Below are 57,671 nucleotides of genomic sequence, written 5' to 3' on the forward strand. Positions count from 1 at the left end.
GGGCAGCCGCCAGTCCCGTACGCAGCCTGCTGGCCCACCCCGGTTACGCCGTCACCAACCTGCAGAGCAGCGGGCCGACGGGCGTGATGAAACTGCTGCTGACGAGCCTGGGTAACCGGCTGCTCGCCCAGGACGCCGAGATGGGGGCGCTACCGCAGTTGTACGCGGCCACCGATCCGCTCGCCGAAGGCGGCCAGTTCATCGGTCCCGACGGTCAGGGTGAGTACAAGGGATATCCGACGACGGTCCGTCCGGTCGCGTCCGCCGAAGACCCGGCCACGGCCGCGCGACTGTGGGCGCTCTCCGAGGAGTTGACCAACGTCCGTTATGACCTGCCCGCCGCCGTCTGACGCAGAGGTGTTCCTGCGCCGGTCGGTCAGGTCCGCAACCGCAGGCGCCTCGGGCGTGGCGGTGGCCGTCCGCCCTTCTTCGACCGCGAGGACTACAAGGCCCGGCACGCGGTCGAATGCGGGATCAGCCGTCTCAAGCAGCACCAGGCCCCGTGGCGACCCGCTTCGACAAACATGGGGTTGCACCTTCCGTAGCGGCATGTGGTCCAGTGGACTTACGTCCCGATCACTTGAGGAAGGGTCCTTGCTCATGCATTCGTCTTTCATGCCACCCCGCCAAGTCAAGATCGGTGACGCGGCGGCCTTCGCCGGCAGCACGCCACGGGCGATTCGCCATTACCACGAGATCGGCCTGCTCCCCGAGCCTGAGCGGGGCGGCGATGACCGACGCGGTACGAGGACATGATCCGCCTGCTGTGGATTCGCAAGATGGCCGACGCCGGGATCGCCCTGGACGACATCCGTGACTCCTTTACCACCGGCACGGCTTCCGCCGGTGCGGACAGCGGAGACGGTATCGCGGGCATTCTGGAGCGGTTGGAGGAAACCCTCGCCGAGCAGGAGGCGGAATCGCGGCGGCAGCGGACCGCCGTGCAGCGGATGCGCACCGAAGGCAGCCGGATGGGCCTGCTCTCCGACTTCGTGACCGAACGCCTCAAGAGCCTGCCCGAGGGCTCCCTGCGCCAGGCGGACCTGGACAGTCTGCTGGTCACTGAGCGGATCTTCGGCCCGCTCGGCGCGGCCGTCCAGGCCACCCGCTTCGTCGTCCTGGCCACGCATCCCACTCTGCGGGAGGAATCCGACCGCATCGATGACGCCGAGGAGGCACTCGATGACAACGTCGCCGTCGATGATCCACGGGTGGTTCAAGTGGCCGTCGAGCGGCACGCCTTCGAAAGGGCCCTGCAGGCCGTCATCGAGGCGTCCGGCCTGGGGAAGGACGACGATGCCCTCTTCGACACCTGGGAAACTTTGCACCCCGCTACCGCCGATGACGGCGAGGACGAGGCCGACCTCAGCTCTGACAGGCGGGAGGCTGACGCCATGAGCGCGTTCGAAGCCACCGGCAAGATGCCCTACGACGTCTCCCCAGCCCGCCTGCGCTGTATGGAACTGGTCGAAGAACTCTCCGCCCAAGACTCACCCGCTACCTAAAACACGGCCTAGCGGCTCCCGGCGTCCACTTCGTAGATGACCTCCAGGCCGTCCTCGTCGTCCCACTGCTCGCCGACCTCGGCGAAGCCGTACTGCAGTGCCAGGGTCCGAGAGGCGACGTTGTCGGGGCTGATCGTCACCCGGACCGTGCGTACCCGAGGTTCGTGGGCGGCCCGCTCCAGCAGGAACTCCAGGGCGGCGCGGGCGTAACCGCGTCGTCGGTACGCCGGGTCGACCGCATAGCCGATCTCGACCATCCCCGACGGATCCGGAGGTCCGTGGTAGCCGGCCCGGCCGACCGCCACCCGCTGCCGCTCGTCCCACACGACACCCGTGACCCACGCCGCGCTGGCCGGATCCTCCTCGACCTGCCTGCTGCGCCGACGCCACGTCCCCCGCCACTCGGGGCCGGCGAAGTACGCCGAGAGGGGCACCGGGCTCGCCGCGTTCGCGGCCTCCAGGTTGCCGTCGGCTAGGGCACGGAACACCGGCGCCGTCAGATGGACGATGCGCACCTGCTGGGGTGGACGCTGTCCGGGCCGGTCGACCTGATCCTCGGGTTGCACCCGGTAAGCATGTCAGGCGGGCCCGTCGGCGGCGGTGGGGCTGGTGGAGGTGGAGCGTCGGGGTGGGACGGGCCACGCCCGTCCCACCCCGGCAGGTCAGCTCGCCTGCAACGTCACGTCGTCGACGACGAAGCTGGTCTGGAGGGAGGAGTCCTCGGTGCCGGTGAACCTCAGGGTGACGGTCTGGCCGGCGTACGCGCCCGCGTTGAACGTCCTGAGCTGGTAACCGGCCGCCTTGTTCAGGTTGGAGTAGGTGGCCAGGGTCGTGCTGCCCACCTGGACCGTGAGCCGGTCGTACGCGGTGGACGTGGTGGTCTCGGCGGTGTCGATGTGCAGGTAGAACGAGAGGGTGTACGTCGAGCACCCGGCCGGCACGGTCACCGACTGGGTCAGGGTCTCGGTACGGGTGGTGCCGTTGCCACCGAGCCACGCCTTGTACGAGCCGCCGTGCGCCGGCTGGCTGGCCGAGTTGGTGATCACTCCGGTGGTGGCGGTCCACGGGGTGGTGCCGCTCTCGAAGCCACTGTTCCCGATGACCTGCCCGCCGCTGCAACTGCCGCCACCGGTCACGGTGACGGTGTACGTGGCGGTGCGGGTGACCGAGCCGGTTCCGGTGACCGTGATCGTGTGCGTACCCGTGGTCGCACTGGCGGAGGCGGCGACGGTCAGGGTGGCGGACGCGCCGGAGGTGAGTGAGGACGGGCTGAACGACACCGTCACGCCGGAGGGCGCGCCGGTGGCGGACAGGCTGACCGTCTGCGCGCTACCGGCGGTGGTGGCCGTCGAAACGGTGGCGGTGGTCGAGCCGCCCCGGGCGACGCTGCCGGAGGTCGGGCTGACCGCGACTGAGAAGTCGTTGGTCGGGGTGCCGGTGCCGGTGGCGAGCTGCCAGATCGCGTACGCGACGCCGTCCGCGCTGCGGTTGAGGACGGTGGCGCTGACGTTGCTGGTGGTGTCGCAGGCGCGGTGGTAGCAGGGGTCGTACGCCGATCCGGACGTGCCGCCCCACTTGCTGGCCTGCGCGGCGGTCTTGCGGGCGCTGGCGCCGGCCGCGTATCCCGAGGTGGGGATGCCGCCCTGCTGGAAGGAGTAGTCGTCGGAGCGGCCCTGCCCCTCCACGTTCTCCTCCGGCTGGAGCCCGAGCGAGTCCCAGTACGCCTTCAGCGGAGCCGCGGTGGTCGAGGTGATCCGGTTGATGAAGTACCCACCGTTGGTCGAGCCGACCATGTCGAAGTTGTAGTACCCCTTGATGTAGCCCCGCTGCGTCGCCGTGAGCGAGCGGACGTAGAAGTCGGAGCCGTTGAGGCCCTGCTCCTCGTCGGTCCACCAGGCGAACCGGACCCGCTTGGTCATGGTCGGGTTCTGCTGGGCCAGTACCAGTGCGTTCTCCAGCAGCGACGCCGAGCCGGTGGCGTTGTCGTTGATGCCCGGGCCGGCCGAGACACCGTCGAGGTGGGAACCGAACATGACCACCTGGTCGGCCGGTCCGCCGGGCCACTCGGCGATCAGGTTGTTCGACGGGTAGGTGCAGTCCGTGCAGCGCTGCTCGGTGACCGTGTAGCCGGCGGACTGGAGCCTGCTCTTCACGTAGGCGACCGACGCGGTGTATCCGGCGGATCCGGCCCGCCGGTTGCCGCCGTTCGAGGTGGCGATGCTGTTGAACTGTGTCAGGTGCGCCTGGACGTTCGCCACCGAGATGTCCGGTGCCGCGGCGAGCGAGGCAGCGGGCGGGGCGATCGCGGGCGTACCGGCCACGGACGGGGGTGGTGACGCGGACACCGGCTGGGCGGTGAGCGTCACCGTCATCCCGGTGAAGACAGCGAGCGCGACGCCCGTTATCAGGGTTTTGCGTCTCATGAAGACTCCTCGGTGGGGGTCGGCGGACGGTCCACCCGGTGGGGCCGGAGTCCGTCGGTTCGGGCGGGGGCAGGGGGTGCCGCGGCTCCGGTGGGGGTCGCGGCGACCACCGGAGGAGACACTTGCATGCGTCGATGTATTAGGTCAACGGCCATCCGGCGCGATCCACGCCGCGACAGCGGCGGCACGGTCGGGACGGGTGCCGTCGCGGTCGGGACACGTGTACGGGGCAGCGCCCGTCCCCATCGACCGGCGGGCCAACACCGCTGGTCGCAGCCCCGATGCTGTCCCTACGACCCGCCTCGTGGCGAACACCTCCCGGGCCCTCATCCCGCCGAACAGAGGAGGAATGAGGTATGGAGGCGGAGCAACTACGACGTCGGGGCCGGGTGGTGCGCCCACCTCGGCATCCACACCCTCTCGTCGGGTGTGTCCACTCGACGGGAACCCAGGTGGTCGCGGAGTTTGCCGAGCGCGGGATGCGGGTTGTCGTCGCGCCAGATCAGTGACATCGGGTAGATGGGTGCGGGATCGCGTACCGGGATGCGCCGCAGGTCGTAGCTGTCCGGCCACAGGTAGCGCGTGCGTTCGCCGGCCAACGTCGCCAGTTCCGAGGAGTCGGCGATCTCGGCCAGCAGCGCCTCGTTTCCGAAGACCGGCCCGACCACGTCGATGGTGAGGCCGAACGCGGCGGCCAGTTCGTCGTAGTAGCTGGCCCATTCGGTGCCGGGGACCATGCCGGGCATCCAGATGCGGTGTGCGGCGAGCTGTGCGGGCGTGACGGCGCGGGCGTTGGCGAGCGCATGGCGTGGCCCGACGAGTAACTCGTGGTGTTCGTCGATCACGCGTACGGTCCTGATCGCGTCCGGCAGTTGGCGCGCGGGAACGGTGACGGCGTGAAAGGTGGCGTCGATCGTCCCCGCCTCGACGGCGGCGGTCGCGGCGTGGACGTCGGCGTCGAGGGTCACGACATCCAGCTCGATCTGCGGATGCGTACGGTGGAAGTCCTGCAGCAGCACCGCCGGCGCGGTCCGTCGACTGTGGACGTCGACGCGGAGGGCGCGCCGACCGGGGCGTACGGATGCGTCGGCCCGCGCCTCCATCCGGAGCAGTTCCCGGGCATGGGGCAGGAACGCCTGGCCGTCGATCGTGAGCTGGGCGCCGCGAGCCGTGCGGGTGAACAGCCGTACCTCCAGATCCTTCTCCAGTGCGGCGATGCGCTTGGACACGGCCTGCTGGGTGATCGACAGCGCGACGGCCGCGTCCTGGAACTGGCCGGCATCCGCGGCGGCGACGAAGGTACGGACGGCATCGAGATCCACGGGCCACACCCTAGCGTCACAACTTTCGGTTGTGGCTCGCCGCCGGTGCAGTTGTTTGATCCGCTCATCTCGCCCTTGCTTTGATCGCCCCGATCAACAGCGGGTTGTTCCAAGCGGGAGGGGCGGACATTGGCCAGACGATCCCTGGGTCGGCAGTTCGGCTGGTTGTGGGCGGCATACGCGGTCAGTGCCTACGGCTCCGGGCTGGGGTTCGGCGCGTTGCCGCTGATCGCCGTACTGGTGCTGGAGACCAGCCCGGCCCAGGTCTCCGCGTTGGCCGCGGTGGGGCCGGCAGTGGGTGCGCTGATCGCGTTGCCGCTCGGGCCGTGGGTGGAGTTCCGCCGCAAGCGGCCGGTGATGGTCGCGATGGACCTGGTCCGGTTCGCGGCGATGATGACGATCCCCGTCGCGTACGCCCTCGGCCGGCTCGGGTTCGTGCAGTTGCTGGTCGTCTCGGTCGTCCTCGCTGCTGCCAAGATCGCCTTCGGGGCGGCCAGCGGCGCCTACCTCAAGTCCCTCGTCCGGACGGACGACCTGGTCGTGGCCAACGCGAGGTTCGAGTCGACGACCTGGAGCTCCATCGCGGTCGGGCCACCGCTGGGCGGGGCGGCGGTCGGCCTGTTCGGGCCGGTTGTCACCGTCGTGGCCGACGCGCTCAGCTACCTGCTCTCCGCGCTGGGCATCACGTCGATCCGCGGTCGAGAGGAGCACCCGCAGCGGACCGACAGGCGTCGGGTCCGAGCCGGTGATCTGCTCGACGGGTGGCGGTACCTCCTGGCCCATCCCGGTTTGCGGGCGCTGTACCTCAACCAGCTGCTCGTCGCCGGACTGATCATGGCCACCGAGCCGCTGTTGGCCGTGCTGCTGCTCGGGGAGCTCGGCTTCCCACCCTGGCAGTACGGCCTCGCCTTCGCCGCCCCCTGCGTCGGCGGACTCATCGGCTCACGCCTGGCCCCACGTGTCGTGGCCCGGTACGGCCAACACCGCATCCTTCGGGTCGTCGGCACGCTGCGCGCGGTCTGGCTGATCGGCCTCGCCCTCGTCCAGCCCGGCGTCGCCGGTCTCGCGACGGTGATCGCCATCGAGTTCGCGATCATCGTCAGTATGAGCCTGTACAACCCGGTGCTCGCTGCCTATCGGCTGGAACACACCCCCGACGACCGGGTCGCCCGCACCCTGTCGGCCTGGTCGATCAGCAGCGGCGCGGCCATCGCCATCCTCAGCGCGCTCGGCGGACTGCTCGCGCAAGCAACCAGCCCGCGTACGGCCATCGCGGTCGCGGGAGTGCTCATCCTCACCAGTCCGCTGCTGCTACCCCGCCGTCCAGAGCCCGCGCCTCGTGACTTCGTCGACGAGCGGGCAGCCGTGCGTCAGAGAGGCTTGTGGTAGACGACGATGTCGCACGGTGTGGCGAGGAACGGCAGCAGCGCAGGGTAGGCCTCGGGGAGTTCGCGCTCCCGCGCCCACCGCTCGGCGAAGGCGACCAGTTCGCGGCCGATGCCGAGGTTGCGATAAAGCGGACCCGACGTCAGCGGCCGGAACGGCGACCGGCAACGCTACTACGTCCGCGTGGCCGTGCACCGCCTGCGCCCCGTACGGCGGGGTCCGGACGTTGTCGGAAGTGACCTCCGACACTGGGGGAAGGAGTGCTTCGGCCGCCACGTTCAGCGGAGTGTGGCTCGGCCAGGGTGTTCCCGACGCACGACCGACCCTGTCCGGCGGACAGCCCGGACAGGCTGGCAAGCTTGCTGTATGGGGGACGGCGAGAGTGGTACGACTGGCATCGCCCCTACGCCGATGACCGTCGCCACAGCCGTCGACGGCGTGTTCGGTAACGCCTCTCAGCGACACTCAGACACTCGCGCGGGTCGACCGGCTCCGCGCGATTGGAGGACTCAGGACCATGGACAACGCCCCTCAGATCACGTCTGAGCGCAACGCACCACCAGCAACCCTGGTGATCTTCGGCGCCTCGGGTGACCTGACCCGCCGCAAGCTGATCCCCGCGGTGGCCAGCCTCGCCCGCCACCACCGGCTGCCCCGTGAGTTCGCCCTGGTCGGTGTCGCGCGTACGGCGATGAGTGACGAGCAGTTCGCCGACTCCGCCCTCAACGGTCACGGCCTGCGCGACCATCCGCAACTCGAAGGCGGAATCAGGTACGTCTCCGGCGGTTACGACGATCCGGACACGTACAAGCGCCTCGCCGAGACCCTCGACCAGCTCGACACCGAGCGCGGAACCGCCGGAAACCGCCTGTTCTACCTGTCGACTCCGGCCGAGGCGTTCGAGCCCGTCATCAACGGCCTCGCCGGTGCCGGGCTCAACCGTGCCCGGGAGGGCTCGTTCGCCCGGCTGGTGATCGAGAAGCCGTACGGTCGCGACCTCGCCACCGCCCGTGAGCTGGATGCGATCGTGCACTCCAGCTTCGACGAGCCGCAGGTCTTCCGGATCGACCACTACCTGGGCAAGGACACCGTCCAGAACGTGATCGCGCTGCGTTTCGCGAACTCGATCTTCCAGCCGATCTGGGACCGTAGCTGGGTCGACCACGTGCAGATCACCGTGGCCGAGACGCTCGGCGTCGGCACCCGCGGGGGCTTCTACGAGAGCGCCGGGGCGATGCGCGACATCGTGCAGAACCACGTGCTCCAGGTCCTCGCGCTCTCCCTGATGGAGCCGCCGGCCTCGTTCGACGCGGAAGGGCTGCGCAACGAGAAGGTCAAGCTGCTCCAGGCGATCCGGCTGCCCACCGACCGGGACATCGCCGACCTCGCCGTTCGCGGTCAATACACCCGCGGCGGCACCCGGGACGACCTGATGGCCGGCTACCGCGACGAGCCCGGCGTCGACCCGCTGTCGCGTACGGAGACGTACGCGGCGATGCGACTCAACGTCGACAACTGGCGCTGGGCCGGGGTGCCGTTCTACGTGCGCACCGGCAAGCGGCTGCCGGCCCGGGTCACCGAGGTGGCGTTGCAGTTCCAGCGGCCCCCGCACCTGCCGATCCCGACCGACCAGCTCACCGAACTGGACGCCGACGCGCTGATCCTGCGGATCCAGCCCAACGAGGGCATCTCGCTGCGCTTCGGCGCGAAGGTGCCCGGCCACTCGTTCCGGGTACGCACGGCGAGCATGGACTTCTCCTACGACAAGACGTTCCGGGAGGAGTCCCCGGAGGCGTACGAGCGGCTGCTGCTCGACGCGCTGCTGGGCGACCCGACGCTGTTCATCCGTACCGACGAGGTCGAGCAGTGCTGGCGGATCGTCGACCCGATCATCGAACACTGGGCCAAGGACTCGTCCCCGATCCCCACGTACGAGGCCGCATCCTGGGGTCCCACCGACGCCGAGCGCCTGATCGGCCGCAGTGGCCGTAGGTGGCGCAACGACGTCGGCGACTTCTGATCCCGGCACGGCCGCTCGATCCGTAACGTAGTTGGCCCGGCGCCAACCGCGTTGCTGCTGTCGGAAGGGCTGGTCCGTCGAGGGCCAGCCCTTCCTCATCAAGTCCTCGCCCCGTGCGCACCGCCGGTTCGGTGAAACGGGGGAGACGGTAGCCGGCGAGCCAGGTGACGGTCAGGCCGGTCCGGTGCCGGTGTCGTCGAAGACGGTGTCGTCGAACGGCGGCTCGGGGAAGGTCGAGCCGTACCTGCCGTCGAAGGCATGACGGGCGTGGGTGCGCATCCGCGGCCCGTACGTGGGGTCGGTTGCCAGTGCGGTGTAGCCGCCTTCGGGCATGCTGATGAGCCCGGCGGTGTCGGCCAGGTAGGCGTCGAAGCCCGGGTACATCAGTTCGATGCAGGGCAGGTCGTCGACGTCCAGGGAAAGCACCGGGTACTCGCCGGTCTCGTCGGGTTCGGTCACGGCGAACACCCGGCGGGAGTCCGAGCCGCCGGGCAGCAGGAAACACTCGGTGAACCGAGCCGAGACCGGACGGTAGAGCGTGGCCCAGGGCTCGCCGTACTCGGCCGCGGCCAGCTCACCGAGCGGACGCGGCGTCAGCCGGTGGCTGCCGTCCGGCGGGAACCAGCCGAACCGGGTGAGCAGGCTCGTGTCGTACGCCAGCCATCGGCGCAGGCTCGGCGGCAGCGGGCGGCCGCTGGGAAACCTCAACGTGGCCAGGACATCGGTCGGCACCGGGGTGGGTGGGCCGTCCAGCCAGGCGCCCGCCCACGGTGCGTACTCCAGGATCAGGTGCTCGGGCTTCGCCGAGATCGACGCGATCACCCGCTCGACCAGCCCCACGCCGTGCTCCGGTCCGCCCGTCTCGGAGGTGCCGATCCGATCGGTTGTGTCCGCCACGCTCGCTGATCCTCTCGACCCTCGCCGTCGATGCCCAGTGGAGGGTAACGAGCCAGTCAACCGCGACCGCCCCGAGATGGGCCGGCTCGAAGGTCGTCGTCGAGTGGGCAGGCGGTAGCAGTCGACCGCCCTCGCTTTTCGAGAATCGGTGAGGGGACCGGAGTCGCCGGATAAGGTGATGAAATGGCGGAAATGCCGACACTTGTCCTGATCCACGGTGCCTGGCACGGGTCCTGGTGCTGGGAACGCCTGTTGGTCGAACTGACGGACCTCGACGTTCGTGTCGGTGTGTTGCCGAGCACCGGACAGGACCCGGCCAGGTTGGGTGACCTGAGGGACGACGTGGTGGCGGTTCGCACGACGTTGACGGACATCACCGGTCCGGTGGTTGTCTGCGGACACTCGTACGGCGGAATCCCGGTCACCGAAGCCGCGGCCGGGCTGGACAACGTACGGCGGCTCGTCTACCTGTCCAGTCTCCCGCTCGACGCGGGTCAGTCCCTCTTCGACTTCACCAACCACGAATTCCCTTCATTCTGGGACGTGCACGAGGACGCGGGATACTTCGACGTACGCGATCCCCGGACCACTCTCTACCAGGACGTGGAATCCGGCATCGCGGACGAGATGGTGCCACGGCTCGGGCATCAGGCGCTGGCTTCGGCGACCCAGCCGGTGAACCGGGCGGGTTGGCGGGAGATCGCCAGCACCTACGTCATCTGTGCGGAAGACGCGGCGTTTCCACTGGCCGGGCAGGAGGCACTGGCCCAGCGGTGCGAATCGGTCCTGCGCCTCGACAGCGGGCACTCGCCATTCTTCTCCCAGCCCGCCACATTGGCGGAACTGCTGCGTGAAGAGCTGACCCGCGACTGACGTACCCAGCCAGCCGTGCGGTGCCGTGAGCCTACGGGGTCGCGGGGTGGGCGGCGCCGAGCTGGTGGAACATCTCCCGGTTGAGGTCGAAGGCGATCACCGCTTCGGATGCCGTCCGTTCGGACTCGGGCGCGTCCAGTGCCAGGGCGTCCAGCCGGTCGCGGTACTCCCGCTTGAACCTGCCCCGGCTCGGGATGCGATCGAACTGGTAGAACCGGGTGCCGTCGTCCGTGGTGAAGCCGTAGGTGCGGCGTACCGCGGCGGCGACGAACGCGCCGCCGGAAAGGTCGCCCAGGTAACGGGTGTAGTGGTGGGCGATGAAGCCGGCCGGCCAGGTGAAGCAGACCTCACGCAACCGGTCACGGTAGGCCTCGGTCGCGGCACCGGGCGCGATCTGCTCCCGCCACCCCGGCCCGAGCAGGAACGCGAGGTCCTCGGCCAGCCGGGGGAGCCGGGTCAACTCGTCGGCCACGAACGGACCGGCCACCGGGTCGTCGCGCATCGCCTCGGCGGCCTGTTCGAGGGTCTCGTAGAGAAAGTAGTGCTGGGCGACCAGGGCGGCGTATCCCGCGAGGGGGATCTTCCCGGCGATCAGCGCGGTGGTGTACGGGGTCGACTCGGCCGCGCGGTGGGCCGCGTCGGTTGCCGTACGGAGCCGGGCGGCGAGACCGTTCGCCTCGGTCAGAACCGGTGTGTCGTTCATCGTTTGTCCTCTGTGGATCGAATTGGCAGCACCAGCGGGGTTCCGGTGCGGGGATGGGGGAGTATCTCGATCTCGTGCCGGTACGCCGCGCTGAGCCGGTCCGCGGTCAGGACCCGTTCCGGGGGACCGTCGGTGACCAGCCGGCCGTCGGAGAGCAGCGCGATGCGATCGGCGTACGCGGCCGCCAGCCCCAGGTCGTGCAGCACGGCCACCACCGTGTCCCCGGCTCGGGCCCGAGCTCTGGCGACCCTCAGGACCAGCTCCTGGTGGTGCAGGTCGAGTGCCGCGGTCGGCTCGTCGAGCAGCAGGATCGGGGTGCGCTGGGCCAGCACCCGGGCCAGCGCCACCCGTGCCTGTTCGCCGCCGGACAGGGCGGGGAAGGGGCGGCCGGCAAGGTCCTCGATCTCGGTAAGCCGCATCGCCTCGGCGATCGCCTCGTTGTCCTGCGCCTGCTCGGGGCGCCCGGCCCATGGCGCCCGGCCCATGGCCACCACCTCGCCCGCGGTGAACGGGAACGCCAGCGTCGTACGCTGCGGCAGCATCGCCCGTCGGCGCGCGAGCTGGCCGGGTGTCCACGCGGACAGCGCCGAACCCTGGACCCGGATCTGTCCGCCGGCCACCCGGAGGTCACCGCAGAGCGCGGCGAGCAGGGTTGACTTGCCGGCACCGTTCGGGCCGACCAGGGTGAGCAGTTCGCCGGCCCGGACGTCCACGCTCACGTCCCGCAGGACGAGCCGGTCACCGAGCCGGACCCGTAGGTCGCGTACCTCGATCGGGACCGTCATGGTGACGGGCGCGGGGCGCGGTGGTGGGTTCACGCCCAGCCTCCGGCGCGGCTGCGGGTCCGGCGGAGCAGCCAGAAGAAACAGGGGCCGCCGACGACCGCGGTCAGTACGCCCAGCGGTAGTTCCTGGTAGTCGACGAGGGTCCGGGCGGCCAGGTCCGCGGCGACCACGATGATCGCCCCGCCGAGGGCGCTCGCGGGGATCAGCACCCGGTGCCCGGGTCCGGTGACGAGCCGGATCAGGTGTGGCACCACCAGGCCGACGAAGCTGATGATTCCGGTGAACGCGACCGCGGAGGCCGCGAGCAGGGCGGTTACCGTGATTATCACGATCCGCAGTCGTTCGACCGGTACACCGAGGTGCTGAGCCGGTCGCTCGCCGAGCGCGAGCAGGTCCAGCCGGCCGGCGGCGGCCAGCGCGGCGCCGATCCCGACCACGGCGCAGGGCAGGGTGACCGCGACGCTGGCCCAGGTGGCCTGGGCGAGGCTGCCCAGTTGCCAGAACGCGATGGCCCGGACCGCGTCCGCGTCACCGAAGAACATCAGCAGGCCGAGTACGGCACCGGCGACCGCGTTGACCGCGATACCGGTCAGGACCAGGGTCACCACTTCGGTACGGCCGTCGGCGCGGGACATCGCGTAGACGAGCAGGGTGGTCAGCAGTCCGGTGACGAACGCCGCCGCGGCGACGGTCCAGCCGCCGAGGGTGGAGATTCCGGTGACGATGGTGGCGGCGGCGCCGACGGCCGCACCGGAGGAGACGCCGATGATGCCGGGTTCGGCGAGCGGGTTGCCGAAGACGCCCTGCATAAGCGCTCCGGCGCAGCCGAGGGACGCGCCGACGACAACGGCCAGGCTGACCCGGGGAAACCGGACCACCCACAACGCGTTCTCGCCCTGCGCGGCACCGGGGAGCGGACCGACGGGCAGGCCGAGCCGGTGCAGGACGGAGCCGAGCACCTCGGCCGGTGACACGTGCACCTGCCCGGTGCCGGCCGCGACCAGGCAGATCAGCACCAGCCCGGCGGTCAGTCCGGCGAGGAGTATCCCGTTGCGGCGCCGGGTGCCCGGTGGGCCGACCGGTCCTGCTCCGGGGGTGCGGGACCGCGTCGGTGACGCGGTGACGGGTTCTGCGCTCACGGTCGGTTGTCCCCGCACTCGTACACCGCCTTGGCCAGGGCGCTGATGGCGAGGCCGGTTCGGGCGCCGAAGTTGAGCAGGATCCCGTCGTCCATGTCGACGATGCGCCGGTCGCGCCCGGCCGGGGTCTGCGCCACGCCCGGCATCGCGAGCAGCCCGTTGACGCCCTTGACCGATTCGAGTCCCTCGGTCATCACCAGGATCACGTCCGGAGCCGCATTGATCAGACCTTCGCTGGTCAGCGGGCGGAACTTCTCCAGTCCGATCTCGGTGCCGGCGTCGACCGCGCCGATCGCCCGGATCATCTCGTCCGAGCCGGCGCCTTCGCCTGCCATCAGGTACACCCCGGCGGTGCCGCGCAGGTAGAGGAAGGCGATGCGGGGTGGGCGACCCTCCGGTGCGGTGCGACGGGCGGCCGCGACGTCGGCGTCGACCCGGCCGACCAGCGCCTCTCCGGCAGCCGGGACGCCCAGCGCCGCCGCGATCGCCCGAATGTGCCGGGACACCGCAGTCAGGGTCTGTTCGTCGTCGATCAGCACCACCGGGATGCCGGACCGGCGGAGCTGGTTGAGCACCTCCGGCGGCCCGATGCTGTCGTCGGCGATCACGACGGTGGGGTTGAGTCGGAGAATCGCCTCACCGGAGAGGTCGTGTCCGGCCGGGGTGACCCGTGGCAGGTGGGCTGCGGCGGGGAAGGTGGTGGCGGTGTCCCGCCCCACGACCCGGTCGCCGAGGCCGAGGCTGAAGACGATTTCGGCGATCGAGCCGTACAGGTTGACCGGCAGGATCCGGCTGGTGTCGGTCACCGTCACGCTCGTACCGTCCGCGGAGGTCACGGTGACCGGCAGTCCGGCCGGCGGGTTGGTCGCCACCGGGACCACGTCTGTGGAATCGACCCGTGCGGTCGACGGGCCGCAGCCGGCGGCCGGGTCGCGGTCTGCCTCGGCGGTGGCGCCGGCGCAGCCGGCGAGGCCGAGGACGGCGAGCAGGGCCAGGGCGGCGCCGTGGGTGGGTCGGGGCCGGCGGATCATGCGGCACCGCGCCGGTTGCGGCGCCGGAGCACGAGTACGCCGACCAGCGCGGCCACGACGAGGGCCAGCGCGCCGGTCCACAGGCGACCGGTGGAACTGCTCTCGCTGACCCGGGTCACCTCGATCGGGCCGGCGGCGGCCGTCCCGCCACCCGGTCCGTCGACCGGGCCGGTCACCGCTGTGCCGGTGGCCGGCGTACCGGCGGCGCTCGACGTGCCGGCCGGTCCCGGTGCGGTGGTGGTGGGCCGGGTGTCGGGGCGGGTGGTGGCGGCACCGGTACGCGCCGGCGTCGGGCCGGTGGTCGCCCCGGCGGTCGGGGCAGGTGGTGTCGCGAAGCTCACCGGGACGAGTACGTCCTGCGTACGGTCACTGGTGCGGGTGTGGTCGCTGCGGGTGGCCACCACGCACCTGCGTACGGTGCAGTCGACGTCGCCGATCTTCGCGCTGACCTTGATCTGGACCCGGAACGTGCCGTTCGGGCCGTACGGGATGGCCAGTCCCTCGCCGTACGAGGGTGGGTTGGACGAGATCCAATGGGAGGCGCCCGAAGTGCCGCTGGTGTCCGCGCCGCCGCCGCACGGTGAGGGCAGCACGCCCTTGTCGTTGTCGACGCAGTACGCGACGTAGATCCCCTTGTTGGTGTCGTAGCCGGAGCCGGAGACGGTGATCGTCTCCCCGGCCCGGTTGATCCCGGCCGTCTTGCCGACCGTGAGGCGTTGTCCGTTCGGGCCCTGACCGACCGTGTCGGCGGAGGCTGTTGAGGGGGGCAGCACGCCGGTCGCGACCGCGCTGAGCAGGAGGACCGTGCCGGTGAGGCGACGGCGCAGCCCTGGACGAGTGGACATCGGGATTACTCCGGTTGGTTGACGACCGACTGATAAGGGTTGCCTAACCTAAGACTGGATGCAGTCGAAGGACAAGCGTCTGACCGGCTCGTTTCTTGTGGATCAACAGCGTCGACCTGTTGTCCGGGTGCCGGGTTGACCGCAACTTAGCCGAGGCTAACCTAAGTTGCTCTTGGGGGAACGTGTTCCCCCGGTCTTCTCGGAAAGGAAGCAGGATGGGCAGACTGAACGCCGGCAACGCCCGGCGTACGTCGCTGCGATGGACGGCCGCGGTTGTCCTCGGTGCCGCCGCCTCGATCGTCGCGGTGGCACCCGTGGCGGCGGCCCCGGTGGACGTCACCGCAGGTGACCTCGACTGGGGATTCAAGGCCTCGTTCCGTAACTACGTGTCCACCGGTAACGGCAATCCGCCGATCGCGGTCGCCGACGGTGCCACCCGCAACGCGGACGGCACCTTCAGGTTCGCCGCCCTCGACGGCTCGTACGACCCGGCGACCGGGGCGGCGACCGTCCACTACGGCGGCACGGTGGTGCTGTCGTACCCGGCTCACTTCTTCAAGATCACCATGGCCAACCCCACGGTGGTCCTGGCAGGGGAAACGGGATCGCTGCTCGCCGACGTCGACCTTGAGGTCAGCGGCGGCGGTTTCGAGCCGGTGTCGGTCGACCAGGCCGCGATCGCGACCCTGGACGCGTCCGCCGGCCCGCAGTCCTCCGGCACGACGGTGACCTGGACCAACCTGGCCGCGACCATGACCGAGATCGGGGCGTCGGCGTTCGCCGGCTTCTACGGTGCCGGCACGGTCCTGGACCCGGCGACGTTCAGTTTCACCTCCGCCGGAGCGCCGGCGGCGCCGGCCGTCTCGGTCACCCCGTCGACCGGCATCGACCCGGAACAGGCGACCGTCACCGTCACCGGCTCGGGCTTCAACCCCGACGGTGCCGGCGGCAACGGCGTCTACGTCGCCTTCGGACCGAAGAACGACACCGACTACTGGGTCAACGCCCGGCGCTACAAGTCGGTGAAGTGGGTGAACAAGAACGTCACCACCCCGAGCGCGGGGCAGGACACGCTGAACGGCGACGGAACCTTCAGCACCACGCTGTCGGTCGCCGCGAAGTACACCGACGGCAACGGCAACGCCGTCGACTGCACCACGGTGCAGTGCTACATCCTGACCTTCGCCGCGCACGGCTTGGCCGACCGGAGCCAGGACACCTTCACCCCGGTCAGTTTCGCCGGCACCCCCGGGTCCGGCGGCAGCGCCGAACAGGAGATCACCGCGCAGGTCCGCCAGACCGGCGCGCTGATCCTGGCCTCGGCCGGATCGACCGTCGCCCTCGGCGCGGTCGACCCCGGCGGTACGGCGACCGGCAACCTCAACAAGGTCACCGTCACCGACCAGCGGGGCACCAACGCCGGCTGGAGCCTGGTCGGCCAGGTGGAGAACTTCACCAGTGCCGCCGGTGGTGTGATCGCCGCCGACAACCTCGGCTGGACGCCGAATGCGTCGGTGGTGAACGACGGGCTGGTCGGCACACCGGGAGTGGTCACGTCGGGCGCGGTGGCCAACCCCGGTGCGGGCACGGGTCTGGGCACCGCCCGGGCTCTGTGCACCTCGGCGGCCGGCGCGAGCGCCGGACAGTTCGAGTGCGGGGCACGGCTCGACCTCGGTGTACCGGCGTCAACCTCGCCGGGTGACTACACCGCGACCCTGACCGTCACCCTGTCCTGACCCCTACGGCAGCGGCGTCCGATCTGTGGACCGGACGCCGCTGCCGCCGCCCCTTCCGCGGAGCTGCACATGATCCACCGATCGCTGCCGGCGCTGGCCGTGGCCCTGATCGCCGTCCTGTCCGCGTCGCCCGGCCATGCCGCGCCCGCGGCGTCACCCGCTGCCGACATCACCTGGGCGGTGCAACCCTCCAGCGCCTCCGGACCCACCGGGCGCAGCTACTTCGCCTACGACGCCAGCCCCGGACAGCGCATCGACGACCATGTCGCGATCACCAACCTCGGCAGCACGCCGTTGACGCTCACCGTGTACGCCACCGACGCGTTCACCACCATCGACGGCGGATTCGGGCTGCTGCCGGCGAGCCAACCTCCGACCGGGCCCGGTGCCTGGACGAGCGTCGGGTCGCGTACCCGGACGGTCCCCGCCGGGCAGCGGGTGGTCGTCCCGTTCCACCTCGACGTACCCGCCAATGCCACACCGGGGGACCACAGCGGTGGCCTGGTCGCCTCGGTGACCGGGGTGGGCACCGACGCCGGCGGGCAGCGGGTCAACCTGGACCGGCGGGCCGCCGCCCGCATCTACCTTCGCGTGGCCGGGCCCCTGCACCCGTCGCTCCAGGTCGAGACGCTACGGGTGACGCACCACAACCCGCTGAACCCGTTCGGCGGCGGCACCATGACGATCCGCTACCAACTGCGCAACACCGGCAACGTACGGATCGGTGGCACCGGTCAGGTCGCCGTCACCGGCCTGCTCGGCTGGTCCCTGGCCCGTACCGGGAACCTCGAACTGCCCGAGCTGCTACCCGGATCGGCCATCGAGGTACGCGAGCGGGTCACCGGGCTACCGGCAGCCGGCCGGCTGACCGTCGCGGTCCTGGTGACCCCATCCACGATGGACGTACCGCTGCCTCGGGTGACCCGTACCAGTGGTGTCTGGGCCCCACCGTGGCTCCTGGTCGCGGCGCTGGCGCTGCTCGGCGTGGTCGCGGTGGTCCGGCGCATCCGACGCCGCCCGGCCCGCCGCACCGCCGACGCCCCGGTACCCGCCCCCGAGGCCGGTAGGACCGCCCCCGAGGCGGCTGTGACCGGTTCCGGGGGACCCGGCAGCGAGGCCGTGGCGGCCACCGACGGGCGGGTGTGACGGTGGCCGGCGTCCCCGCCCTGATGTTCGTGACCACGGTGCTGGCCACCGCCGTCCTGGCTCCGGCCACCCCCACCGCATCCCCGACCGGGTCGGCGCCCGTGATCACCATCGACCGGGACCGGACGGCGCCCGGCGACCGGATCATGGTCCGGCTCGGTGGCTGGCCGGCCGGCACCACCGCTGTCGAGATCTGCGGCAACAACGGCCGGCGCGGGTCGGCGGACTGCGCCGTGCACGACTCGCTGCAGACCTACGTCTCGACGGCCGGGACCGCGACCATCACCCTGACCGTGACCGCGCCGCCCGTCGGCTGCCCGTGCGTGGTCCGGGTGACCAGCCTGAACGGCAGCCTCGGCGGCACGGTGCCGGTGGTCGTCGCCGGGGTCACCGCCCCGCCGGTGCCACCGGAAACCATGGCGGCGTCGCCGGGCGTCGCCGCGATCGAGGTCACCCGGGTCGCCGTGACGGGGGACTGGTCCTGGCCGGCCCTGCTCGGCGGCCCGGCGACACGCATCCTGCTCGTCGACGTACGCAACAACGGCACCGCACCGGTGGTCGAACCCGCGATCACGGTGACGCTCGGCCGGGGTGCCAACCCGACCGGGTTCGTGCCCCCGCCCCTGCTCGACACCCTGCAACCGGGCGAGCAGCGGACCGTACGTCTACCGATGACCATCGGTGCGCCCGCCGTCGGCAGCTACACCGTCCGGGGTGAGGTGGGCGGGCCGGACGGGCCGGCCCGGTTCAGTGCCACCATCGTCAGCTACCCGTGGGGACTGGTCGGTGTCGCCGCCGTTCTCGTCGCCGCGTTCGCCCTGGCCGAGCTGCGCCGCTCGCGCCGACCCGCCCGCCGGCCGGCTACTCCGGCCCACCCACGACCAGCATCCGCTCCGCCCACGCCGCCCGGGCCGGGCGCCGTGGACGGTCGGCACTGATCCACCCGGGCGGCCTGCCCGAGGCAGGCCGGGTGCCGGTCGGTCAGCGGGTGCCGGGCCGGTCGGGGAGGCGGTCGAGCCGGCGGGTGACGATCGGGATGACGATCAGCGCGGCGACGACGTGCGACAGGGCGAGCATCACCTTGGTCGAGGTCGCGGTGGCACCGGCGAGGTACGGCCCCGCCATCGACACCACGGTCAGCGCGATCGTCGTCCACAGGTAGGTACGGGCGGGGCGGCGGGCGTACCGGGCGAGCAGGACCGCGAGGATCGTGCCCCAGAACACGGAGATCACCGTGCCCATGGCGAACATGCCGACGTTGACCGGCTCGGCGACCGTGGCGCCCGTGCCTCCCGCCATCATCGGCACCCCCACCGCGCGGGCGGCCAGGCCGAAGATCTCCGTCGCGACGGCCGCTGCCAGTCCGGCCAGCGCGCTGACCTGCCACACCGGCCGGGTGGTGAGCATGTTGTCGGCCCGGATCGTGATCGTGTTCATGGTGTCTCTCCCGTTGTCCGGTTGTTTGGTGCTTCTGTGGGAAAGACGAAGCAGTGCTGTCCGGTTCGACAGATCCGGCCGAGGAAACTTTTTTCCGGTAAGCATGTCGAGGACGGTGCGGCGGCTCCGTTCACCAGGTGACAGCGCCGGCACGGTGCACGAACCGGAAGGAACGACCCTGATGAAGTACCTGCTGATGATCTACGGCAATCAGGAGAAGTGGGATTCGATCCTGGCCGAGAACTGGCCCGAGGAGATCGCCAAGCAGGACGCGTTCAACCGGAAGTACCAGGCGAACGGCGAGCTGCTCGGCGCGTACGGGCTGGCCGACGCGGCGGCGAGCCGGCTGGTCCGGCGTACGGACGGCGCCCCGGCGGTCACCGACGGGCCGTACCTGGAGACGAAGGAGTACATCGCCAGCTTCTACCTGTTCGACTGCGAGAACGAGCAGCGGGCGTACGAGATCGCCGCCGAGATGCCGTGGGCGCACATCGAGCCGGTCGAGGTGTGGCCGATCCTGCACGAGGCGCCCGCCAGCCTGTGAAGGTCGATCGGGGGGTCGAGGACCTGCTGCGCGAGCTGGCGCCGCAGGTCCTCGGCGCGCTGGTCCGCCGGTACGGGCAGTTCGACACCTGCGAGGACGCGACCCAGGAGGCCCTGCTCCGGGCTGCGGTGCGCTGGCCCACCGAGGGCGTACCGGACAACCCCCGCGCGTGGCTGATCACCGTCGCCACCCATCGCCTCCTCGACGAGGTGCGCAGCGAGCAGGCGCGGCGGCGGCGCGAGGAGACGATATTCGCCGCCACCCCGCAGTCGGAGCTGCTCGGCCGGCCCGCGGACGTCGAGCCGGACGCCGACCGAGACGACTCACTCGCCCTGCTCTTTCTCTGCTGCCACCCGGCGCTGTCGCCGCCCAGCCAGATCGCGCTGACCCTGCGCGCGGTCGGCGGTCTCACCACCGCCCAGATCGCTGCGGCGTTCCTGGTCCCCGAGGCGACCATGGCACAACGCATCAGCCGGGCCAAGCAGACCATCAGGAGCAGCGGTACGACCTTCGCGCTGCCCGAGGGAGCGGAGCGGGCCGAGCGACTGCGTGCCGTACTGCACGTGCTGTACCTGCTCTTCAACGAGGGGTACACCGCCACCACCGGGCCGGAGCTCACCGCGCCCCGGTTGTCCGACGAGGCGATCCGGCTCACCACCTGGCTGCGACGACTGCTGCCGCACGACGGTGAGGTGACCGGGCTGCTGGCCCTGATGCTGCTCACCGAGGCCCGCCGGCCCGCCCGTACGGCGCCCGACGGCTCCCTGGTGCCGCTCGACGAACAGGACCGCCGTACCTGGGACCGAAAACTGATCACCGAGGGGCTCAACCTCCTCACGGAGGCACTGGACCGGGGCCCGGTCGGCCCGTACCAGGTGCAGGCCGCCATCGCCGCCGTCCACGACGAGGCCGAGCACCTGGACGCCACCGACTGGCCCCAGGTACTCGGCCTGTACGACCTGCTGGAACAGCTCGCACCGGGCCCGATGGTCACGCTCAACCGCGCGGTCGCCGTTGCCATGGTCCACGGACCGTCGGCGGGGCTGGTCCTACTGGAAGCGCTGGGCGCCGACAACCGGATGGCACGCCACCACCGTTTCCTTGCGACCCGCGGCCACCTGCGCGAGATGGCCGGCGAACGGGATGCCGCCGCAGCCGACTTCCGGGAGGCCGCCCGCCGTGCGACCAGCCTCCCGGAGCGCCGCCACCTCACCGCCCGCGCCGCCCGCCTCGACTGACGGGTCACGACGTGTGGGCTCCGGAAGGTCGGTGGACCTGATCGTCGATGATGCTGCCGGCGTTTTCACCCGAACATGTGCTTTATTCGCATAAGCCGTGCTTGTCCCCATGATCTCCGTACCGTGAATTTCCATGGTTGCGACGATGCGCAGCCTCCGCGCGACAGGTCGGTGCGGCGGTGTCCGATATGAAGGGCAGGGAAGTGTTATGTCCGGTTGTCACGGGGGCTACGGAGATCCCGAACAGTCCGCACCGCGGCCGACGGGGCGGCGATGGCTTCTGGCCACGGGCCTCGTAGCCGGGGGTGTGGCGGCGGGTCTGGCGGGCCTTGCCGCCCTCACCCCGGTCGGGGACAGCGCCCCCACCGGTCCGAGCCTGGAGCGGCTCGCCGCGACCGGCGCCCCAGAACCCGCCCCCGGCATGAATTCGGAGGGTGCGTCGCCCGACGGGCCCCACGAGGTGAAGCCCGTGCCCTGTGACGCGGGGGAGCTCGTCGCCGCGATCGCGCTCGCCAACGCCGCAGGCGGAGGCGATCTCAAACTCGCGTCGAAGTGCACCTACACCCTCGCCGCCGTCGTGGACCGAGGTGACGAGAAGATCAGTGACAGGTCCGGCCTGCCGGTGATATATCAACCGATCAGCATCGTGGGTGAGGGCGCCACCATCGTGCGGGACGCGAAGTCCGAAGAATTCCGGTTCTTCACCGTCCGGGATGGTGGCGAGCTGAAGCTGAGCGATCTCACCCTGTCGAACGGACGTGCCGCCGACGGCGGCAGCATCCGGATCGACCATGGCGGCACCGCGGTCGTCGAGCGCACCACGATCACCGAGAGCGCCGCGCTCGCCCCCGAGGGAGGTGGCGGTGGGATCTTCAACGATGGCCACCTGACCCTCGTCGAAGGCAAATTCCGTGACAACAACGCCGCAGGTTGGGCGGGCAGGGGTGGGGGCCTGCTCAACGGGGGTGTCCTTACGGTGAAGTGGACGGAGTTCACCAACAACCGTGCCGGCGGGTTCGGTGGCGGGTTCGCGAACTACCAGGGCGCGGCCGACATCAGCGAGAGCACCTTCGTCCACAACGCCGCGGGCGAGGGCGGCGGTATCGCCAGCTACGCCGCCCGGACCAAGGTCTGGCAAACCAGGGTCACCGCCAACACCGCCAGGGTTGGCGGCGGCGTCGCCAACAAGGACGCCACGATCACCCTTCGCGACCTCACGATCGACCACAACACCTCGGACGTTGCCGGCGGCGGGATTTCGACCGTCCAGGGTCTGCTCACCGTCGACGACAGCACCGTCGTGGACAACAGCACGGCCGGGGACGGCGGCGGCATCTCCGCCGAGCGGTCGACAGTACTCGTACGGCACAGCGAGAGCAGCCGTAACAAGGCGCTCGGCCCGGAGTCGAAGGGCGGCGGCGTCTCCGTAGCAGGGGGACAGGCGTCCCTGTTCAGAAGCAAGGTGACCGAGAACAGCGCCGCCGAGAAACCGGGCGGTGTGTTCGCGAAGGATGTCGCGGTCAAGGTCGACGACCAGACCGTCATCAGCGGAAACCAGCCGTGCGGGAACGCTCGGCAGGAAGTTGGCACCTGCCTGGGCTGATCACCGCCAGGCGAATCCTCGGCCGAAAGCGGAACCGCCAAGCACTCCGGGGCGCACCCGGCCATCCCGGCACACGATCCGTCGGATCGTTTTCCCGGAAGGCCGGGTGCGGCCTGCTACCTACCCGACCGGTGGTGGGGCGGGGCGGGTGCGGCCCCGGTACGCCCTCGGGCTATTCCCCAGCCGGGAAGGCGTAGCTCGACGGCGGGTCCGCCTGCTGCGCGGGGGTGCCGTAGACAACCGCGATCTCGTCGTGCGCGTGCAGGATGATCCCCGCCGGGTTTCCGGTGGCGGGCTTGCCGTTGACGTACGCCTGGAGCACCTTGCCGTCACCCGCGTGGAGCCCGCCGATCTGGTCGGCCGACAGCGACACCTGCCACTCGGTGAACAGTTGCCCCAGGCTGAAGTCGGCCTGCACCGGCGATTCGATGTGCAGCACCCCGGTGGTGTCGTGGGTGTGCAACGGGCTGATCTGCCCGGCGGACTCGTCTATGCCGAGGCTCGCCGGCACTACGACCGGCTGCCCGTCGACGAAGACGTCGAGGTGGGCGTGGATGTGCTCGACGGTGCCCTCGGCGCCGAGCATGGGCAGCCCGGCGGCGCGTACCTGGGTGCTGGCGTCGGAGGGTGCCGACCACGGCGGCTGGTCCGTGCGTCCCTGGGCGGTGGCGAGAGGTGTGGCCGGGATTGTCTGCGCGGCTGCCCCGTTGTCCGGTCGGTCGAGCGTGACCACCAGGCCGACGGCCACCAGGACCGCCGCGACCAGGCCGATCGCCGCGCCGGTCAGCAGTCGCCGTACCCGGCGCTCCCGGTGCCTCGCGCGCTGCGTTGCCCTGCGGGCCGCGGCGGCGCGTTCCTTCCGACTCTCACTCGGCATGGTCGTCATCCCTCGCAATGTGCGCATGAAGAATCAGCCGGGCTCCTCGGCCGACGGGCCGGCGGATCACCCGGCAGGGGTGTCTGACCGCACCCGACCTGGTGGGCGGTGGCGCGGCAGGTCCAACGATGCGCGGTCCGGGTGGGAAAACCCGGGGAGTCTCCTGGACGTTTGTTAAATGCCGGCCGTCAGCCTCGGCGGCGGGCGTCCTCGAGGTAGCGCAGCACCGCGGCGACCCGGCGGTCCGCGCGGTCGGTGGGCGCCAGGTCGAGCTTGGCGAAGATGCTCCGGATGTTCTTGTGTACGGCGCCGTCGGTGACGACGAGCCGTTCGGCGATGGCACCGTTCCCCAGCCCCTCGGCCATCAGCGCCAGTACGTCATGTTCCCGGGGGCTGAGCCGTTCCAACGGCGTGGCCGGTCGGGTCCGGGCCAGCAGTTGGGCGACCACGTCCGGGTCGATGGCGGTTCCCCCGTCCACCACCCGGTGCAGCGCGTCCAGGAACTCCTGCACCCGACCGACGCGCTCCTTGAGCAGGTAGCCGAGGCGGGCGCTGCCCTGGGCGAGCAGGTCGGTGGCGAAAGCCTGCTCGACGTACGCCGACAGCACCAGCACGGCCAGCCCCGGTTGCCGACGCCGGGCCTCGACGGCCGCCACGATGCCCTCGTCGGTGTGTGTCGGCGGCATCCGGACGTCAACGATGGCCACGTCGGGAACGTGCGCGTCGATGGCGGTCAGGAACTCGTCGGGCGTTGCGGTGGCGGCCACCACGTCCAGGGACTCCGCCCGCAGCAGCAGGGCGAGGCCCTCGCGCAGCAGCGGGTCGTCTTCGGCGATCAAAATCCGCATGGCAGCCTCACCATCAGGTCGGTGGGACCGTCGACCGGGCTGACCAGCTCGAACGTCCCGTCGTGCGCTTCGACCCGGCGGCGGATCCCGACGAGTCCCGAACCGCCGTGCTCGTCGGCCCCACCCCGTCCGTCGTCGGTGATCCGCACAACGAGTTGGTCCTCACGGCGACGAAGCTTAACGGTGGCGTACCTGGCCTCGCTGTGCCGAGCGATGTTGGTGAGCGCCTCGGCGACCACGAAGTACGCCGTCGCCTCGACGGTCGCGGCGCACCGGTCCGACACGTCGGCGTCCACCCGGCAGGTCACCGGGCAGTCCGCGGCCAGGGCGGTGAGGGCGTCGGCGAGGCTGCGATCGGTCAGCACCGGCGGCAGGATGGTGCGTACGACGGCACGCAGCTCGGCGAGCGCCTGCTCGGCGGCGTCCTGGGCGCGGTCGATGATCGCCTCGGCGTCGGACGGGTTACGCGCCAGCGCACGACGCGCCGCGCCGAGCAGGACGTTGACCGCGACCAGCCGGTTCTGGGTGCCGTCGTGCAACGACCGCTCAATCCGCCGCAGCTCGGCGGCGTGCGCGTCCAGGGCGGCGGCCCGTGTCGCGGTCAGTTGCGCGACCCGGATGGTCAGGTCGGTGCCGGGATCGGGTGACAGCAGTCGTCGACCGGGCCACGCCTGCAGCCGGGCCATGTACGGGGTGAGAGTCACCAGCACGACGAGCCATCCCAGGCCCATCAGGCTCACCACGAGCGCGCCGGGCAGGTTGTGCACGTGCACGAGCGCCAGCGTGTCGGAGGCTTCCGATGGTGGTACGAGGTACCACCACAACGGGAGGGTGCCGTCGGTCACCACGTACAGGGGCAGCGTCGCCCCGGACAGGCCGAGAATGAACCCGAGGGTCGCGTGGCACACCACCCAACCCAGCTCCCTGCGGACCGCGCGGTCCCGCACGACGGCGCCCAGCCGGTTCGGCACCGGTTCGGGGCCGATGATCTCCGGACCCCAGCGGGAGAGCCGGGCGCGTTCCCGGTCGGCGACGACCCGTAGCACCCGTAGCGCGACCGGTATCAGGAGCAGGCCGATGCCGAGCAGGCACAACAGTGCGACGACAGCCAGACAGATCAGTGTCACCAGGGCCAGCAACCCGGTGCCCAGCCCGCCGACGAGATGTTCGAGGGCGTCCAGGGCGGCTCGGGAGCGGACGCTCACCGCCTGTCGCCAGCGCTGCCCTCTGGCCGGCGGCGTGCCGTCGCGGATGTCGTACGCGCCGGAACTCGGCATCGGTACCTCCGTGGTCGGAAGGGTTCGCGGGGATCGGAGATTTCGATGATCCGGAGACCATACGACACCGCCGGTGCGCCCGCGCCGGTCGTGAACCGAACAGGGTGGCGTGCGGGTAGCGCCGTCTCGCTCATCTCATTCGACGACCCGTGTCGGGGATTCGACGGCCGGTCGGTAGCCGAGCCGTCCCCGGGTCGCGATCAGCAGTACCAGCGCCCCGGCGGCGGAGGTGAGCAACAGAACGTGGGTCGAGTTCTGGGCGGTGGCGATGGTGGGGAACATCGAAGCCCACGCGACCGAGATGAAGGTGTTGACGCTGACGTGCAGCAACATGACCGGCGGCAGGCTTTCGCCGGTCCGATTGAACGCCCAGGTCAGGACCACGCTCAGGGCGGTGGCCGCGACGAGGAACTCGCCGACCATCAGCCAGGTCACGTCCGGCCATCCGCCCCACTCGCTGAGGAACAGCGGAAGATGCCAGGCGCCCCACAGGGGCCCGAGGATGATCGTGCCGACGAGTGGCCCGTATCGCCGCTGCAGGCGCGGGGTGGCGAAGTCGCGCCAGCCGGGCTCCTCCGCGATGCCGGTGCTGATCATCTGTAGGACGAGGACCGGCAGGTAGACCAGGAGTGCCGTGGCGGGAGGCGCCTGGATGGAGCCGCCGGACAGTGCGACGGAGGTGATGGTCAGGGCGGCGGGGACGCCGATCAGGACCGACAGGTACCACCGCCAGCCGATCCGCCACCGCAACATCCGCGCGACCCAACGGCGGAGCCCGGCCCTACCGTCGGCGACCGCGGTCACGATGAACGCCGCCGTGATCGGGCCGAGGTAGGCGCCGGGTAGAACGCCGAGGGTCTGCGTGGTGCCGAGAATCGTCGGGAAACGGAAGTCGAGCACTCCGAGCCCGGTGGCCGAGAGGACGTACGGGATCCAGGCGACCCAGCTCAGCAGATTCGCCAGCGCGAAGAAACTGAGCAGTGGACGGCGGCGGATGAAATTGCGAATTCCGCTGTCGCCGGGACCCGTACCGATAACCACCGGACTCGCTGTCGCGACCATGTTGTCCTCCTCGAAAGGGCTGTTGACTTTCATGAGGAAGTCCATCAGTCGCTTCTCGCCGAGTCTCTACCGTGGACACCCGAACCGAGGTACAGCCTGGGGTACCACCGGAGGACTGGTGGTCATCGACGCCGGTTCCGGTAGTGGTGGATGATCAGCGCGGTGGCGCAGGCCAGCGCCGTCAGACCGAACCCGGAACCGACGAACAGGTTGGCGCCGGCGGCGGAGGCCACCACATTGGCGGCGACGCTGATTGCCAGCAGCAGCCAGAGCAGGGGTCGAATGACTGTGTACCGTGAGCTCGGCACCGGTACGGGCTCACGCGTCACGGGCGCTTCGGGGGATTGATACGGATCGGGCACGGCGCACTCCCTGTGGAATCGGCGTATTGGGCGCCTCAACGCTAGGAGCCGCCGTCACCGGGAGCGATCCAGCCAACGAGTCAGTTGTGGTACAGCAGGCTGTACCACCCGGTCGACTCCGCTGATGCCGACACGGCGGTGGCCGCCGACCCGCAGGGGTCGACGGCCACCGGTATCAGAGGTGATCAGATCCCGCCCACACGCGAGTCGCAGGCCGTGACCGGATCGAGGGTGACGTCCAGGGTCGACACGAAGCCGGCCTGGATCTGTTGCTGGTGCACCTCGGGGATCCAGCCGTCCTTGGCCACGATCACCTGGTACTTGCCCTTCGGCAGCCAGTAGGCGTAGTGCCCCTGGCCGTCCGCGCTCAGGGTGTAGCCGCCGTCGGCGAGGTTCAGCCGTACCGTCGCCTTGACCGGTACGCGTTCCCCGTCGCAGGTCTGGCCGGTGACCGTGCCCTGGACCTTGCCCCAGTTGTTCGGCGCCGAGACGTTCAGCTCCACGTCGACCGCCGGTACCGCGTACGGGGTGTCCGAACGCAGGGCCAGGTCCGAGTGGTAGGTGCCGGGCTGGGCGATCCCCTTCTCCGCGGTGGCGGTCAGGGTCAACGTGATCTTTTTCGAGGCACCCGGTGCCAGGGTGAAGTCCGCCGGCGTGGTGGCCAGCCACGGCGCGTCGCCCGCACCGTCGCAGTCACCGAGGTCACCGAGGCGCTCGGACTCCTTGCCGGGAGTTCCCGGTGCCGGAGCACCACCCAGCTTGTACGCCCCGCACGCCAGCGCACCCCGGTAGACCGGGAAGCCGACGTTCGGCAGTGCCTGCCAGGCGTTCGTGGCCGGATCGTAGGCCACGGTCCGGTTGGTGAGCCCGGACGAGTTCCCGGTCACCCCACCCGCGATCACCAGGAGGCCACCCGCGGCGGCGTACTGCGAGCCCCACAGGTCGATCGGCAACTCGGGCAGCGCGGTCCAGGCGTCGGCGGCCGGGTCGTAGGAGAACCCGTCCTTGTACGACGTCCCACCGGCCACGCCACCGGCGCAGTACGCGCTGCTGCCGATACCGCCACAGGACATCCACGCCACGCTGTGCGGGTACTTCGCACCGGTGGTGAAGCTACCCGACGCGGGGTCGAAGACGACCACGTTGTCCGACGGCGTGCAAGCACCGTCGGCGCAGCCGCCGACCAGGTAGACCTTGCCGTCGATCACCGCCGTGCCGGCAGCCGCGCGGGCCGCCGGGTTGGTGGCGTCGAGAGTGCCCCAGGCACCGGTCGCCGGGTCGAACACGTCGACCGTGGTGACCGGCGCGCCGCTCTCGCTCCAACCACCGAGGAGGTAGATCTTGTCGTCGACCACGGCGGCCGCCGACTTCCCCCGCCCGGTGGGCAGGTCCGGCAGGTTGCTCCACGCGTTGCTCTCCGGGTCGTACACCCAGGCCTTCTTCTCGGTGCCGGTGCCGTTCGCACCGCCGAAGGAGTAGACCTTGCCGCCCACGGTCGCACCGGCGTTGTCGAAGATCGCCGACGGCATGTCGGCGATCCGGCTCCACGCGCCCTCGGCGGTCGGACCGGCCGCGGCCGGCCCACCGGTGACGCCGGAGTACCTGGCCCCGTTCTGGGCCGGGGTCAATCCCTTCATCAACCGCTCGGTCAGTGCCGCTCCCGGCTTGGAGAGCAGCTCGAACTGACCGGACCGCTCGAGCACCTCCACGTTGGCCGGGGCGCTACCGGTGTTCTTGACGGTCACCGTGGTGGTACGGGTGCTGCCGTACGGCTGGTGCGACTCGACCGTGGCCGGCCCGATCGTCAGCCGACCCGACTTCAGGGCGAAGTCGGCCTTGCGGGTCCCGTTCGCGACCACCGTGACGCTCTTCGCCAACGGCTGGTACGGCGCCTTCGCGGCGCTCACCGAGTGGGCGCCGGTCAGGCTGGAGAAGAACCAGTAGAACCCGTCACCGATGTTCGGGTCGTCCGGCGTCGCCACCGAGACGCCCTTGTCCAGCGGCTGGTCCACGCTGCTCACCGTCGCACCGTTGAGCGCGGCGCCGGTGTTGGCGTCGGTGGTGAAACCGGCGACCAGGCCACCCGGGATCGGGGTGCAGATCCGGTTTATCAGCTGGAGGTTGTCCAGCTGCCACCACCAGGAGAAGCTGCCGGCGTACCGGAACCGGATCACCGCGTTCGCGCTGCCGGCGGCCGGGGTGAGCGGTACCTCCTCCACGACCGGACCGCGCCGGCTGGCACTCTGGTGCCAGACGTTGGTCCAGTTCTCGCCGCCGTCGGTCGAGACGTCGATGTCGGCGGTGTTGGTCCCACCGGTCAACCACATGTCGCTGTTGAACTTCAGGTACGGCGCGCTCACCCCGGTCAGGTCCAGCACCGGACTGCGCAGGTCGGTGTCCTGCGTCGGGCCGTTGCCGAGGTGGTCGCTGTCGACGATGGCGAAGCCGCCGGTGCCGCCGGTCAGGTTGCCCCGGCTCCCCTCGTCGACGAACGTCCAGCCGCCGCCGTCGGTCCGGTTGACCACCGACCAACCCTCGGGGGCGGAGGTGCCGTCGAAGGACTGGGTCAGCAGCGGGTCGCCGACCGAGGGGGAGTAGCCGGCGACGGTGCAGCCCGGGTCGACCGGCACCGAGATGTTCGCCGTGGTGGCTCCGACGCCGAGTTCCAGCGTGGTTTCCACCTGGCGGTAGCCGGGGTAGCGGGCGGTCGTCTTGACCTTGTAGGCGGTGTTGCCCGGCACGGTGAACGAGTACGTGCCGGTGCTCGGGTCGGTGAACACCGGCCCGCCCGGCCGCCCTGGTACCTCGATCGAGGCGTACAGCGGCCAACCGTGACCGGAACCGTCGGTGACCTTGCCGGTGACGGTCACCGGCGGGGTCTCGACCAGCGCGAAGTTCTTCGTGACCGCGCCGCCCTCGGGAACCGTCAGGGTGACGGTCTGGTCGGCGTAGCCGTAGGCGCTCGCGGTGACGGTCTGCTCGCCGGCCGCGACGGTCAGCGAGTAGGTGCCGTCCGCGCCGGTGGTCGCGCGGCGCGGACCGGCGGTGACGGTCGCACCGGCCAGGACCGCCCCGGTGGCACTGTTGGTGACGGTGCCGGTGGCCTGACCGACCGGGCCGCGCGGTGCGGCGGTGACCGCCTGGTACGCGTTGAGCCGGCCCTCGCCGAAGACGTTGTTGTCGTCGACCGTGCCACCGCACTCGAGCGCGTCGACGTCGGTGGCGGTGTCGTCGAGCAGCGCCTCGGTGGCGGGGACGTCGCCGCGCAGGGTCGGTGCCGCCGACCAGATCAGCGCGACGGCGCCGGAGACGTGCGGGGCGGCCATCGAGGTGCCGTTGAAGTTCGCGTACCCGTTGCCGGGAACGCTGGAGCGCACGTTGGATCCGGGCGCCGAGACGTTCGGCTTGGTCAGACCGCTGACACTGGGCCCGCGGCTGGAGAAGTACGAGATCGCGTTGTTCACGTCGTACGAGCCGACCGCGTACGCGTTCGGGCTGTCACCGGGGGAGTTGGCCGACCCGCAGCCCGCCTCGCCGCTGTTGCCGGCGCTGAAGCTGGGGAAGATGCCGGCGGCCCGCCAGGCCACGATCGTCTGCTCGTACCAGGGGTCGCCCTGGCCACCGCCCCAGGAGTTGTTGACCACGTCCGGGTGCAGGTCGGGCCGGGGGTTCTGGCCGTTGAGGTCGGTCGGGGCGAGCACCCACTGACCGGCGGCGAGCAGCGAGGTCTCGGAGCAACCGAGCTGGTTCTCGCAGCCCTTCGCGGCGATCCACTTGGCGCCGGGCGCGACACCGATCTGGTTGCCGGCACCGTCGTCACCGACCATCGTGCCCATGGTGTGCGTACCGTGGTCGATGTTGTCGCACGGGGTGTCGTTGGCGCAGACGCTGGCCGGGTCGAACCAGTTGTAGTTGTGGTCGAAGCTGCCGTTGCCGAGGTTGCCGCGGTACTGACCGACGACGGCCGGGTGGTCGTACTGGACGCCGGTGTCGATGTTGGCCACGACGATGCCCTCGCCGCGGTCGCCGTACTCGGACCAGACCCGGGGCGCCTCGATGTTGCTCAGGCCCCACTCGACCGCGTTCGGTTCGGCCTTGGCGGTCGTCTTGCTCGGCGTCGGCTTGATCAGCGGGTAGATGTGCACCGGCTCGATCCGGGCCACCTCGTCGCGGGCGGCGATCGAGTCGACCAGGGCCTTGTCGCCGCGCACCTGGAGCGCGTTGGCGATCCAGTACGCCGTGTACTCCGCCTTCCTCGCGTCGAGGTCGGCGCGCAGCCCGCTCTGGGTCCGGGCGGCGGTGCCGGTGAGCTGCCGGTGCACCTCGACGGCCTTGGCGTCGCTGTCGCGCAGCTTGGCGGCACCGTCCAGTTTGGCCTGCTCGCGCAGGAACACCATGAAGCTGGTGCTGCCCTTGGTGCTGATCTCCTTGAGCACCTGGGCGTCGACGGTGGCGCTGGGCGCGGCGGGCGCCGCGTACGCCGGTTGGGCCGTGACACCGAGGACAACGGCCGCCAGGATGGCGACCGATGACCGGAGTCTGAATCGACCCCCGCCTCGGCGTGTTTGTCGTACTGACACTCTTTCCTCCCCACTTTTCGGTGACCCGAACGAATCGGAGCACCGACAGAGGCAGCTCCGGGATGTCCGGTGCCACCGGTCGTGTGGGAGCGAACCCAACGATCGATGGACGTCCCCACGACGACTTCGATCATGTTCGGTGGATCTCTGTTGCTGATCAAGACACGTTCACGGGCAGCATTCGGGCAGATATTGGGCGGATTATGGTCATCCACACGGTGGGTGACGGGTCGTACGGACGGCTGCCCCGGTCGTACGACCGTCTCGGTGACCTCTGCCGAAGGTCCAACGGGTTCGGTCGAGGGGGAGTGGGCGCGGTCGATTCGGCCCATTGGCCAGCGCAAATCCGTGCCCCGCACTGGACCGGTATGGCCCCGCTACCACTGAAACGCGGGAAGCACGGGTGGTGCGTACGCGAATGACCGATGTGGACGCAGAGCGATACCCGGAATGAGGCGTGTTTCGGGCGAGCCGCCAACGTGTCAGGACGCGGGTTGCCCCGTCCGGAGGGCCGGGGGCCGGATGATCAACAGGATCAGCAGGCCGGCGGCGCACAGGCCCGTGCCGATCCCGTACGCGAGCCGCAGGCCGAAGTGCTGGGCCAGCCCGAACAGCGGACCGGCCAGGATCGCTCCGATCGGGAACGTGTTCGTGAACAGGGTCGTGGCCCGCCCCGGCTGCCGGGGCAGCAGGTCCTGCATGTAGGAGATGCCCAGCCCGGAAACCGCCGCGATGAAGGCCGCGTTGAGGATCTGGGCGACGGCCAGCGTCGACACGCTCCCCGAGACCGCCGCGCAGACGTGGTACGCCACACCGGACCCTGCCCCGACGAGCACCAGCAGACGCAGAGGGAACCGGGTGGTCAGCACGCCGAGGCCGAGCATCAGCGGGATCTCCAGCGCGGCGCAGAGCCCGAGGATGAGGCCGGCGTCGTCGAGGTCGCCGTTGAGGTTGCCGCTGACGAACAACGGCAGGGTCTGCAGGCTCAGGGTCAACGGACACTGCAGCATCGTGAACGCGACCGCTGTCAGCAGCACGGTCCTCCGCGATGCCTCGAGCGTGCCGGGGACGGCGGGGGCGGGTTCGCCATCGGGAGCGGTCGGCGTGGTCGGTGCGGTGGGCGGGTCGAGTTCGTCGAGCCAGAAGACCGCGACCAGTGCCACGACCGCGTACATGAGCGCGGCTATCCCGTACAGGTAGGTGAAACCGCCGGCGTCAAGCAGGAACGCGGCCAGTGGAGGGCCGGCCACCCAGGCCAGGGAGAACACCGTACGCAGGGCGTTGGTTCCCATCGCGGCCCGGCCGGCGCCGTCGCGGATCAACAGTTCGCGGGCGTACGCGAACGTCTGCGGGAACAGCGCCCCGGCCAGTGCCGTCGCGGTCACCGCCTGCGCGAGCAGGATCCAGTAGTCGCGTACGAAGGCGGCCAGTCCCATGCCGATCACGCCCGCCACCGCCGTCCCGATCAGCAGTGCCCGCCGGATCGGCCGCCGGTCGGACAACCGCCCGACGAGGGTCGACGCGACCACCCCCGCGATCGGGGTGACGATCAGGAACACCGTGATCCGGACCGGACCGGCGTGCACGGCCGTGCTCAGGAACAGCGAGAGGAACGGCACCGCCACCGCCGTGGAGATGCCGACGCCGAGCGTGACCAGCCCGAGAGCGAGCAGCGCGGGGGGACGGCGTCGCCCACGTCGGGCAAGATCTGCGATCACGGACGGCACTGTACGGTCCCGCACCGGATGGGCGAACAGCCGATCCGCCCTGCGCGCGGTCCCGAACCGTTGCCGGGTAACCCGCCACCGTCCAGCCGGGCACGGTGTTCACGAGGTTCGGGCGCGGCCGGACATCCGTCCCACCCGCACGGGGGCGTGCGGGTGCCGCCGGACCGGCGGATCGGCGCGTACGGTCCCGAGCCCGCGCAACTGTGCGGCGGCGCGGCTGCCGGCGGCGGCGGTGAAGGCAACGAGCAGTTGGTCGGGTCCCTCGGCCCGCAGGATCTGACAATCCAGTTCGATCGTGCCGATGTCGGGATGTACCAGGGCCTTGGTGCCGGACCGGCAGATCGCCACCCGTTGTTGCAGCCAGATCCGTTCGAATTCGGGGCTGTGGGCGCGGAGCGTGCCGATGAGCCGGTCGGCCTCGGGGTCGCCGACGCGTACCGATCTGGCCCTCAGTTCGGCGACCCGGGCAAGGCTCTCCTCCTCGTGTTCCTCGGGCGGGTGGACCGCTCGCGAGGCGGGGTCGGTGAACCAGCGGTACGTGCTGTTGCGGGCGTCACCGGTGTAGACCGAGTGGTCGCCCAACAGGGCGACGGCCATCGGATTCTGCGCGATGGTCTCGCCGAGCAGCGTCATGACCTGGGCTGGCGAGTCGCCGAGCCCGTCGACGACCTGCCGCAGCGCGGGAGCGACGTGCCGGCTGAGTTCGGACCCCGGGGGCGGTTCCTGGTCGGCGACCCGGTACAGGTAGTCCCGCTCGTCGGCGGTCAGCCGCAGGGCCCGCGCGATGGCGTCCAGGATCTGCGGCGACGGTGGCCCGGTACGGGCCTGCTCCAGGCGACGGTAGTAGTCCGTCGACATGGCGGCCAGCCCGGCGACGTCCTCGCGCCGAAGCCCCTGGGTACGCCGACGCGGTCGCGGACCCAGACCGACCTTCTCGGGCTGAAGCGCCGCGCGTCGGGACCGTAGGAAATGGGCTAGTTCGTCAGAGCTCACCACACCATTGTTCCGCGCGATTCGCGGACCTGAGCTGGGGTGCCCCGCGCCCGCAGGCGGGGAACCGGTTCAGCGGGCGGCCGACGCGGGATTGTCGATCGGATGCCGGGGGACAGCCAGGGCAAGGCTCTCCCCTGTTATCGGAGGACGGCTTCGGCAACAGTTGACGCGCAACACCGAATGCGGAGTTTGTCCGATTATTCGGGGGGTTGTCGAGCATTCATCGATTCAGGGGGAAACAGTACATGAACACCGGAAGTACGCGATCGGACGAGTTCGGACGTGATCTGTCGTCACTGCGGGGACTGGCCGGTGGGGGTGTCCACCTGCCGGGTGACGAGGAGTACGACCGCGCCCGTACGACCTGGGCGCTCGCCCTGGACCTGCGTCCCGCCGCGGTGGCCTTCCCGAACGACGCGACGGAGGTCGCGGCCGTGGTCCGGGCCGCCGCGGCGGTCGGGCTGCGCATCGCGCCGCTGGGTACCGGGCACAACGCCCATCCGCTCGGCGACCTGACCAACAGCGTGCTGATGCGCATGTCGGGGATGACCGGGATCACGATCGACGCCGAGGCCCGGCGCGCGCGGGTCGAGGCCGGCGTCCTGTGGTCGTCCGTGGTCGAGGCGGCAGCGGCGTACGGGCTGGCTGCCCTGCACGGCTCGGCACCGGACGCGGGAGTCGTCGGCTACTCCCTCGGCGGGGGCGTGAGCTGGTACGGGCGGTCGCTGGGCCTGGCCGCCAACAGCCTGACCGCCGTCGAAATGATCGTCGCGGACGGCTCGCTGATCCGTGTCGACGCCGAGCACGACCCGGACCTGTTCTGGGCGGTACGCGGGGGCGGCGGCGCCAACTTCGGTGTCGTGACGGCGATCGAGTTCACGCTCCACCCGATCGACACCGCGTACGCCGGGATGCTGGTCTGGGACCTGAGCAACGCGCATCGGGTCCTGAGCGCGTGGGCGAAGTGGGCCCCCGACGCACCCGACACGGTCACCACCTCGTACCGGCACCTGCACTTCCCGCCGATCCCCGAGATCCCGGAACCCTTCCGCGGTCGCCAACTGGTCGTCATCGACGGCGCCGTGCTGGCCGACGACGACGAGGCGCGGCGGCTCCTGGCGCCGCTGCGGGAACTCGCACCCGAGCTGGACACGTTCGGTCGGGTGCCGGCCGCCGCCCTGATGCGCGTACACATGGACCCGGAGCAACCCACTCCGGGCGGTGGGCGTTCGGCGCTGCTCGACGAACTGCCGCCGGCCGCGGTGGACCGGCTGATCGAGGTCGCGGGCGTCGACTCCGGCAGTTCGCTGTTTCTGATGGCGGAGTTGCGGCAGCTCGGTGGGGCCCTCGGGCGTACGCAGCCGGGCGCGGGTGCGTTGGCGAAGCTGGACGGGCAGTTCCAGCTGATCTGCGGCGGGATGCTGGTGGGCGAGGCGGCAAAGCAGACCATCGCCGACTGCGAGCGGGTGGTCGAGGCGATGGCGCCCTACTCGCGCGGGCGGGAGTACCTGAACTTCCAGGAGGAGCCGGTGGACCCGTCGGCCGGTTACGACGCCTCGACCTGGCGGAGGTTGATCGAGATTCGCAGGACCGTCGACCCCGGCGGCCTGTTCCAGGCCAACCACGAGATTCCGCATCTCTGAGGACCGGATCGAACCGGCTGACGGCCGGCTCGGGGCAACGTCCCGGCGACGCGCCCCGAGCCGGCGGTACGGTCTGAGCACTCATACCACCGAGGACGGTACGGTCAGTCCAGTCTCGCCTGGTAGAGCGCGACCCTGGTTCGGTGCTCCTCGGTCGGCGCTTCGGCGTGGACCTCCCGCGCGAGCACAAGCGCCGCCTGCCACCGCCTGCGCGCCCGCCCCGGGTGGCCCGCGGCCTGCTCCAACTCGGCGATGCGGTGATTCAGGTCGGCCTGCGCCAGCCGGGCGCCGAGGTCCTCCGGATCGAGGGTGGCCCGCCGTCGCCAGTGCGCCAGCGCCTGCCGGAAAAGGGTGCCCGCGAGATCGGGGTCTCCGGCGTCGCGTACCCAGTCGGCGAGGCGTTCGCAGGATCGTGCCAGGTCGCGGTGGAACCCGCCGTTGCGCGGGAACCGGTGCACGAGGCCCTGCGTGATCTCCAGCGACCGTTCGAGATTCCCGCGCACCTCCTCCGGCTGTCCGTTCGCGGCGGTGTAGTCGGCCATCCGGCGGAAGGCCGTGGCCAGGTCGCACTGCCCGTCGACGCTGTCGGGGTCGATGTCGGCCAGCCGCTCGGCCAGCGACAGCGCGCTCTCGAAGTGGCCCGGTCGTGCCGGTGCAGGTGCTCCGGGCCCTGCAGATGGGTCAGGGCCTCCGCGACCCAGGACTCCATGACCACCTCGTCCCCGCTGGAGATGACCAGCGTGAGGCCGAGCAGCCGGTCGAGCTGCGCGGTCACCTCGGCGCTGTCGTCGTCGGAGGGCTCCGAATCGTGTACGGCGAACGCGAGGTCGTCCCCGGACACCGGTACGCGGATCACCGCGGCCTGCAGCAGCGTCTCGTGTTCCGCCGGGGTCAACAGGTCCAGCAGCTCCCCGAGCAGCATGTCGCGGGCCGCGAGCGCGACCGCCTGCCGGGTCGCCTCGGTCGCGTCGGGTGCGTCCGCGGCCGATCGGGCGAGCGTGACGCTTTCCTGCCTGGCGAGTCTGCGCAGACGCTCGGTCACCTCGGGCAGCCGCGCCTTGCCGGCCCTGCCGCGCAGGAGGGCATCGACGAACTCGACCAGCCGGGGGTGTCCGCCGACGGTACGTACCACCGTCTCGCGGTCGGAGTAGGGGAGTTCCCGCAGTGCCGGCAGCCTCAGCAGCAACCGGCGCAGTTCGGCGTCGCTCAGCGGCGGCATCTCGACGCGCAGCAGCGGCACCGGGGCCGGGATCGGATACCGGCTGGTCACCAGGAGCTTTCCGCGTTCCGCCGCCCGGCACAGCTCGCCGAAGACCTCCGCGAAACCCGGGTCGAGGAAGGCGTCGCCGCCGAGGGTCAGGTTCTGCTCGAAGTCGTCGAAGACGATCAACAAACGATGGGTACGCAACACGTCGGTGATCGCCGCCAGCGCGGCCGACTGGTCGACGCGGTCCCCGATGCCAGCCCCGGCCGTCGTGGCCGCCGTGTCCTCGATGAGCTGCGGCGGGTTCCAGGAGCCGGTGTGCACGACGACGGACCACGGGTCCTCGATGTCGTCGCGCAGCCGGTTGATGGCCCGGCCGGCGAGAGCGGTCTTCCCGATTCCCGCGACACCGGTCAGCAGCACCCCGTTGACCAGTGGGGACTGCCCGGCGGCCGGGACCTCGTCGCGCAGTGTCCCGGTGACGGTCCGCAGTTGCGCCCGCCGGCCGACCAGTTCGCCGAGGAGCAGTTCCCGTACGCCGGCACCGGTGGGCAGTTCGGTCGGATTGCTCAGCGGCACGGGCAACACCGTGGCGTCCCAGAGTGGGCCGTCGGTGGTGGCGAACAGGGTCGGTACGGCGTACTCGGGTCGCTCGGAGGAGTCGGCCTCCACCGCCTCGTCGAACAACTCCGACCGGGCCTGCGCGAGTGCCGCCGCGACCGGGACGTTCTCCTCGGCGAGCGCCCCGTAGACGCGCGTGAGCAGCCGGGTGGCGTACGCGTCGCTGACCGAGGTCTGCATCGCGATGACACGGTTCGCGCCGTGTCGCAGCAGCGTCGTCGCGAGCCCGGTGTCGGCGTCGGCCGCCCCGTCGCAGCTCGACAGCACGATCAGGGGGACCGGCCGGCCGGCGCGGCGCAGCGCGCGTACGAGATCCTCCGCCTGGACCTCGACGGCGTTGCCGTCCCGGTCCTCCAACTCGACCCCGTACGGAGACCCGTGCGCCGACAGGTGCAGGACGTGGTACGCGTCCCGCCGCAGCGCGTCGGCGATCTCCTGCGGTCCGGCCACCTCGAGGATCGTCACCTCCACCCTGCCGAGCCCACCGATGACGCCGACGATGGCCTGCATCTCGGCCTCGACGTCCAGCGGTGGGTTCTCGGTGTGTTCGGGTGCGCCGACCGCGACGAGGATCTTCAACGGTCCGGGGGTCGGCGGCTGGGGTGGCGCCGGTACGCCCGCGACGGTCCGGGTGAGGCGTACGCCCTCGACGGTGGCGAGCACCCGCTGGTCGGTGAGGCGGATCAGCTCGAACGGCAGCTCGTGGGCCGGGCCGTCGGCGTCGATCACGACATCGATCACCGTGCCGTCGTCGGCGTTGGTGACGAGGGTGGTGAGCTGGTCGAGGGAGTCGGCGTCGAACACTGCCGCGGACAGCCGCTGTCCCAGCCGCGCCAGCCGGGACTCCGCGTCCGGCAGGTCCAACAGCGACCAGACCTCGTCGCGGCCGAAGGGCAGTGGTTCGTCTCGTTGACACAGTGGGGTCCCGGCGAGGGTCGCGGTGCTGCGCAGCCGTCCCTGCGCCACGCTCACCTCCAGCCGCAGTTCGTGGTGGGAGGTGGGGTCCACCGTCCCGCACCGTCGGTGCAGTTCCGCGACCAGGGTGGCGACCCCGCGTCTGCTCAGCGCCCGCAGCCGGTGCAGCGGACCGCCGTGCGCGGACAGGAAGGCCGGCAGGTCGCGCGCCGTACCGCCGGGCAGCACCACCGGCAGCACGGCGGCGGCGGACTTCTCGTCCCCCTCGACCAGGTCCCTGATCGCCCGGCCCGCCCGCCACAGCTCCAAGTGGGCGCCGCCGGTCGGATCGTTCCCGGCCGCGACCCGACGGTAGAGCGGCGAGCCGATCAGCAGCACCACATCGGCCGAGTCCAGCTCGGCGGCGGCCAGCTCCGCCGGCCCCGAGAGCAGTCCCGCGTCGAGACCCCCGGCCCGCAGCAGGATCCAGAGATCCCGTACGGCATCGGTGTGCGCCGCGTCGTCGGGGGCGTGGGAGATGAGAATTCGGCCGAGCCCGCCAGTCATGCGCAGCATCATGACAGCCGTACGGATGTCGGCAGCCACTCGGTGGCCGTCAGTCGGCCCGAATATGGCGGCCGGGATCCGGAACCCGTCGGGTGGTTCCCGTACCGACCTGGCAGTACGCCGTCACGGACGGAAACCGTTGCCCTGCCTGCCGACGCGTCACTCGCCGTGGCCCATAATCGGGCGGGTGGCTCGTCCCACTGTGGTCGGTCGGTCGCGCGTCGGCTTGCCGTCCGAACCGGTCCGCCGCCGCCCGGCCCGACCGGGAACCGACTCCGTTGGAGGTGCCGTGAGCGACACGACCAGTCCGGTCAACAAGATCGACACCAGTGTGGTGCATCCCGCCCGCCGGTACAACTACTGGCTCGGCGGCAAGGACAACTTCGCCGTCGATCGTGAGTCGGGCGACCAGGTGGCGGCCGTGTTCCCGACGGCGATGCAGGCCGCCCGGGAGAACCGCAGGTTCCTGCAGCGGGCGGTGGGGTACCTGGCCGGTGAGGTCGGCATCCGCCAGTTCCTCGACATCGGCACCGGCCTGCCCACGGCCGACAACACCCACGAGGTCGCACAGCGGATCGCACCGCAGTCGCGGATCGTCTACGTCGACAACGACCCGCTCGTCATGGCCCACGCCCGGGCACTGCTGACCTCCTCGCCGGAGGGCAAGGGCGCGTACATCGAACGGGACCTGCGCGACCCCGCCTCGATCCTGGACGCCCCGGAGCTGCACGACACCCTGGACCTGCGTGAGCCGGTCGGGCTGATGCTGGTGGCGATCCTGCACTTCGTACGCGACTTCGAGGACCCGTACGGGGTCGTCGCCCGGGTGGTCGACGCGTTGCCGTCGGGCAGCTACGTCGTCATGTCCCACGGCACCTACGACGGCGTACCGGCGGCGACCGTCGCGGCGCTGGAGCACGCCAACGCCGCCAGCGGCGGGCAGAGCCGGCCCCGCAGCCGGGACGAGTTCGCCCGGTTCTTCACCGACCTGGAACTGGTCGACCCGGGCGTCGTCCCGGTCGGCGAGTGGCGGCCCGCCCCCGGCGACCGCGTTCCGGACCCCCTCGACATCTGCATGTACGGGGCGGTCGCCCGGATCCCCTGACCGGCACCCGCGGCGTGACCGCGTCTCACCAGTGGTAGGTCACGTTCAGGGTGAGTGCGGCCACCGCGGCGGCGAAGAACACGGCCCAGCCCACGAGCTGGCGGGAACCCACTCGCAGGTGTGCGAGGAGCGCGCCGACGAAGTACAGCACGAGACCAGCGGCGGCGAGGGTTCCCAGCAGTGGCACGGCGAACCCGGCCAACAGCCCCAGCGAACCCGCCGCCAGCAACATGCCCAACACCGGTACCCAGGACCGTGGCACCCGCTTCATGTCCGCCTGGGCCTTCGGATAGTCGTGGCCGATCAGGTAGGTGACGGCGGCGATGCCGTTGAAGACCGACGTGAGGATGGTGACCGTAACGTAAGCGGCGAACATCAGCTCTCCCTCGTTGTTTCGTTATGGACGAGCCGGCGCCGCGAAGTGTGACGTGCGATCCCGGCACGGTTGCGGAGCCGCCGGGCGGTAAGCGGCAGGATGATCGGATGCAGCAAGCGGTGATCGATGCGATCCGGGACGGTGACGTGGTCGCCGTCCGTCGATGTCTGTCCGCGCTGCCAACGCAGGCCCAGTGGCAGGACGAGGGTCGGGCGATGGCGGGCGAGGTGGTCCGCTCGGGCGGCCCGGCGCTTGCGCAGTCGCTCTACGCGGCCGGCGAGATCGTGCCCTCGGGGCCATGGGGCGAGGTCGACCCGGTGGTCTGGACGGCCGACTGCGGAGCGAGCGAGCTGCTGGAACACCTGCTGTCCCGTCACCCGGCGTCGGAGGCCACGCTGCGGGGTGCGCTGAGTGCGGCCCGGGCCTGGCTCGACGTCGACCCGGAGGCCGAGCTGCGTCGCCGATCGGGGCTGGCGGACGAAGGCTCCGCTGCGGCGACCCGGGACCATCTCACGGCTGGCGAATACCTGCCCCGAGTGCTGCGGATCCGACTGAGGGCCGCCGACGGGCAGCGGGCGGAGGTCCTCGCCGCGCACCGGGCCGTCGTGACCGTCCTCGAAAGGTGGCTGGACCTTCCCGTCACGCGTGACGAACTGCTGGCGCGGGCCCTCTGGTCGGCGGACCCGGAATCGTGTGACTGGTGGGCTTCGCAGCAGGCCGTCAGGGTGCGGTTCCCGGCGGAGGAAACCTCCCGCTGGGCGGCCGGACGGCTCGCCGATCCGGACGTGCCGGTACGCCGCTTCACTGCCGAACTGCTGCACGTCTCGGCGCTGGACGGGGAGGCCGTCGACGTGCCGTACGCCGCTGACGCCCTGGTGGTGCTGCGGGAACGAATGGCGGCCGAGACCGACGCCGAGACGTTGTCCGAGGTGCTCGGCGCGTACGCGGGGTTCAGCGAGATCGGCGCGATCCTCCACGAGTTCCTGCCATTCGTCGCGGACCCCCGTCCCGAGGTGCGTCGCCGGGTCGCCCAGGATCTGCTCAACGGCACCGGCGGCCCCGCCGACAACCCGCCACCGCACATCCTGAACACGATGCTCGGCCTCGCCCGGGACCCGGACTCCACGGTCCGCGCGGTCGCGACGGCCACGCTCGTCTACTCCGCGATCGACGTGCCCGCACTGCGGGAACTGTTCGTCACCCGGCTGGACAGCGACAACAGACAGGTACGGATCCACGCGGCAACCGGCCTCGCCTTGCGCGGCGACACGCACGCTCTGGGCGAGCTGCGCCGGATGAGCGACGAGGACGGGCACGAGTCATTCGCCTGGCAGCAGTTCGACCAGGTGGAGCGCATGCTCGCGCAACCGCCCCGGCCCTGAACCACACACACGACCCTGCGCCGGATTACGGGAACACGAATCGATTGGTTGTTGCGTATCGTATTGAACTTGATCTCGCCGCGTCAGCGGCTGTTTCGATCGGAGGGCATCCGATGTACACCGTCCTTGCGGTAGTCGAGCGCAAACCTATGATCCCGATCTGGCAGGAGGTTGTGGTCGGGGCGGTCGCGTTCGGGATCCTGTGCTTTGTCCTGATGAAGTACGTCTTCCCACGGATGGAGCAGACCTTCGATGCCCGGATCGAGGCCATCGAGGGTGGCGTCAGACGGGCCGAGGCGACGCGGGCGGAGGCGGAGCAGTTGTTGGACCGGTATCGGGCCGAGCTGGCCGAGGCGCGTACCGACGCTGCTCGGATCCGGAACGAGGCGCGTGCCGAGGTCGAAAGCATCCGGCAGACCGTCCTGGCCGAGGCGCGGCAGGAGTCGGACCGGACCATGGCGGCCGGCAGGGAGCAGCTTGCCGCCGACCGCCGGACGACCGTGCGGGAGTTGCGGACCGAGATCGGCTCGCTCGCGGTTGACCTGGCCGGCCGGATCGTCGGTGAGTCCGTCGCCGACGAGGCGCACCGCAGGGGCAGCGTCGGGAGGTTTCTCGCCGACCTTGAGAGCACCGGCAGCCGCTAATCATTGGCTGGTCGAAGCGGATTCATCTCGGACGGCCTCAGGATCGATTTTGCCGCGATGCGCAAGGTCGGCATCGCCGCGACCTCCGCGGACAACCGGGTGACGGTGCCGGGTCAGCCGCTGCGCGTACGCGTACGGATCAAGTCGAGCATCGCCGTGCCGAGCGGGCAGAGCTACCTGGGCTACAGCGACGCCAACGGCAAGGGTTCGGGAATCTACGGTACGGCGCTGGTGGCCAGCGACGACTGGCAGAACGCCACGTTCACGCTGCCCGCCAACACGGTGTTCCCGATCTCGATCTCGATCCCGATCTTCCAGGGGATCAACACCAGCGTGCCCCAGCAGCGGACGACCCGGCCGAGACGAAGTCCGGCCAGCTCGGTGACCGGGACGAGGCGGCACTCGTCGAGAAGCTGCTCACGGACTTCCGCGACGAGACCGGCAAGGGCTGCTCGTCGAGCAGGCCGGCGCCAGTTCGCGGGACTCCGATCAACGGCATCCGTGGCTTTGGTCCGATATCCGATGAAGACGACAGTTATGCCGTCGGGGCTGCCGATGAATTGTTTCGGCGTGTTAATTTCTATTGATGTCCACCCCGGCACTGGTGACCATTTCCGGCATCGACAACGCATCGGCCGACGACTTCCGTTCACTGCGGCTGTGGTTGCTGGATGCCGACGAACTACCCGGTCCGGTGGAGCTGCGGCAGCAGGAGCCGGCCCCCGGCGAGTTGGGCGGGGTCACCGACGCGGTCGTGGTCGCCCTCGGCTCGGGCGGCGCCGGAGCCCTGCTCAGTGCCGTTGTCTCGTGGATCCGGCACCGGACTACGGACCTCACCATCAAGATCGATCACTCGGACGGAACCAGCATCGAGCTGACCGCCGACCGCCTGCGCGGAACCGACATCACTCAACTCGGCGCGGAGATCGACCGGCTGACCCACCGGCTGACCCCGACCGATGCCGCCGCCCCGTCCGCCGTCGAACCGACGCGCGAGCCGGACCGGACGACACGCTAGGCCCGTTGGGTCGGACGCCGTACTCCGCGCCGATCCGAGGGTGTCTGGAAGGCATGATGATGGTGGACCCCGGGGGGCCGACGAAGAGCCGCCGCGACGACAGACACGGTGGACTTGCGAATGCCGTCGTCCTGCTCTGCGGCACCGGCCGGCACGAGCCCGGCTCCAACCTGCCGGACGTACCGGCGATCGCGGCGACGCTGGCGGATCTCAGCCAGGTCCTCGCGATGCGCTGCGGGGCCCGGAAGATCACCGTGAAGCTGGACCTGGCCACCCCGATGGACCTGGGCGAGGCGATCAGCGACGCCGCCCGCCGGGCCGAGGACATCCTGGTCATCTACTACGTGGGCCACGGCCTGGTCAGCGCGGCCGGCGACCTGTTCCTGGCGGCCCGACAGACCAACTCCCGCCCGCACCGACTGGCACACACCGCTTTCCCCTACCGCATCCTGCGCCAGTACGCGATGGAGAGCCGGGCACGATCGAAGATCGTCATCCTGGACTGCTGCTTCTCCGGACGGGCGATCGGCACCCTCGGTGCCTCGACACAGATCATGAACCTGACCGCGATCGAGGGAGCCTTCGTACTCGCCTCCGCCGGGCGCGAGGAGGTCGCCCTCGCACCCCACGGCGCCAGGCACACCGCGTTCACCGGCGCGCTGATCAAACTCCTCACCGAAGGCGACCCGAGTGGTGCGGCCGAGATCACCATTGAGTCCGCGTACCAGTATCTGAGCTGGTCGTTGCCGGCCGCCGAGTACCCCAAGCCACGGCGGAGTGTCACCGGCCGGGCCGGCGACCTGGTGCTTGCCACCAATCCGGCGCGTACCGCGAACCAGCCACCGCAACGGCGACGCCCGCCGGTGGCCCCCCGGCGGGCCCGGTGGCCCTCGGTCCTGATCGCGGCGGCGGCCGGCGCCGCTACGGTGCCTTTCCTGGTGTCGGGCCGGCACGGCGGCGGCTGGTTCGAGCTCCCGCCGGGCGTACGCGGCGAGCTGTTGCGCAGCGTCTGGGGGACCCTGTTACTGATCCTGGTGTGCCTGTTCGCCGCGCTCGTCGCGGGTCGACCGATCGCCCGTCTGATCGGCCGGCTCGGGATCCACTTCGGCTGGCGACGGCTGACCCGGCTGCGGGTGGCGCTGGTCGCGGCGCTGGCGTTCGTGCTCGCCGTTGCCCTGGGAGTTCCCACCCTGGACGCGGCCGCGGCCGGTCAGGTCTGGTTGGCGACCTGTCCGCCCGCGAGCCAGTTGCGGGTGCTCACCACGCCCGAGGGGTACGTGCCCACCCGGCAACTCGCCGAGGCGTTCGAACTGGACACCGCCCGGGACAACTTCGACTGCCCGGAGATCCGGGTGCTGGTGTACGCCGAACCGCGCGGGCAGACCGTGACGGCGCTCGGTCGTGGCTGGAGCGACGACGACCGGCAACGGATCGGCCCCCGGCCGGACGTGTGGTTACCGGATTCGACGGTCGAGCTGCGGCTGGCGGAGGAGGAGGCCGAGACGACCGGCACCGCGCTGCCCGTCGTCACCGCCGAGGTCCGGTCGGTGGCGTCCACCCCGCTGGTCCTCGGGGTCGCCGACCGTCAGGTGGTGCCGGCCGGGTCGGTCGAGGGCCTCCCGCTCACCGGTGCGAGTTGGCCGAAGCTCCTCGACAGCCTGGAGTCGCTCGGCTGGGGTGTGATCGCGCCGGACCCGGCGGCGACGGTCGGCGAACTGGCCCGGCTGGCTCTCTACACCGCCGCGGCCGGGGATCCCGAGCGCGGGGTCGCGCCGAAGACACCGCTGAGGGTGGAGCGGTACGTCGGCAACTCCTACGACCGTGCGGGGTACCCACCCGAGGCGGACATCGCTCGGCTGCTCTGCGTACCGGAACGGAACGCCCGGGAGAACGTCGCGTTTGTCCTCACCGAACAGTCCCTGGCCCGGTTCAACCAGGGTGCCGCGCTCGGTACGACGTGCGCCGGCTCGCCGCAGAAGCTGCCCGCCTCCGACCAGCTCAAGGCGTTGTACCCAGCCAGCACTCCGGTGCTCGACCATCCGTTCGTCCGGCTGGCCTGGGACAACCTGAGTGCCCAGCAGACCAGCGCGGCGAGACGCTTCGGCGCCTGGCTCGACACGGCGGCCGGACGGAGCGCGTTGACCGCCATAGGATTGCGTCCACCGGAGGCCGAGCCCGGCTCGGAGGCCGAGCCACTGGCGCCGATCTCCACCGAGTACGGCGTACAGCCCGGGGCCGGGATCACCGCCATGGCCGTCGCACCGGAACAACTCCGGTCGACCCGCGACACCTACGCCGAGGTGCACCGCCCCGGTCGGGTGCTGGTCGCGCTGGACGCCTCCGGCTCGATGACCGCCCGTGGGCCCGACGACCGCCGGTTGTGGGACTCGGCCGTCGGGGGAGTGACCGATTCGGTGAGCCTGATGGGCCCGCGTGACTCCTTCGGGGTCTGGTCCTTCCAGGGCGAGGGGACCGGTGGGATCCGCCGGCTGGTGCCGATCGCCCGGCCGGACGGTACGGCCGGGGAGAAGACCCGGACGGCGACGAGCGCGGGGCTGGCCACCGTCACCCCCGGTGGGCCGGCGCCGCTGTACAGCACCATCGTCGAAGGCATCAAGACGGTCGGGCGGACCACCGAGGATCAGGTGACCGCGCTGGTGATCGTGACCGACGGCCAGGACGACAATGCCAGCCCGATCAGCGCCGGCCAGTTCGAGGCGGCGGTCAGGGACTCGGGGGTACGCGTGTTTGCCCTCGCCGTCGGCACGACCAGTTGCCGGGCCAGGGAACTGCAGCGGATCACCGGGACCACCGGTGGGTCCTGCCGGGAGGCGACGCCCGGCACCATCCGCGAGGAACTCGCCACGATCGTCGAAGCATTGTGGGAAACCCGGTGACGGCCGGCTCAGGAGCGGAGGACAGATGAGTTCGCGTGCGCGCACCGCCGCCGATGCCACCCGGAGTTGGGCCCGGGCCCATCCCGGTCTGTCCGGACTGGCTTTCGTCGCCCTGGGCCTCACGGTCGGTCTCGTGCTCGGCATCGCGGTGCCGCCGCTGTTCGAGCCGGACCAGGACCTGGAGCGCGGCATCCTGCGGCTGCTGACCAGCGAGGACGAGAGCGAGGGCGGCCAGCGCGGCAAGCTGATCAAGCAGTGGGACGATGCCCACCCGGATCAGGAGGTCAAGCTGGTGACCGTCTCCCGCTCGCCGGACAAGGCACACAGCGAGATGCTGAACCCGATCGAGCAGGTGGACGTCTACAACCTGGACGTCACCTGGACCGCCGAGTTCGCGGCCACCGGGCGGATCCAGTCACTCGACCCGGAGAGCCTGGAGCGACGCGGGCTGCTTCAGGGATTCCTGGCGGAGCCCCGGAAGACCGCCGAGTACGACGGCCGGCTCTGGGCCCTGCCGTTCAACACCGATGCCGGGCTGCTCTACTACCGCACCTACGACCGGAAGAACCCGGAGACGCCGGGGCAGCGGTGGCCCGATCCGCCGGAATCATGGGCGGACATCCAGAACCGGGGTGAGGAGGCGCTGAACCCGCAGGATCCGCAGTACGACCCGAAGCTGGAGGCGGGCTACGCCTGGCAACTGGTCGACGACGAGATCCTGACGGTGAACGCGTTGGAGGCGATCTGGTCCACCGGGGGCGAGGTGGTGAACGCTGACAACCAGGTGGTGCTCGATTCCACCGCCGCCGAGGAGGGGCTGCGCCGGTTGAAGGACGGGCTGGCGGTCGGCGGCAAACCGCTGGTGCATCCGGATTCGGTCGACTTCGACGAAAAGGCGACCACCAACGCGTTCGCCGAGGGTCGGCTCTTGGCGATGCGGAACTGGCCGGTGGCGTACCGGGATCTGACCTCGGTCGAGGCCGCGCAGCGGGTGGATTTCGAGGTCGCCGCGGTGCCCGGGCGCAGCGTACTCGGTGGCCAGAATCTCGCCGTCGCCAGCGGCACCCGGATGCCGAACGCCGCCCAAGACCTGATCGAGTTTCTCACCGGCGAACGCAGCCAGCAGATTCTCTTCGAACACGGCGGATTCGCCGCGACCCGCCGGATCGTCTACCTGGATCCGAACATCGCCGAACGGTACGGCTACGCGGATGATCTCCTGCGGGCGATCGAACGGGCCGGTTCCCGGCCGGTCACGCCGCACTACATCCTGTTCAGCAAGGTCTTCCGGGACGTGGTGCACCAGGCGCTCGACGGTGACGGGAAGTTCACCGAGGACCACGTACGTCGGTTGACCGACGCCCTGCACGGCAAGCAGACCTGACGCGTGGCTGATCCGATCTTCGCCGAGCGCCGTCTGGCGCGGATCTACGACCCACTGGATCCCGACCGCGGTGACCTGGAGGCGTACGCGACCATGGTCCGGGAGTTCGGCGCGCGCAGGGTCCTGGACATCGGCTGCGGTACCGGAACTTTTGCCTGTCTGCTCGCCCGTCGGGGCGTGGACGTGACCGCGGTGGATCCGGCGGCGGCGTCGCTGGAGGTCGCCCGGACCAAGGTCGGCGCCGATCGGGTGCGTTGGGTGCACGGGTACGCGACGGATCTGCCCCCGTTGCAGGTGGATCTCGCGACGATGACCGCGAACGTCGCCCAGGTCTTCCTGACCGACGACGACTGGGGCTCGACGCTGCTGGCGGCGTACGCGGCGCTGCGTCCGGGGGGACGGCTGGTGTTCGAGACCCGCGACCCGACCGCGAAGGCGTGGTTGGAGTGGAACCGCGATCGGTCGCACCAGGAGACGATCATCGCGGGTGTCGGCGCGGTCGAGACGTGGGTCGACGTGGTCGACGTCAGCGGCGACCTGGTCTCGTTCCGCTGGACCTTCGTCTTCACCTCCGACGGCGCGACGCTGACCTCGGACTCCACCCTGCGGTTCCGTCACCGCGACCAGGTGACCGCGTCCCTGACCGCTGCGGGCTTCCTCGTCGGCGAGGTACGGCAGGCGCCGGACCGGCCGGGCCGCGAGATGGTCTTCGTCGCACAGCGCCCCGAATGACCACGGGCCATCGCTATGCCGCGTCCGTCTCGGCTCAGGTGTCGGTCCGTGGCCGTCTGACCTCGTCCGGTTCCCGGTCGGGCCGTAGCCCCCGCCAGGACGCGTGCCGGAGCCGCCCATCCGGGGTGACCGTCCGGTAGACCACCTCACCGACCAGGCTCGGCTCGATCCAGCGGGCGTTCTTCGCGTCCGCCGACGGCACCGGCGCGGCGAACGGCGCCCGGTCCCGCGCCAGCGGTCGTAGACGCTTGCCGAGGTCCTCCAACATCGCATCGGTGAAACCCGTACCGACACCGCCGACGTAGACCAGACCGGTGGGCTCGTTGATCCCGAGCAGCAGTGAACCGACGAGGCCGGCACGTCGTCCGGCACCCGGCTTGTACCCGGCGACAACCACCTCGGTCGTCTGGATCAGTGCGGTCTTGCGCCAGGCCGGCGACCGCCTGCCGGGCTGGTACGCGGAGTCGACCCGTTTTGAGACGACCCCTTCGAGCCCGCGCTCCCGCGCCGTCGCCATCACCGGGTCCGGGTCGCCGTCGAACACCGGGGGGACCGTGACCCGCTGATCGTCCAGGCCGAGTTCCTCCAACGCGGCCCGGCGCCGTGACCACGACTGGTCCACCAGCCGGGTCCGGCCCAGCCGCAGCAGGTCGAAGACCACGTACCGGACCGGAGCCGACGCGATCAGGGATGCGCTCGGCGCCTGTACGTGCATTCGGCGCTGCAGTGCCGAGAAGCTCGGCGCACCGTGCCGGTCCAGGGTGACCAACTCGCCGTCCAGCACCCCGGTCCGCCCGCCGAGCAGGGACGGCAGCACCGCGATCTCCGGGTACGCCGAGGTGATGTCCCGGTCGTTGCGGGAGAACAGCCGCAGTCGTCCACCGCGCTCGGCGTACGCGACGGCGCGCACCCCGTCCCACTTGAACTCGTACGCCCAGCCCGCCTCTTCCGGCAGGTTACCGGCGGTGGCCAGCATCGGCCGGATCAGTGTCGGCTGCCCCGTCACGTCCACCAGCCGAGCATGGTCCAGTCGGCGCCCGGGGGCGGTGACTTTGGGGCAAGTGAGGATTCCTCCGGCTCCGATCCAGGACGGCCGGCGCTGCGCGGTCGGGGAAGAACGGGGGCGGCTCACTGCCGACGGCGCCGTACGCCTTCCTGCCCGAGCGCGTCTTCCACGGCGATGCACGGGTCGGTGTCGGGTGCCGCGGTGTGGATGGCGTCCGCGGCTCGTTCGGCGGCGTCGCGAAACGCGTCACGTTGCTCATTGGGGAGCCCGCCGAGGACAACTTCCTCGGCCTGCGCCACACGACGTTCGGCATCCGCCAGCGCCCTGCGGCCCTTCGCGGTCGCGACGATCCGACGGGCGCGCCGGTCGCGGGGATCGAGTTGTCGTTCGATGAGAGCGGCGTTCTCCAGATCGTCGATGACGTACGTCAGGACGCTGCGGTCGATCGCGAGGCGGGCCGCGAGGGCACTCTGCGTGGGCACATCCTCGTGTACGACCACGCCGAGGATGTGGTAGCCGCGGCTGCCGTGGGGGAGGTCCTGTAGCGCCTCCTCGACGTGCTCGTGCCATCGCCGCAGCACCATGCCGAGAGACCAGCCGAGGTTCGTCCCCCGCTGGTGGGTGCTCGACGGTTCGGCCTGGTTCGGCTCGGCGGCCATGTGTCCGAGCGTACAGGATGTGTTGTGGTCTATATGTGTTGTCGAGCAGAACATCTTGTGCCTAGACTTGATGCCAGGCAAACGATTGGCGTGGAGGTACACGATGCCCGACTACGGCCACGAACTCCTCTTCGGGGCGTTCGTCACGCCCGGTGCACAGGCGCCGGAGGAGGCGGTGGCGCTCGCCGAACTGGCGGAGTCGGCCGGACTGGACCTGGCCACCTTCCAGGACCACCCGTACAACCCGGCCTTTCTCGACACCTGGACCCTGCTGAGCTGGGTCGCCGCCCGGACCGAGCGGCTGCATGTGTCGGCGAACGTGCTGAACCTGCCGCTGCGCCCGCCGGCGATGCTGGCCCGAGCGGCGGCCAGCCTGGACCTGCTGTCGAGCGGTCGGTTCGAACTCGGGTTGGGCGCCGGGGCGTTCTGGGACGCGATCGAGGGGATGGGCGGCCGGCGGCTGACCGCCGGCCACAGCGTGGAAGCGTTGAGCGAGGCCATTGACGTACTACGCGGCGCGTGGGACGTCTCGACACCGGGACCGCTGCGTCTCCGGGGGGACCACTACTCCGTGCCGGGTATGCGCCGGGGCCCCGCTCCTGCCCACGACATCGCCATCTGGCTGGGCGCGTACAAGCCACGGATGCTCGCCCTGACCGGATCAAAGGCCGACGGCTGGCTGCCGACACTGGAGTACCTGCAGTCCCCCGACCGGATCACGGCCAACCGCATCATCGACGACGCGGCTGTCGAGGCCGGGCGCGACCCGCGACAGATCCGCCGGCTGCTCAACCTCTTCCAGGTGGGCTTCACCCCGGGCGATCCCGGCTTCCTGCAGGGGTCACCCGAGCAGTGGGTCGAGCAACTCCTTCCGCTGGTGATCGAGGAGGGATTCAGTGCGTTCCTCGTCGGCCGCGACGACCCGCGGATCATCCGGACGTTCGGCGAGGAGGTCGCGCCCGCGCTTCGGGAGGCCGTCGCCAAGGAGCGCAAGGGGAGTGGGACCGCGACGGGGCCGGTCCGTACGGCGGTCGTCCTGGCCAAACGTCGGGCCGGCATCGACTACGACGCGCTGCCCGCTTCGCTGGCCGGCAAGTCCATCGAACCCGGTGACCCCGGGTACGAGCGGGTCCGTCACAGCTACAGCCGGCAGGGATCGCCGGCACTGGTGATCCGCCCAGAGGGTGCCGGCGACGTGATCGAGGCCCTGGCCTACGCGCGGACGCAGGACGTACCGCTCGCCGTACGCAGCGGGGGGCACGGCATCAGCGGCCGGTCGACGAACGACGGCGGAATCGTCATTGACATGTCCGGGATGGACAGGGTGGAGGTGCTCGACCGGGCGACCCGCCGGGTCCGGCTGGAGCCGGGCGCCCGGTGGGGACACGTCGCTTCGGCGCTTGCTCCGTACGGCTTGGCGATGAGCTCGGGTGACTACGGCGACGTGGGCGTCGGTGGCCTCGCCACCACCGCCGGCATCGGGTACCTGGTGCGCCGGTACGGCCTGACCATCGACCACGTCGTCGCGGCGGAGATCGTCACCGCGGACGGCAGCCTGCTCCGCGTCGACGAACACCAACACCCGGACCTGTTCTGGGCGATCCGCGGCGCCGGCGGCAACTTCGGCGTGGTCACAGCCCTCGAACTCGAGGCGTACGAGGTCGGCGACGTCGTCTACGCCCAACTGGTCGTCGACGCGACCGACACCGCTGACCTGCTCCACCGGTGGGGTCGGCTCGTCGAGGACGCACCACGGGAAATCACCAGCTTCCTCTCCCTGTTCCCCGGTCGCCGCGGTAATCCGCCGATGGCCCAGGTCACGCTCGTCTACGCGGGAGACGACGTCGAGGCGGCGCAACCCGCCCTGAGCCCGTTCCTGGAGATCGGGCCGATCCTCGACCAACAGGCCCAGCTCGTGCCGTATCCGGCGATCGTCGCACCGCCGGGAAATCAGCATCGCGGTCAGGGATTGGCCGACACCCACAGCGGCCTCCTGCACCACATCACACCACAGGCGGCGGAGGTCATGGCATCCATGATCCGCTCCGGTGACGTGATGATCGTGCAGTTCCGCTCCGTAGGCGGGGCGGTCAACGATGTCGCCCGCGACGCCACCGCCTATCCGCACCGGAGTCAGAACTTCTCGGTGCTCGCTGCCACCGTCGCGGATCGCCGGTCCCGGCTCGACAAGCTCTGGGCCGGCCTGTACGAGCACCTCGACGGCATGTACCTGAGCTTCGAGTCGGACACCGGTCCGGAACGGCTGCTGGACGCATTCCCCGAGCCGACCCTCGGTCGGCTGCGCGCCATCAAGGCGACCTACGACCCCGACAACGTGTTCAACCGCAACTTTCCGATCCCACCGGCGACATGGTCGGAAGGGTCGAATCCAGCACCGCAGAGGAAGTAACAAAACCGCCCCATGGAGAAGGCAGGCAATGTCATAAACCTGGATCTTCCGCTCCTGGACAAGAGTGACCCGATCTGGACCGCCGCCAACGGTTTTGTCGTACGCAGCTCCGAGGGAACAACCGAACTGGTCAACGGTGGACACGAGACGTTCAGCGTCAAGGTCAGTGGGAAGGAGACCGACGGTAGGCTCAGCTTGATGGAAGGTGAGGAGCCGTCCAAGCTGCTGGTTTTCTACACCCCGGCCGGTGCGGAGGAGTTCTTCCTGATCCTGCTTCCCGACAGCGACGACTGGAAGTAGCGCGGGCACCGGGGGCTCCGGCGGGAAATGGTGAATATCATTCGCGCTGAATCCCCGTGTCTGCCCATCGATTGGTAACGGTCCGCACCGGTCTTTCCACATGGTACGAATATGGAAGGACCGGCGAGACGGATGAGCTGTGGTGGAGACAGGGGTAGAGCGGCTCATACGAAAACCAGGGCCGCGAGAGGTCTCCTTCCTCGAACTCTTCTTCGATCTGGCCATCATTTTCGCGCTCATGCAGCTCTCGCAGCGACTGCTGCACGGATTCGGCTGGGAGAACAGCGTACGGACGCTGATCCTCGTGGCGGCGGTCTGGTGGATCTGGGTGGCGGCGGTCCGGACGGCGGACTGGTTCGACCCGGGCGAGCCGTACGTGCAGTGGATCATCACAACGGTGATGTTTGCCGGGCTGGTGGTGGCCGCCGCCGTCCCCGGGGCCTTCGGCGACCACGGCATCGTCTTCGCCGGTGCGTACGTGGTGATCCTCCTCGGCCGGCACCTGGCGATCATCCGGGCCCTGCACAACCATCCGCTGCAGATCCGCTCGGTACGGGCCGCCATCTGGTTCGGTGCGGGCGGGATCCTCTGGGTGACGGGAGCACTGCTGCCCACCACACCGCGACTGATTCTGTGGTCGGCGGCGGTGATCGTGGACTACGTGGGTGTGGTGCTCGGCTGGCCGGTGCCGGGCCTGGATCGGGTCCCCGGCGCGCACCTGAGGATCCTCGGTGACCACATCGCCGAGCGCCACCGGCAGGTCTTCATCGTCGGGCTCGGGGAACTCATCCTTGCCGGCGGCACGACCCTCGCCCAACAGCGACCCGACGGCGTCCGTACGGTGGCCTTCGCCCTTGCCTTCGTGAACGCGGCGCTGATGCTGTGGAGCTATCTCGTGCCGCGCGGACTCGACCTCGCGGAGGTGCTCAACCGGCGCCCGCCCTACATCTCGGTGCTCTGTTCCTTCGCGCACGGGCTGATGATCGCCGGAATCGTCGTCACCGCGATGGCCGACGACGTGCTGATCAGACAGCCGCTGGGAAGCACCCCGGACGAGTGGTCGGCCGCCCTCATAGCCGGGCCGTTTCTGTACCTCTCCGGACGGACAATGCTCGTCTCGGTGGTATTCCAACGCCCTGTCTGGCGGGCGCCGGCCGGAATGCTGATCCTGGCGGCCATGTCGCCGATCCTGGTCACCCTGCCGTTACTGGGTGCGGCAGCCGCGGTCAACGCGGTGCTGCTCGGCGTTGTCCTCAGCGCCCGGATCGGGGAACCCGCACGACGTCGCCTGGGCAGTTTGCAGGAACGGCTTCTCCACAGGCGTGGCCGCCCCCGGATGGCTTCCTTCCACGAACTCTTCTTCGATCTGGCCCTGATCTTCGCCCTGATCCAGATAACGCAGCGACTGCTGGACGACCTCAGCCTGACCAATGCCGCGCAGACCACGGTCCTCTTCGCCGCGATCTGGTGGATCTGGGTCGCGACCGCCTGGTCCACCGACTGGTTCAACCCGGACGAGCCCTACCTGCAACGCCTCATCATCGGTGTGATGTTCGCCGGGCTACTCATGGCGGTTGCCGTCCCCCGTGCCTTCGCCGAGAACGGTCTCCTGTTCGCCGGTGCGTACGTCGCGATCAACGTCGGCCGAGGTCTGGCGATCCTTCCCGTCCTGCGGGGCAACCCGCTCCAGAAACGTTCGGGCCGGGTCCTGATCTGGTTCAGCGTCTCGGCCGTGCCGTGGCTGGTGGGTGCCTTCCTGCCCGCCGGGCCCCGACTGGTCCTGTGGACGGTTGCCCTCACCCTGGACGGCGCCAGTTCCTGGTTCGGCTGGCCGGTACCCAGGCTCAGCCGCATACCGGAGAAGCATCTGCGGGTGGTCGGCGAGCACATCGCGGAGCGCTACCGCCAGATCTACATCGTCGCCCTGGGCGTCCCGATCCTCGTGAGCGGCCTGAGCTACAGCGCCTCGGGCTTCGACTACGTGCGTACGTTGGCCTTCGCGATCGCCTTCGCGGGCGCTGTTCTGCTGTTGTGGATCTATGTCCTTCCGCTCGGGCGGAATCTCGAGACCGCGGTCGACACCAACGCCCCACGAGCCGCCATTGCCGCCTCCTACTCCCAGGGGATCATGATCGCGGGAGTGGTCGTCATAGCGGTCGGCAACGCACTACTCATCCGGCAACCACTCGGCGAGACCCGTACGGCGTGGTCGGTTGTCATCGTCGGCGGGGTGGCGCTGCACCTCATCGGGCGGATTCTGCTCACCCTGGTGTTCAACGCCCGCCGACCGTGGCGCGCGTTCGCCGCGCTGCTCGCGGTGGCGGCCATGGCACCCGGTCTGCTCGTCGCGCCGCCCCTCGTCGTGGCGAGCGCGGTCAACGTCGTGCTGGTCTTCGTCGTCCTCGCCTACCGACATCTCAACCGTCCGGCCCCAACCGTGCGGACCTGACGGACCGGGCCGCGGTCGGCGCCGCGTGGAACCTAGCGGCGGCTGGCGTAGGTGCGTACCTTGGCGCGGTTGCCGCAGACGGCCATCGTGCACCATCGCCGTCGCCCGCGGGGGTCCAGGAACAGCCAGCCGCATTCTTCGCCGGGGCAGGCGCGGACCTGGGTGCGGGCCGGTGACGTCAACAGGTCGGCGGCGGCGGTGGCACAGGCGAGCAGGGGGAGCGCGGGGCCGATGCCGGGCGGCGGCGCCCACCGGGCCACCCCGTCCGGGTCGGCTTCGAGTACGGCGGCTCCGGCCGCCCGCTGGGCGTGGGCGGCGACCACATCGAACGCCGCGCCGTCGGCCGGATCGAGCAGTACGTCGTGCAGCGCGGTGCGCAGCGACCGGACCTCGGTCAGCACCTCGTGTGCCGCGACGTGCTGTTCCCGGGCGACCGCGCGCAGTCGGGGCACCACCGTCGGGTCGAGCAGTCCGGCGTGCCCGGCCCAGACCGCGAGGTGGTCGAAGTCGTGCAGCCACTCCCGTCGTGGGTCCGTGGGCTCGTCCCAGCCGGCCCGGGTGTTGCAGAGTTCCAGCGCCGGATGCCCGGCGAGCAGGGCGGGCAACCGGTAGCCCTCGACCTCGATCCAGTGCACGGGCTCAGTATGCCTTGACTCCCCGCCGTTAACCAGTAATCCTCTCCACACCGGTTAATCGCCGAGTACCGGTTAGGGGATGTCGTGGGCTCGCGTACGGTCAAGCGGCTTCTGGTCGGGTTCCTCGCCATTGCCGCGGTGGTGGCGCCCGGGGTGCCTGCTTCTGCCGGTGCCGGTGGCTACCACCCGGAGCCGTGGCGCACCTGGATCCAGGAGGAGTGGACCAGCGAGCCGGGCCGCTACTGCTCCTTCCCGCTCGGTGTCCGGGTGGTCGCCCAGGACGTACGGGTCCGGGTCGCCGCCCGCCACCCGGAAGGCGCCGTACGGCGGGAGGAGTTCACCGGCCCGCTCCTCGTCGACTTCGTCAACGTCGACACCGGACAGTCGGTACGCCGGGACGCGGGCGGTTCCGGGGCGGCCGAGTACCGGCCGGACGGAAGCTGGACCCGCTACACCATCCTCGGCCCCGCCGGCTTCGGGTTCCGGCCCGGGGACCACTACCGACGTGGCTACTACATCCTCGACGGCCTGCACACCATCACCTTCGACCCGGACGGCACCCGTCGGATGGCGATCGCGATCGGTCGGCAGGACAGCGTCTGCCACGCCCTGGGCGACCCGTTTTGATCGAGGCGCTGCCAAGGGGCTGGAATCCACGCCGACCACCCGGGTCCCGAGTGCTGTCGGAAGATTCGGGCAGCCGTCACGGGCCCCGGTCGTGGACCGGGGCCCGCGGTGTTCGGTGCGCGGGTCAGGAGGCGGCGATGCCCTCCATGCCGGTGCCGTTGGCGAACTGGGGTAGTCCGTCGACGGTGGTGATCAGGGTGAGGGATCCGTCGTCGTTGACCCTGTAGCCCTGGACGTTGCCGGCGGCGGCGTTCTGGACGTAGAGGATCCCGTCCGCGGTGGTCATGTCGATCGAGCCGCCTCCGGTGTCGACGGCGACCGCGGCGACCAGGATGAGGTCGCCTTTGTCGTCGACGGTGTAGGAGCTGATGGTGGAACTGCCGGCGTTGGCGGCGTAGAAGTAGTCACCAACCCGCTGGATCCAGCAGGTGGCGGTCTGCCCGTTCGGGACCGACGGGCCGATCGGGGTGACGGTACCGTCACCGCTGACCTGGTAGCGGGTGACCGCGTTGGTGCCCGATTCCGCGACGAGGAGTTTGCCTTCGTCGTCGAAGGTGAACCCGAAGGGTGTGCCGGGGTCGGGGTTGCTGGTGGGTTCCTTCGACAGGCTGCCCTTGTCCCCGATCCGGTAGGCCTCGATCGTGTTGTTGGCCTTGGTGGTGACGAGCACGAACCGGCCCTCGGGGTCGACGCCGACCTGGGCGGGCGCGGTGCCGAACGCGGGCGGGTTGGCGTTGACCAGGTGCAGCGACCGGGCCG

The 57,671-nt window shown here is 70.4% G+C and carries 49 protein-coding genes (2 of these 49 only partly in view); 24 read left to right on the plus strand and 25 right to left on the minus strand.

Annotation, left to right across the window (positions count from 1 at the left end; all coding sequences use genetic code 11):
* From ACWEFB_RS00800 to ACWEFB_RS00810, 3 genes are all read left to right on the plus strand, one after another.
* Positions 1-350: the 3' end of an oxidoreductase gene (locus tag ACWEFB_RS00800; RefSeq protein ID WP_452280898.1), read on the plus strand. 586 nt of this gene lie to the left of the window's left edge; 350 of the gene's 936 nt are visible here — the last part of the coding sequence; the start codon falls outside the window, past its left edge; the stop codon is at positions 348-350.
* Between the two features lie 265 nt (positions 351-615).
* On the plus strand, positions 616-756 hold the full coding sequence (locus ACWEFB_RS00805) for a MerR family transcriptional regulator (protein ID WP_452280900.1): 141 nt from the start codon (positions 616-618) through the stop codon (positions 754-756).
* Positions 753-1,505: a MerR family transcriptional regulator gene (locus ACWEFB_RS00810; RefSeq protein ID WP_452280902.1), complete on the plus strand. Its 753-nt coding sequence runs from the start codon at positions 753-755 to the stop codon at positions 1,503-1,505. The genes ACWEFB_RS00805 and ACWEFB_RS00810 overlap by 4 nt, the downstream gene beginning before the upstream one ends.
* Before the next feature lie 8 nt (positions 1,506-1,513).
* On the opposite strand, the gene ACWEFB_RS00815 is transcribed toward ACWEFB_RS00810, so the two are convergent.
* The 3 genes from ACWEFB_RS00815 to ACWEFB_RS00825 all read right to left on the minus strand — a co-directional run bounded on the left by ACWEFB_RS00815 (position 1,514) and on the right by ACWEFB_RS00825 (position 5,250).
* Complete coding sequence (locus ACWEFB_RS00815; protein ID WP_452280904.1) at positions 1,514-2,071, minus strand: GNAT family N-acetyltransferase; 558 nt, start codon at positions 2,069-2,071, stop codon at positions 1,514-1,516.
* Positions 2,072-2,167: 96 nt separating this feature from the next.
* A complete protein-coding gene (locus ACWEFB_RS00820; RefSeq protein ID WP_452280906.1) occupies positions 2,168-3,928 on the minus strand; it encodes a M28 family peptidase in 1,761 nt (586 codons plus the stop codon).
* A 371-nt stretch (positions 3,929-4,299) separates the two neighbouring features.
* Complete coding sequence (locus ACWEFB_RS00825; protein WP_452280908.1) at positions 4,300-5,250, minus strand: LysR family transcriptional regulator; 951 nt, start codon at positions 5,248-5,250, stop codon at positions 4,300-4,302.
* Positions 5,251-5,379: 129 nt separating this feature from the next.
* Here ACWEFB_RS00825 and ACWEFB_RS00830 point away from each other — a divergent pair, with 129 nt between their 5' ends.
* A complete protein-coding gene (locus ACWEFB_RS00830; RefSeq protein ID WP_452280910.1) occupies positions 5,380-6,639 on the plus strand; it encodes an MFS transporter in 1,260 nt (419 codons plus the stop codon).
* Here the strand turns inward: ACWEFB_RS00830 and ACWEFB_RS00835 are convergent.
* On the minus strand, positions 6,621-6,782 hold the full coding sequence (locus tag ACWEFB_RS00835) for a GNAT family N-acetyltransferase (RefSeq protein ID WP_452281396.1): 162 nt from the start codon (positions 6,780-6,782) through the stop codon (positions 6,621-6,623). The two genes, ACWEFB_RS00830 and ACWEFB_RS00835, sit on opposite strands and share 19 nt — an antisense overlap.
* Before the next feature lie 371 nt (positions 6,783-7,153).
* Between ACWEFB_RS00835 and zwf the strand changes: the two genes are divergently transcribed.
* A complete protein-coding gene (zwf, locus tag ACWEFB_RS00840; protein WP_452280912.1) occupies positions 7,154-8,656 on the plus strand; it encodes a glucose-6-phosphate dehydrogenase in 1,503 nt (500 codons plus the stop codon).
* A gap of 171 nt (positions 8,657-8,827) precedes the next feature.
* Here the strand turns inward: zwf and ACWEFB_RS00845 are convergent, their stop codons facing one another.
* Complete coding sequence (locus tag ACWEFB_RS00845) at positions 8,828-9,553, minus strand: hypothetical protein (protein ID WP_452280914.1); 726 nt, start codon at positions 9,551-9,553, stop codon at positions 8,828-8,830.
* Between the two features lie 183 nt (positions 9,554-9,736).
* Here ACWEFB_RS00845 and ACWEFB_RS00850 point away from each other — a divergent pair, with 183 nt between their 5' ends.
* Complete coding sequence (locus ACWEFB_RS00850; RefSeq protein WP_452280916.1) at positions 9,737-10,426, plus strand: alpha/beta fold hydrolase; 690 nt, start codon at positions 9,737-9,739, stop codon at positions 10,424-10,426.
* A gap of 31 nt (positions 10,427-10,457) precedes the next feature.
* On the opposite strand, the gene ACWEFB_RS00855 is transcribed toward ACWEFB_RS00850, so the two are convergent.
* The 5 genes from ACWEFB_RS00855 to ACWEFB_RS00875 are packed head-to-tail and all read right to left on the minus strand — an operon-like array spanning position 10,458 to position 14,929.
* Positions 10,458-11,129, minus strand: a complete 672-nt coding sequence (locus ACWEFB_RS00855; protein ID WP_452280918.1) for a biliverdin-producing heme oxygenase — start codon at positions 11,127-11,129, stop codon at positions 10,458-10,460.
* Complete coding sequence (locus ACWEFB_RS00860; protein WP_452280920.1) at positions 11,126-11,947, minus strand: heme ABC transporter ATP-binding protein; 822 nt, start codon at positions 11,945-11,947, stop codon at positions 11,126-11,128. The genes ACWEFB_RS00855 and ACWEFB_RS00860 overlap by 4 nt, the downstream gene beginning before the upstream one ends.
* Positions 11,944-13,053 carry a FecCD family ABC transporter permease gene (locus ACWEFB_RS00865; protein WP_452280922.1) on the minus strand — a complete coding sequence of 370 codons (1,110 nt, stop codon included), beginning with the start codon at positions 13,051-13,053 and terminating at the stop codon, positions 11,944-11,946. Before ACWEFB_RS00865 ends, ACWEFB_RS00860 begins: the two co-directional genes overlap by 4 nt.
* Positions 13,050-14,084 (minus strand): heme/hemin ABC transporter substrate-binding protein, encoded by a 1,035-nt coding sequence (locus ACWEFB_RS00870; protein ID WP_452280924.1) that lies wholly within the window; start codon positions 14,082-14,084, stop codon positions 13,050-13,052. Before ACWEFB_RS00870 ends, ACWEFB_RS00865 begins: the two co-directional genes overlap by 4 nt.
* Entirely contained in the window at positions 14,081-14,929 is an 849-nt protein-coding gene (locus ACWEFB_RS00875) for a hypothetical protein (RefSeq protein WP_452280927.1), read from the minus strand. Before ACWEFB_RS00875 ends, ACWEFB_RS00870 begins: the two co-directional genes overlap by 4 nt.
* 215 nt (positions 14,930-15,144) lie before the next feature.
* Between ACWEFB_RS00875 and ACWEFB_RS00880 the strand changes: the two genes are divergently transcribed.
* From ACWEFB_RS00880 to ACWEFB_RS00890, 3 genes are all read left to right on the plus strand, one after another.
* Positions 15,145-16,665 (plus strand): HtaA domain-containing protein, encoded by a 1,521-nt coding sequence (locus ACWEFB_RS00880; RefSeq protein ID WP_452280929.1) that lies wholly within the window; start codon positions 15,145-15,147, stop codon positions 16,663-16,665.
* Between the two features lie 69 nt (positions 16,666-16,734).
* The gene (locus ACWEFB_RS00885) at positions 16,735-17,811 is read left to right on the plus strand and encodes a WxL protein peptidoglycan domain-containing protein (RefSeq protein WP_452280931.1); all 1,077 of its coding nucleotides are present in this window, start codon (positions 16,735-16,737) and stop codon (positions 17,809-17,811) included.
* Positions 17,812-17,813: 2 nt separating this feature from the next.
* Complete coding sequence (locus ACWEFB_RS00890) at positions 17,814-18,749, plus strand: hypothetical protein (RefSeq protein WP_452280933.1); 936 nt, start codon at positions 17,814-17,816, stop codon at positions 18,747-18,749.
* Between the two features lie 43 nt (positions 18,750-18,792).
* On the opposite strand, the gene ACWEFB_RS00895 is transcribed toward ACWEFB_RS00890, so the two are convergent.
* Complete coding sequence (locus ACWEFB_RS00895) at positions 18,793-19,248, minus strand: DUF6069 family protein (protein ID WP_326558535.1); 456 nt, start codon at positions 19,246-19,248, stop codon at positions 18,793-18,795.
* A gap of 181 nt (positions 19,249-19,429) precedes the next feature.
* Between ACWEFB_RS00895 and ACWEFB_RS00900 the strand changes: the two genes are divergently transcribed.
* From ACWEFB_RS00900 to ACWEFB_RS00910, 3 genes are all read left to right on the plus strand, one after another.
* Complete coding sequence (locus ACWEFB_RS00900) at positions 19,430-19,792, plus strand: YciI family protein (RefSeq protein ID WP_326558534.1); 363 nt, start codon at positions 19,430-19,432, stop codon at positions 19,790-19,792.
* Positions 19,789-21,030, plus strand: a complete 1,242-nt coding sequence (locus ACWEFB_RS00905) for an RNA polymerase sigma factor (RefSeq protein ID WP_452280936.1) — start codon at positions 19,789-19,791, stop codon at positions 21,028-21,030. The genes ACWEFB_RS00900 and ACWEFB_RS00905 overlap by 4 nt, the downstream gene beginning before the upstream one ends.
* Positions 21,031-21,499: 469 nt before the next feature.
* Positions 21,500-22,633: a hypothetical protein gene (locus tag ACWEFB_RS00910; protein WP_452280938.1), complete on the plus strand. Its 1,134-nt coding sequence runs from the start codon at positions 21,500-21,502 to the stop codon at positions 22,631-22,633.
* A gap of 172 nt (positions 22,634-22,805) precedes the next feature.
* Here ACWEFB_RS00910 and ACWEFB_RS00915 read toward each other — a convergent pair whose 3' ends face one another.
* From ACWEFB_RS00915 to ACWEFB_RS00950, 8 genes are all read right to left on the minus strand, one after another.
* Positions 22,806-23,510: a hypothetical protein gene (locus tag ACWEFB_RS00915; protein ID WP_452280940.1), complete on the minus strand. Its 705-nt coding sequence runs from the start codon at positions 23,508-23,510 to the stop codon at positions 22,806-22,808.
* Positions 23,511-23,698: 188 nt separating this feature from the next.
* Positions 23,699-24,358 (minus strand): response regulator, encoded by a 660-nt coding sequence (locus ACWEFB_RS00920; RefSeq protein WP_452280942.1) that lies wholly within the window; start codon positions 24,356-24,358, stop codon positions 23,699-23,701.
* Positions 24,346-25,635 carry a sensor histidine kinase gene (locus ACWEFB_RS00925; RefSeq protein ID WP_452280944.1) on the minus strand — a complete coding sequence of 430 codons (1,290 nt, stop codon included), beginning with the start codon at positions 25,633-25,635 and terminating at the stop codon, positions 24,346-24,348. The genes ACWEFB_RS00920 and ACWEFB_RS00925 overlap by 13 nt, the downstream gene beginning before the upstream one ends.
* A 135-nt stretch (positions 25,636-25,770) precedes the next feature.
* Positions 25,771-26,697 carry a CPBP family intramembrane glutamic endopeptidase gene (locus ACWEFB_RS00930; RefSeq protein WP_452280946.1) on the minus strand — a complete coding sequence of 309 codons (927 nt, stop codon included), beginning with the start codon at positions 26,695-26,697 and terminating at the stop codon, positions 25,771-25,773.
* Between the two features lie 122 nt (positions 26,698-26,819).
* Positions 26,820-27,059 (minus strand): hypothetical protein, encoded by a 240-nt coding sequence (locus tag ACWEFB_RS00935; RefSeq protein ID WP_452280948.1) that lies wholly within the window; start codon positions 27,057-27,059, stop codon positions 26,820-26,822.
* 185 nt (positions 27,060-27,244) lie between these two features.
* The gene (locus tag ACWEFB_RS00940) at positions 27,245-31,639 is read right to left on the minus strand and encodes a S8 family serine peptidase (protein WP_452280950.1); all 4,395 of its coding nucleotides are present in this window, start codon (positions 31,637-31,639) and stop codon (positions 27,245-27,247) included.
* Positions 31,640-32,121: 482 nt separating this feature from the next.
* A complete protein-coding gene (locus ACWEFB_RS00945) occupies positions 32,122-33,357 on the minus strand; it encodes a sugar efflux transporter (RefSeq protein WP_452280952.1) in 1,236 nt (411 codons plus the stop codon).
* Positions 33,358-33,465: 108 nt separating this feature from the next.
* Positions 33,466-34,359, minus strand: coding sequence for a helix-turn-helix transcriptional regulator (locus tag ACWEFB_RS00950; protein ID WP_452280954.1), 894 nt, complete (start codon positions 34,357-34,359; stop codon positions 33,466-33,468).
* Positions 34,360-34,604: 245 nt separating this feature from the next.
* Here ACWEFB_RS00950 and ACWEFB_RS00955 point away from each other — a divergent pair, with 245 nt between their 5' ends.
* Positions 34,605-36,002: an FAD-binding oxidoreductase gene (locus ACWEFB_RS00955; RefSeq protein ID WP_452280956.1), complete on the plus strand. Its 1,398-nt coding sequence runs from the start codon at positions 34,605-34,607 to the stop codon at positions 36,000-36,002.
* Between the two features lie 262 nt (positions 36,003-36,264).
* On the opposite strand, the gene ACWEFB_RS00960 is transcribed toward ACWEFB_RS00955, so the two are convergent.
* Positions 36,265-39,288 (minus strand): CHAT domain-containing protein, encoded by a 3,024-nt coding sequence (locus tag ACWEFB_RS00960; RefSeq protein ID WP_452280958.1) that lies wholly within the window; start codon positions 39,286-39,288, stop codon positions 36,265-36,267.
* Positions 39,289-39,577: 289 nt separating this feature from the next.
* Between ACWEFB_RS00960 and ACWEFB_RS00965 the strand changes: the two genes are divergently transcribed.
* Positions 39,578-40,393, plus strand: coding sequence for an SAM-dependent methyltransferase (locus tag ACWEFB_RS00965; RefSeq protein ID WP_452280960.1), 816 nt, complete (start codon positions 39,578-39,580; stop codon positions 40,391-40,393).
* A gap of 25 nt (positions 40,394-40,418) precedes the next feature.
* Here ACWEFB_RS00965 and ACWEFB_RS00970 read toward each other — a convergent pair whose 3' ends face one another.
* Positions 40,419-40,769 carry a DoxX family protein gene (locus tag ACWEFB_RS00970; RefSeq protein ID WP_452280962.1) on the minus strand — a complete coding sequence of 117 codons (351 nt, stop codon included), beginning with the start codon at positions 40,767-40,769 and terminating at the stop codon, positions 40,419-40,421.
* Between the two features lie 107 nt (positions 40,770-40,876).
* Here ACWEFB_RS00970 and ACWEFB_RS00975 point away from each other — a divergent pair, with 107 nt between their 5' ends.
* The 6 genes from ACWEFB_RS00975 to ACWEFB_RS01000 all read left to right on the plus strand — a co-directional run bounded on the left by ACWEFB_RS00975 (position 40,877) and on the right by ACWEFB_RS01000 (position 48,826).
* Complete coding sequence (locus ACWEFB_RS00975) at positions 40,877-42,151, plus strand: HEAT repeat domain-containing protein (protein WP_452280964.1); 1,275 nt, start codon at positions 40,877-40,879, stop codon at positions 42,149-42,151.
* A 113-nt stretch (positions 42,152-42,264) separates the two neighbouring features.
* The gene (locus ACWEFB_RS00980; protein ID WP_452280966.1) at positions 42,265-42,795 is read left to right on the plus strand and encodes a F0F1 ATP synthase subunit B; all 531 of its coding nucleotides are present in this window, start codon (positions 42,265-42,267) and stop codon (positions 42,793-42,795) included.
* A 586-nt stretch (positions 42,796-43,381) separates the two neighbouring features.
* A complete protein-coding gene (locus ACWEFB_RS00985; RefSeq protein WP_452280968.1) occupies positions 43,382-43,813 on the plus strand; it encodes an effector-associated constant component EACC1 in 432 nt (143 codons plus the stop codon).
* 53 nt (positions 43,814-43,866) lie between these two features.
* A complete protein-coding gene (locus ACWEFB_RS00990) occupies positions 43,867-46,710 on the plus strand; it encodes a caspase, EACC1-associated type (protein ID WP_452280970.1) in 2,844 nt (947 codons plus the stop codon).
* A 25-nt stretch (positions 46,711-46,735) separates the two neighbouring features.
* Positions 46,736-48,094: an extracellular solute-binding protein gene (locus tag ACWEFB_RS00995; RefSeq protein ID WP_452280972.1), complete on the plus strand. Its 1,359-nt coding sequence runs from the start codon at positions 46,736-46,738 to the stop codon at positions 48,092-48,094.
* 3 nt (positions 48,095-48,097) lie between these two features.
* Positions 48,098-48,826: a class I SAM-dependent methyltransferase gene (locus ACWEFB_RS01000; protein WP_452280974.1), complete on the plus strand. Its 729-nt coding sequence runs from the start codon at positions 48,098-48,100 to the stop codon at positions 48,824-48,826.
* 34 nt (positions 48,827-48,860) lie between these two features.
* Here the strand turns inward: ACWEFB_RS01000 and ligD are convergent, their stop codons facing one another.
* On the minus strand, positions 48,861-49,838 hold the full coding sequence (gene ligD / locus ACWEFB_RS01005) for a non-homologous end-joining DNA ligase (protein ID WP_452280976.1): 978 nt from the start codon (positions 49,836-49,838) through the stop codon (positions 48,861-48,863).
* A gap of 116 nt (positions 49,839-49,954) precedes the next feature.
* Positions 49,955-50,491 carry a MarR family winged helix-turn-helix transcriptional regulator gene (locus tag ACWEFB_RS01010; RefSeq protein ID WP_452280978.1) on the minus strand — a complete coding sequence of 179 codons (537 nt, stop codon included), beginning with the start codon at positions 50,489-50,491 and terminating at the stop codon, positions 49,955-49,957.
* A gap of 103 nt (positions 50,492-50,594) precedes the next feature.
* On the opposite strand from ACWEFB_RS01010, the gene ACWEFB_RS01015 reads away from it, so the two are divergent.
* The 3 genes from ACWEFB_RS01015 (at position 50,595) to ACWEFB_RS01025 (ending at position 55,650) form a co-directional block, all read left to right on the plus strand.
* The gene (locus tag ACWEFB_RS01015; protein WP_452280980.1) at positions 50,595-52,901 is read left to right on the plus strand and encodes an LLM class flavin-dependent oxidoreductase; all 2,307 of its coding nucleotides are present in this window, start codon (positions 50,595-50,597) and stop codon (positions 52,899-52,901) included.
* 12 nt (positions 52,902-52,913) lie between these two features.
* Complete coding sequence (locus tag ACWEFB_RS01020) at positions 52,914-53,201, plus strand: hypothetical protein (protein ID WP_452280982.1); 288 nt, start codon at positions 52,914-52,916, stop codon at positions 53,199-53,201.
* Between the two features lie 142 nt (positions 53,202-53,343).
* Positions 53,344-55,650 carry a low temperature requirement protein A gene (locus tag ACWEFB_RS01025; protein ID WP_452280984.1) on the plus strand — a complete coding sequence of 769 codons (2,307 nt, stop codon included), beginning with the start codon at positions 53,344-53,346 and terminating at the stop codon, positions 55,648-55,650.
* A 32-nt stretch (positions 55,651-55,682) separates the two neighbouring features.
* Here the strand turns inward: ACWEFB_RS01025 and ACWEFB_RS01030 are convergent, their stop codons facing one another.
* Entirely contained in the window at positions 55,683-56,285 is a 603-nt protein-coding gene (locus tag ACWEFB_RS01030) for a CGNR zinc finger domain-containing protein (protein ID WP_452280986.1), read from the minus strand.
* A gap of 84 nt (positions 56,286-56,369) precedes the next feature.
* On the opposite strand from ACWEFB_RS01030, the gene ACWEFB_RS01035 reads away from it, so the two are divergent.
* Positions 56,370-56,912, plus strand: a complete 543-nt coding sequence (locus tag ACWEFB_RS01035) for a hypothetical protein (protein ID WP_452280988.1) — start codon at positions 56,370-56,372, stop codon at positions 56,910-56,912.
* A gap of 124 nt (positions 56,913-57,036) precedes the next feature.
* Here ACWEFB_RS01035 and ACWEFB_RS01040 read toward each other — a convergent pair whose 3' ends face one another.
* Positions 57,037-57,671: the 3' portion of a lactonase family protein gene (locus ACWEFB_RS01040; RefSeq protein WP_452280990.1), read on the minus strand. Its footprint extends 550 nt past the window's final position; only the last 635 of its 1,185 coding nucleotides appear in the window; its start codon lies beyond the right edge, outside the window; its stop codon occupies positions 57,037-57,039.

It is taken from the genome of Micromonospora sp. NPDC004704, assembly GCF_053601675.1.

Coding starts and splice junctions, on each gene's coding strand:
- ACWEFB_RS00805 (WP_452280900.1), top strand. CDS start 616: ATGCCACCCCGCCAAGTCAAGATCGGTGACGCGGCGGCCTTCGCCGGC.
- ACWEFB_RS00810 (WP_452280902.1), top strand. CDS start 753: ATGATCCGCCTGCTGTGGATTCGCAAGATGGCCGACGCCGGGATCGCC.
- ACWEFB_RS00820 (WP_452280906.1), bottom strand. CDS start 3,928: ATGAGACGCAAAACCCTGATAACGGGCGTCGCGCTCGCTGTCTTCACC.
- zwf (WP_452280912.1), top strand. CDS start 7,154: ATGGACAACGCCCCTCAGATCACGTCTGAGCGCAACGCACCACCAGCA.
- ACWEFB_RS00850 (WP_452280916.1), top strand. CDS start 9,737: ATGGCGGAAATGCCGACACTTGTCCTGATCCACGGTGCCTGGCACGGG.
- ACWEFB_RS00855 (WP_452280918.1), bottom strand. CDS start 11,129: ATGAACGACACACCGGTTCTGACCGAGGCGAACGGTCTCGCCGCCCGG.
- ACWEFB_RS00870 (WP_452280924.1), bottom strand. CDS start 14,084: ATGATCCGCCGGCCCCGACCCACCCACGGCGCCGCCCTGGCCCTGCTC.
- ACWEFB_RS00875 (WP_452280927.1), bottom strand. CDS start 14,929: ATGTCCACTCGTCCAGGGCTGCGCCGTCGCCTCACCGGCACGGTCCTC.
- ACWEFB_RS00880 (WP_452280929.1), top strand. CDS start 15,145: ATGGGCAGACTGAACGCCGGCAACGCCCGGCGTACGTCGCTGCGATGG.
- ACWEFB_RS00885 (WP_452280931.1), top strand. CDS start 16,735: ATGATCCACCGATCGCTGCCGGCGCTGGCCGTGGCCCTGATCGCCGTC.
- ACWEFB_RS00895 (WP_326558535.1), bottom strand. CDS start 19,248: ATGAACACGATCACGATCCGGGCCGACAACATGCTCACCACCCGGCCG.
- ACWEFB_RS00900 (WP_326558534.1), top strand. CDS start 19,430: ATGAAGTACCTGCTGATGATCTACGGCAATCAGGAGAAGTGGGATTCG.
- ACWEFB_RS00915 (WP_452280940.1), bottom strand. CDS start 23,510: ATGCCGAGTGAGAGTCGGAAGGAACGCGCCGCCGCGGCCCGCAGGGCA.
- ACWEFB_RS00920 (WP_452280942.1), bottom strand. CDS start 24,358: ATGCGGATTTTGATCGCCGAAGACGACCCGCTGCTGCGCGAGGGCCTC.
- ACWEFB_RS00925 (WP_452280944.1), bottom strand. CDS start 25,635: ATGCCGAGTTCCGGCGCGTACGACATCCGCGACGGCACGCCGCCGGCC.
- ACWEFB_RS00930 (WP_452280946.1), bottom strand. CDS start 26,697: ATGGTCGCGACAGCGAGTCCGGTGGTTATCGGTACGGGTCCCGGCGAC.
- ACWEFB_RS00955 (WP_452280956.1), top strand. CDS start 34,605: ATGAACACCGGAAGTACGCGATCGGACGAGTTCGGACGTGATCTGTCG.
- ACWEFB_RS00960 (WP_452280958.1), bottom strand. CDS start 39,288: ATGACTGGCGGGCTCGGCCGAATTCTCATCTCCCACGCCCCCGACGAC.
- ACWEFB_RS00970 (WP_452280962.1), bottom strand. CDS start 40,769: ATGTTCGCCGCTTACGTTACGGTCACCATCCTCACGTCGGTCTTCAAC.
- ACWEFB_RS00975 (WP_452280964.1), top strand. CDS start 40,877: ATGCAGCAAGCGGTGATCGATGCGATCCGGGACGGTGACGTGGTCGCC.
- ACWEFB_RS00980 (WP_452280966.1), top strand. CDS start 42,265: ATGTACACCGTCCTTGCGGTAGTCGAGCGCAAACCTATGATCCCGATC.
- ACWEFB_RS00985 (WP_452280968.1), top strand. CDS start 43,382: ATGTCCACCCCGGCACTGGTGACCATTTCCGGCATCGACAACGCATCG.
- ACWEFB_RS00990 (WP_452280970.1), top strand. CDS start 43,867: ATGATGATGGTGGACCCCGGGGGGCCGACGAAGAGCCGCCGCGACGAC.
- ACWEFB_RS00995 (WP_452280972.1), top strand. CDS start 46,736: ATGAGTTCGCGTGCGCGCACCGCCGCCGATGCCACCCGGAGTTGGGCC.
- ACWEFB_RS01010 (WP_452280978.1), bottom strand. CDS start 50,491: ATGGCCGCCGAGCCGAACCAGGCCGAACCGTCGAGCACCCACCAGCGG.
- ACWEFB_RS01015 (WP_452280980.1), top strand. CDS start 50,595: ATGCCCGACTACGGCCACGAACTCCTCTTCGGGGCGTTCGTCACGCCC.
- ACWEFB_RS01020 (WP_452280982.1), top strand. CDS start 52,914: ATGGAGAAGGCAGGCAATGTCATAAACCTGGATCTTCCGCTCCTGGAC.